Source organism: Sphingobium wenxiniae (genome assembly GCF_007830065.1).
GTDB lineage: Bacteria > Pseudomonadota > Alphaproteobacteria > Sphingomonadales > Sphingomonadaceae > Sphingobium > Sphingobium wenxiniae.
On the sequence record NZ_VLKK01000006.1, the window covers coordinates 1 to 55,851 of the forward strand.

The following is a 55,851-nucleotide window of genomic DNA, read 5'->3' on the forward strand; positions in this document are numbered from 1 at the left end:
TACAAGCCGCCAGGCGCTGGCAAATCCCCATCGCGCGCTCGGCCTGTGCAAGCAGTAGAACACCGCCATCCGAGGTAAGCCGGCCACCGTCGAACGCAGCTGTGATTTTCTTGCGGCCGACTGCTGGGAATCCAAATGAGCTTGCGATATCATCGTTCATGGCGGGTGTGGCCCGTGGCATTTTCTGCCCTGCGGCAGGTTCGGCTTAGACACCCAGTTCCTAATTCAGATCAGAGGCTTACGCCACTCCCGCCAACCCTTCAGGACACTTTTGGTGAATAAGGCGGGCTAAAGATTTCCGTCAGAATTACGTAACCGCGATCCAGGAGTTGGCGAAGCAGACGGGTGGGGACGTTGATCGCGTTGGCTCAGCAAGCGGGCGCTCGGCGGATGCTGTCGGCCGCATTCTGACCGAGTTGCCGCCGGATGCCAGTCTTATCGATATTCATATAGCGGGACTACGCTTCATGCGCGAAGCCGCGGAAGCCGAAGGAGCCGGCTGGCCGGAAGTCAGCGACGAGCAAGCGGCCGGTCTTGGCGTGGATTGGAACATCTTTCCCAATATGGTGCTCGTCTTCTCACTCGATTCCACGCTCGTCTTTCGGTCCCGTCCGGATGGGAAGCGCAACGATCGCTGCATTTTCGACATGTGGGGCTTGATCCGTTGCAATCCGGAAAATCCGCCTGCACCGACCAGCGAATTCTTCGAAGATTGGCGCGAAAATATCGATAAAATTCCGTCTCTGTTGGTTCAGGATTTGCGCAACATCGAGAAAGTGCAGGCGGGAATGGCGTCCAGGTCATTTGCGGGATCGCGGATAAGTCCCGTGCAGGAAAGGCAGATATTCAATCTTCACAAAAATCTGAGAGAATATATCGGAAAATAATTCCATAATTTTATTATAGGTTTGCGATTTAAATATAAAAGTAAACCAGAATAAAATTTAATATAGGAGGGGATATTATGAAATCTATTAATAATTGTGGGAATCGCGTAAAGCATATCCGCGAGAGTGCATTGTTTTTGCTTTATGGCGCGGCATTAGGGCCTATTGCCGCCTATGCACAGGATACGTCGGCGATCGCCACCGCGCCCGAGCAACGGCCGTCTGAAAGCAATGGCGAGATCATTGTGACAGCGCAGCGGCAAAGCCAGATCGCGCGCGATGTTCCGCTCTCGATCAGCGCGCAGACCGGCGAACAGCTCCAGAAAGCGGGCGCGACGGACACGCGCGATCTGACTGCTCTGACTCCTGGTCTCAAGATGGACCGGGTCGGCGCTTTCTCCATTCCCGCCATTCGCGGCGTAACGACGCAACTTACCACAGCCGGTGTCGACGTGAACGTTGCTACCTATCTGGACGACGTCTACCAGCCCAGCCAACTCACCGGAACGCTCGACCTGCCCGATGTCGAGCGGATCGAGGTTCTCAAGGGGCCGCAAGGCACACTTTTTGGTCGCAATGCAACCGGGGGCGCAATCCGGGTCTTTACCCGCAGCCCGAGCTACACCACGACGGGCAAGTTTGTTGCGAGCTATGGCAGCTTCAATGAAGCGATCGCGAAAGGCTTTGTCAGCGCGCCGATCGTCGCGGACAAGCTCGCGGCGAGCGTTGCCGGTTATTACCGGCGGTCAGACGGATATAATCACGATCTTCTCAATGACGGCGCGCGTGTCGGCGGAGACGAATCCTGGCTGGTGCGTGGCAAGCTGCGCTTTGACCCGACCGATCGGATTTCCTTTCTGGCTACCGGCTTTGCGTCCTATCGGAAGGACGGATCGACCAATCGCGGCCTGCCGCTCAACGGCAATACCCAATATGCGCAGGATCCGACCGTTGTCATTCCAACGCGCCCTTACGACACGGCGATGAACCTTGCGAGCAACGTGGTGCGTCAGCATGGTTTCTCGCTGAAGGGAACGGTCGATCTGGATGCGGTGACCCTCACGTCGATTACCGCCTATCAGAAATCGACTTCATTTTCGAGGATCGATGGCGATTATTCCTACACGCCCGACGACACGGGCGCCCAATATCGTTCGCACTCCACTGATCGTTCTTTCTCCCAAGAACTGACCCTGAGCTCAATGCATGGTCATTTGATCGACTATAGCGTGGGCATCTTTTACTATAATGCTTATGGTCAGTTCGATCCTTTAGGGATCACGCTTTCGTCGACGACGAGCTTTGCCATTTACGGACGGCAAGATACCAAGGCCTATGCGGCTTTCGGGGAGGTCTACCTCAACCCGACCGACCGCCTTCAGTTGATCGGTGGCCTTCGCTACAGCGATGAAAAACGCACCTATACAAGTGCGCTCGGCGCCTTGGGAGGGGCAGCTCCCTCCTTGGTTCCTACTGGAGAGAAGAGCTTTAGCAACGTCACGCCACGTGTGGCGGTAAAATACAAGGTAGCAGATAAAACTAACGTTTATTTTACCTATAGCCAAGGGTTCAAGAGCGGATCTTTTAATACGTCTAATCCAGGTGATTCAACGTATGTGGATCCGGAAAAAATATATGCTTATGAGGTCGGAATTAAATCTAAGCCTACATCTTGGCTCGATTTTTCTCTCGCGGCCTTCTACTATGACTATAAGGACATTCAGGTTAATGCCTATGCGTTCGTCAATGGCATTCCGGTCGCCGTCGTTCAAAATGCTGCTGCCGCGCATAACAAAGGCATTGATGCCGAAGCGGTTTTGACGCCCATTTCCGGACTCACCGTGCGGACTGGCCTGTCGATCCTGAGCGCCAAGTTCAGCTCTTTCCCCAACGGGTCAATCACGATTCCGATAACGGATGGCGATGGCGTCGCCACCGGCGGCAACTTCACTACGGTTGCCAATCTTGCCGGCAAGCACGAAGTGCGGGCGCCGAACTGGACGCTCAATATAAGCGCGGATTATGAAACGGAATTTGCCGGGGGCAAGCTGAACCTGAGCGGTCAATTATACCACAGCGACCGTTTCTACTTCGACAATAACAATCGTATCTTACAGCCTGCCTACACCACATTGGGTGCCCGTATCGCGTGGAGTCCCGATGACAGCGGCATGACGCTGGCCGTGTTCGGCAAAAATCTCACCAATAAGGCTACCATCCAAGGTGCGTTTATCACCGCCTTTGCCGATGGCGTGAGCTACGCGCCGCCCCGCACATTCGGCGCGGAATTCAGTTACGCATTCTGATCGGACCGACCTCGCCCTTCGGGGCGAGGTCTTCAGAACACAGGAAGAACAGGGTGGCGACTGAACAATTTGACTTCATAGTGATCGGAAGCGGTGCCGGTTCCGTCCCGGCCGCGCTTGCGGCGAAAGCGGCAGGAAAATCCGCGGTCATTCTCGAGAAGCAGGATGCGTTCGGCGGTTCCACGTCCTATTCGGGCGGGGTGGCTTGGTTGCCGCTCAACCCGTATCTGGGCGACCGGGATACGTCCGAAAAGGCAATGACCTATTTCGACGCCATAGTCGGCGAAGTCGGGCCGGCATCCTCGATCGAGCGCCGCAAAGCGTTCATCGGCAATGCACCGATCATGGTTCACTTTCTTGAAGAGCGTGGAATGCGCTTCAAGCACGCTCACTGGCCTGACTATTATAGCGACGAACCTGGCGGACTCGCCGAAGGGCGTTCGCTTGTCGTGCCGACCGTTGACATCAAGAAACTGGGCGATCTTGCTGATCGGCTCGCTCGTTTCCCGCTGTGGCCGCCGCTGCCGATCGGCGTGGAGGAATTCAGTTCGCTCAGCGTCGCCAAGACGACCTGGAGAGGCCGCTGGACAGCGTTGAAGGTGGCCGCGCGGATACTCTGGCAAACCATATCGGGGAAAAAGCTTCGGAAATCGGGCAACGCGCTTCAGGCCCGGTTATTCGAAATTTTGTTGCGGGAGAAGATTCCCCTCCGCTTGTCGACCGGCGTCGTTGCGCTCGTAACCGATGACGGCCGTGTGACCGGCGTAGAGGTGATAGAGGACGGGATGCGCAAGACCATTCTCGCCCGACACGGCGTTCTTATCAATGCGGGCGGCTTTTCGCATAATCAGGCCATGCGCGAGCAGTATCAGCCCAAACCGCTTGAGCCTGGCTGGTCTACCTCGAACCCCGGCGATACGGGTGAAATGATCGGTATGGCGACCGCGCTTGGCGCTGAAACCGATTTGATGAACGAAGCCTGGTGGGTGCCAGGCTCCGCCGATATGCAGGGCAATTTTCGCGCTTTCCACGTTCCAGGAGATACCGGAAAGCCACATTGCATTGTTGTGGATCCCCTGGGAAATCGGTTTGGGAATGAAGCTGGCGCTTATATGGAATTTGGCCAGCGCATGTTCGCCGCAAAAGCCGTTCCGGCATGGGCGGTCTTCGACAGTCGCCACCGCCAGCGATATCCTTGGGGTGGCGTTCCACCCGGTCGCACGCCAGCGGACTGGCTCGAAAGCGGGTATATGATTAAGGCCGATACGATCGATGAGATCGCCAGGGCGTGTGGAATCGATCGGGTGGGCCTTGCTGCCACCATTCAGCGATTCAACGGATTTGCTGCCAAGGGTGTCGATGAGGACTTCCGGCGCGGCTACAGCGCGCATAACCGTCATAATGGAGATCCCGCCCATCATCCCAATCCTTGTCTTGGCACGATCGAGAAGGGACCCTTTTTCGCGGTGCGTATCGTGCCCGTGGATGTGGGCACCGCCGGGGGCCTCATGACAGACACTTTTGCGCGCGTGCTGCGCCATGATGGCACCACCATCGAATGCCTATATGCAACAGGCAATTCGACCGCGTCCGTGATGGGGCGCCATTATCTCGGCGCGGGTGCAAGCATCGGTGCATCGATGGTTTTCGCGTTTATCGGCGCGAGACATGCGTGCGGAAGCAACATGCCGCCTGCGGATTAAAACCGCCTATTATCAATACAGGGAACGCGACGAATGAACGATAATTACGCCGTGGACGGCGAAACCCGTGTCGAGATTTACCGGCGTATGGCGTTGCTGAAGGCGAATGACGAGCGTAGCCGCAAGGTCATCAAGACTGGCCGCCTGATGATGCCCTATTATAGCTATCGTGGGCAGGAGTGCATCCCAGCTGCCCTGGCGGTCAATCTGACCGATCGGGATTATCTATGCACGATTTATCGCGGCATTCACGACATGCTGGCCAAAGGCTTGCCGCTCAAGGAACTCTGGGCCGAGATCGCAGGCAGGATCGATGGCTCCTGCAAGGGCAAGGGCGGTCCGATGCACCTGACGTCCCCTGACAAGGGTATCATGGTGACAACCGGTATCGTGGGATCCTCCATGCCAATCGCGAACGGTCTTGCTTTGGCTGCACAGCTCTCGGGTGACGGACGGGTTGCTGTGGCGACCTTCGGTGATGGCGCATCCAATATCGGGGCCTTTCACGAAGCGCTGAACATGGCGTCGGTCTGGAAGTTGCCGGCGATCTTCCTCTGCCAAAACAATCAATATGGAGAGCACACGACCTATGAAAAAGCGACCTCGGCATTACGGATCGCCGACCGCGCAATTGCCTACAATATGCCCGGCGTCCGGGTTGATGGTAATGACCCTCTGGCTGTCCATGCTGTAACGCTCGAAGCGATAGAACGGGCGCGGAATGGCGGCGGGCCGACACTGATCGAAGCCATGACCTTTCGTTTCCATGGACATATCTATGGCGACGACGACGCCTATATGGACCCCGCTCGCAAGAAGGCGGCGATGGAGGCGGATCCTGTGCCAATCTACCGCGCTTCCCTTATTGCCGGTGGCTTTGCGACCGAAGAAAGCCTGTCGCGCATCGAAACCGAAATCGAAGCCGCACTCGACGAGGCTGTCGAATATGCCCTCGCTTCGCCGATGCCAGGCGAGGAAGAACTCACCACCGATGTCTATGCGGAAGGAGCTGCGGCATGAACGACGCTATTGTGGACACCGCGATCAATACGCATAGGATCACGATACTCCAGGCGATCAATGCGGCGCTTGCCGATGCTCTGGCAGATGATGAACGTGTATTCGTGCTCGGCGAGGATGTAGGCGATGCCGAAGGCGGGGGCATCGTGGGCGTCACCGCCGGCCTGTCGAAACGTTTCGGGGACGATCGCGTGCGATCCACGCCAATCTCCGAGCAAGCGATCATCGGTGCCAGCATTGGCGCGGCAATCGCCGGTTGGAAGCCGGTAGCCGAAATCATGTTGATGAACTTTGTGACCGTTGCGATGGACATGATCGTCAATCATGCCGCCAAGCTACGCTACATGTCCGGCGGGAAGACAAGCGTGCCCATGGTGATCAGAACGATGACCGGAGCAGGCGCTTCGACTGGCGGCCAGCATGCCGATTATCTGGAAGGCTGGTTCGCCCACACCGCAGGGCTGAAGGTTGTCGCGCCCTCGACACCCGAGGATGCTTACGGGCTGTTGCGATCGGCCATCGACGATCCTGACCCGGTGATTTTCATTGAGAACCTCATCAGCTACGGCAACAAAGGACCGGCGCCAGTGTCCGGTCACCGTGTCCCGCTCGGCAAGGCGCGCGTTGCGGTCGAAGGTAAGGACATCACGATTATCGCTTATTCTGCGATGGCCGATCGCGCGTTGCAGGCCGCCAAGATATTGTCGCAAGCGGGCATTTCGGCGGAGATCATTGACTTGCGGACGATATCGCCCTGGGATCAGGAAACCGTGTTCGCATCTGTCGCCAAGACTGGCCGGGCTCTTGTAGTCCATGAGGCGGTCAAGCCTTTTGGACCGGGCGCCGAAGTCGCAGCCACGCTGAGCAGCGAGTTCTTTGGTCGACTCAAAGCGCCGGTGGAGCGGATCGGTGCACCTTTCACCCCTGTGCCGTTCGCAAAGTCGCTGGAAGACGCCTTCATTCCAAGCCCGGCGCGGATTGCTAACGCAGCGCAAAAACTCGTTGAGCAAGGCAAGCTTTGATGGCGATAGACATCCAGCTTTCCAAGATCGGGATTTCGATGACGGAAGGTTCGCTTGCTGAATGGCTCATCGCCGACGGTGGCCACGCCACGGAGGGGGAACCACTCTTTGCTCTGGAAAACGGCAAGTCGACCAATGAAATCGACAGCACCGCGACAGGGGGACTGCGTATCCCGATGCCAGGTGGCGAGAACTATGAAATCAGAACCCTGTTGGGAGTCCACCAATGACAAAGCCTGCCATAGCCGTGACCGGCGCATCCGGCCAACTCGGGCAAAAGGTGCTCGAGCATCTTCTTTCGGCCGGGGCCTCCCATGTGATCGCTGTTACTCGGAACCCGGACGCACTGGCCGCTTGGCAGGCGCGCGGCATCCACGTTCGCCATGGCGACTTTAATGACCCGGCATCGCTGGATGTGGCTTTTTCTGGCGTCGAGCGTATGGTCATGATTGCAACCGACGAGATGGCCACGCCCGGTTTGCGCATCGCGCAGCATGGAAACGCTGTAGCCGCGGCGCAAAGGGTCGGTGTAGGCTTTGTCGCTTATACATCCATGATCAATCCTGGCCCCGACAGCCCCGTTTCCTTCCTGCCCGACCATTATGCGACCGAGACGCTGATTGGGGATAGCGGGATTGCCCACGGCATTTTGCGGCATGGTTGGTATCTCGATAATCTGCTGGCGACGCTTCCTGCTGTGCTCGCCTCAGGCACTTGGCTTACGTCGGCGGGTGACGGACGCGCCTCCTATATAGCGCGCGATGATGCGGCGCGGGCTGCAGCGGCTTTGCTCCTTGCAGACAGGCCGGCGGAGGGGATGCTTGAGATTGTGGGCAGCCCGATGGCCGTAACGGAGATGGTGGAGATTGTTTCGCGTGTCTTCGACCAGTCGATCCAATTGCTTCCGCTCTCGGAGAAGGCTTTTGTCGAGGCTTTAAGCGCCGCTGGCGTCCCGGCCCCCTTTGCTGCGCTCGCGGCTTCCGTGGATTCCAATACGCGGCTCGGTCGGGCAGATGTCCAGAGCGATGCCTTCGAGCACCTGACCGGGCAATTGCCCCAGACACTGGAGCAATTCCTCACCGCACATCGCGACGTCATCAAAGATCGGGTGAACGCACTGGCGCAATAGCAGTTGGAAGGAGAGGCAATTGGATATTTCAGGAACGCTTGCATTGGCGCAGGACGAGGCCGCCATTCGCGCTGCGCTCGCCCGCTATTGCCGGGGCATAGATCGGGGCGATCCGGTGTTGATCGCCAGCGCATACTGGCCCGAGGCGGAGGACCATCATGGAGTATTCGACGGTAACGCCCATGAATTTGCGCGTTGGATCGTGCCGCATCTTGCCAAGGAGTATACACTCACCCAGCATCTGCTCGGGCAGTCGTTGATTCAAATGTCCGGGCCAGACGCTGCGGCCGTAGAAACCTATTTTTCATCGCGTCACGGCCATGCGCGAAACGGCGTCCGTATGGTGGAAATGGTAAGCGGCCGCTACATTGATCGCTTCGCTAGGCGTGCAGGCGAATGGCGGATTGCGGACCGCCTCCTCATTGTCGATTTCGTGTTCGACGTGCCGCATCCCAAAAGCATCGTAGAGGACATCCCTGGTTCCATTTTCGGTTGTCGCGGACAGGAAGATGCGTCCTACGGTCTTTTTACGGCCCAGCAGGGATAAACCCAGAGGCTGGAATACCTGTCGTCATGCGCCCAGGCATCCAAGAGTGCAGACCTGGCGGTCGGCACTGCCTCAGTCCTTCCACCCTTTGCCGGCTTCGGCCCGATCCTTGAGCAGGTTTGCGGGCTTCCAGCGCTGGGGATATTGGACTTCATATTCCTTGATCTTGGCATAGACCTTGTCGAGGCCCTGCTGCTCGGCCCAGAACATGGGGCCGCCGCGATATTTGGGAAAGCCGTAGCCGAAGGCATAGGTGACATCGATGTCGGACGCGCGCTGGGCATAGCCTTCTTCCACGATCTTCGCGCCTTCATTCACCATCGCGGCGAGGACGCGCCAGACAATTTCCTCATCACTGATTGCGCGGCGCGTAATACCCTTTTCTGCGGAAATTTGTATGAGCATCGCCTCCACTTCGGCATCGGGAGCAGCGTTGCGGCCGTCATATTTGTAAAGGCCCGCACCTGTCTTCTGGCCGTATCGCCCCTTCTCGCACAAGCGGTCCATCAGCGGGTTATAGTCCGCTGCATTGGGATCGATCGTTCCATCCTTCATCCGGTTTTTGCGGACCAGCCAACCCACGTCCAGACCCGCCATGTCGCGCATCAGATAGATGCCCATGGGAAAGCCGAAGTCCTTGAGCGCGTTGTCGATCTGCCATGGCGTCGCCCCTTCGAGCTGCATCAGATCACCTTCCGCGCCATAGCGATGCAGGATGCGGTTGCCGATGAAGCCCACGCAGCTTCCGGCCAGCACCGGCACCTTGCCGATGGTCTTGGCGAAGTTCATCGCCGTGACGATGGTTTCCTTGGAAGCCAGGTCGCCGCGCACCACTTCGATCAGCTTCATGACGTTGGCGGGCGAGAAGAAGTGCAGGCCGATGACGTCGCCCGGACGCGATACGGCCTCTGCGATGCGATCGATGTTGAGCGCCGATGTGTTGGAGGCGAGGATCGCGCCGGGCTTGCACACCTTGTCGAGCTTGCGGAAGACCTGATGCTTGACCTCCAGATTCTCGAACACCGCCTCGATCACCATATCGACGTCCGAGAAGGCCGAATAATCGAGCACGGTTTCGATCCGCGCGAGCGCCGCGTCGACCTTTTCCTGCGTGGTCGACCCGCGCGAAACGGACGTCTGATAATTCTTGGTCACGCGCGCCATGCCCGCGTCGAGCGCTTCCTGCGTGGTGTCGAGAAGCTTCACGGAGAGGCCGGCATTGACGATGCTCATCGCGATGCCGCCGCCCATCGTTCCGGCGCCGATGATGCCCACGCTCCTGATCGCCTTGGGCTTGATGCCTTCGGTGCCGTCGACCTTGGCGGCCTGACGCTCCGCGAAGAAGAGGTGGATCTGCGCGGGGCGGCTGGGCGCATCGTTGCAGATCTTGAAGGCTTCGCGCTCGAAGGCCAGCCCCTCACGCGGCGCCAGTTTCGTCGCCGCCTCGACGCAGTTGACGATCTGGAACGGCGCGACCGTGCCCTTCCACTTGCCCGCATTCTTGGTGCGGATATCCTCGAAGATCTTGGGATCGACATTCTGCACCTTGTCGGTGCGTTCGATCGCCACCGGCCACGGCCCGCCTTCCTTCGCCTTCTGCCTGGCGAAGGCGATCGCCGCCTCGGTCACGTCGCCGTCCGTCACGGCATCGACAATGCCCAGTTCCTTCGCCTTGGGCGCGGGCACATGCCTGGCGTTGAGGATCATGTCGAGCGCCACTTCCGGTCCGACAAGGCGCGTGAGGCGCTGCGTGCCGCCGCCGCCCGGCAGCAGGCCCAGATTGACTTCCACGAGACCGACCTTGGCCCGGCTCGCGGCCACGCGGAACGGGGCCGCGAGCGCGAATTCCAGGCCGCCGCCCAGCGCATGGCCGTCAATCGCCGCGACGATGGGCTTTGGGGACTGCTCCATCTTTTCCTGAATGGTGAATAGTTCAGGGCCGACCTTGGGCTTGCCGAATTCGCGGATATCCGCGCCCGCGATGAACTTGTCGTTCGCACCCACCACGACGATGGCTTCGGCAGTCGGATCGGCCAGCGCCTGATCCAGACGCGCCATCATGCCCTCCCGCATCGGCGCGCCCAGCGCGTTCACCGGCGGAAAGTCGATGGTGAGAACCGCGACACCGTCGCGCACTTCATAACGGACCGCATCCTCCGGCTTGATCGTCACGTCTGGTCTCCAAATCTTGTAGGGCGTTGATCGCACCCGCGTGTCGAAAAGACCTGCACCTTCTCCGCCCTAAAGCGAAGGGAGCGGGCGAGAAAATCATAATACTGATATGTAGGGCCTATGCGGCCGAGCGCCGCCGACAGCGGCGAAGAATGGCTTAAGCTGTCGACGAGAAGGGAGGGAGGCCGCAATTTTTTGAGGAACCTCCCAAGCCTGCGAACGGTTCTCACCAGACTCAAAAGGTGAGGATATTCCAGGTGGAAGACAATAGAAATAGCGAACTGGCGGAGATGACCGCCAGGATAAAGCGTTGGATCGACGATCCGGCCATGCTTGATGGCGCCAGCGTGAACGCGCTCTGGGAGGCGGTTCAACAGCTTGTCGAAAAAGGCCGCATAGATGAGCTGCTGGAGAATCCCGATGCCGATGACGACTTCATTGTCGAGGAGGCGACGCCGCATCGATCGGGCTGACGATCCGCAAGGCGAGGGGTCCGGCTGTCGGAGCGATCTTGCGGACCGCGCCGGACGGCGGCTTCGCGCCGCAGTCCCCCCAACCTTATGCGATTTCGCGCCCAGCCGGGCAGGGCCGCTCGATCCTATGCAACCGGATCGGAGCGGCGCACCATCTCAGCCCAGAAATTGTCGGCGCCCGCAGCGGCGATGCGCGTGCCGAGCAGCATCGTCCAGTGATGCTCGCCGCCGAATTCCGACCGCCACGACCAGAGGCGCCGGGTCAGCGGATGGAGGCCATATTCATGGGTGAAGCCAATGGCGCCATGCGCCTGATGTCCGATGGAAGTCCCCAGCCCCGCCGCCATGTTGGCACGCGCCTTGGCTGCGGCAACCTCGAAGCTCGCATCCCCCCGGTCGAGCGCCTGCGCCACCCCCACCGCCGCGCTGTTTGCCGCGGCCGCCTCGCACGCGAAGACCGCCAGCGCCTGCTGCACCGCCTGCAGCTTGCCGAGCGGCTTGCCGAACTGCTTGCGGTCGTTGACGTAGCCGACCGCCAGTTCCAGCGCCGCGTCGAGCGCGCCCGCCATCTGCATGGACCGCGCCGCGGCGCCGAGCGCGAAAATGTCCGCATCGACGGGCACGACCGGCGCGCCGGAGAAGCGAAGGATATCACGCGGTTCATCGGCAGCATTCTGCCGCTTCTCGATCACTGCATCCCGGGGGGACAGGATCATCGCGCCGCCCGACGGCGAGGGCGCGACTACATAGCCCGCCTCCCGGCCCCAGGCCACGCCCTTCAGGAAACCGGTGAAGCCGCCGTCGTCGATACCGCCTTCGGTCTTCTCCGCAAGAGTGCCGAACCCGTCCCCCGCGAAGCCCGCATCGGCCGCCAGCCGCGCCGCGACCACCGCCTCGACCAGGGGCAGCGCCAGCGCATGATAGCCCGCGAGCCGGAAGACGATGCCCGCATCGGCCCAGCCGCCGCCAAAACCGCCCTCCTCCTCGCCCAGCAGCAGGCCGGCAAAACCCATTTCCTCGATCCGCCCCCAATCGGCTGCGACAGTCGCGCCGTGGGAAAGCGCGCTGAAAAGCGATCCGGCCATGTCGGCCAGCATGGTCTGTTGTTCGTTCATCGCAGGCCGAGCCCCCTTGCCACAATGCCCCGCAGGATTTCGCGCGTGCCGCCGCGCAGAGAGAAGCTGGGGGAAACCTGAAGAAGCTGCGCGGTCAGCAGCGCCAGCGCGTCGCCGGACGACAGGTCGAGTTCCACCACCGCCTGGATGAGCGAGGGGATCGCCTGCTCCAGGCTGTTGCCCAGATCCTTGACGATCGTCGCCTCCAGCGCGGGGTCCTCGCCAGCCGCCATCCGGCCCGCCACGGCCAGCGACATCTGGCGCAGGGTCCACACCTCGCTCGCCAGCTTTCCGATGAGGGCGAGGACCGCGGCATCCTGGCTCCCGCCGGCGTGGCGGATCAGTTCCGTCACCAGCACATGGCTGGACAGATAGCGCTCCGGCCCCGAACGTTCGAGCGAGAGTTCCGCCGTCGCCTGGCTCCACCCCTGCCCCTCGGTCCCGACCAGTCCGTCGGCAGGCAGGCGGACATCATCGAAGAAAACCTCGTTGAAGTCATGCTCCCCGGTGAGATTGATGATCGGCCGGATAGTGATTCCCGGCGTATCCAGCGGGATCAGGAACTGGCTCAGCCCCGCATTCCGTTCCGACCCTTCCTCACTGCGGAACAGGCCGATCATGATGTGGGCGATATGGGCGTTGGTGGTCCAGATCTTCTGGCCATTGAGCACCCAATCATCGCCGTCGCGCCGGGCGCTCGACCGCACGGAGGCGAGGTCGGACCCCGCATTCGGCTCGCTAAGGCCGATGCAGCCATAGATTTCGCCCGCCGCGATGCCCGGGACCCAGCGCTGCCGCTGCGCCTCCGTGCCGTAGCGCAGCAGCAACGGCGCCGTCTGGCGGTCGGCGATCCAGTGCGCGCCGACGGGAGCGCCCGCCGACAGCAGTTCCTCCAGCACGATATAGCGTTCCAGGGCGCTGCGCTCATGCCCGCCATATTGCTTGGGCCAGGTCATGCCGATGAGGCCGGCCTTGCCCAGCACGCGGCTGAACTCCGGATCGTTGACCTGCCAGCAGTTGGCGCGGCGCACGATATCCCCGTCCGTCACATGCTCCCTGATGACGGCGCGCACCTGCTCGCGAAGCGCGGCCGCCCCGGCCGGCATGTCGAACGGTTTGATGGTGAATGTCTGCACGATCAGATTCCCTGCGGATACCTCTGGCGAACGGCCTTTGGACAAGCGAAGCGCCAATGGCCCAACTTTGCGGGCCATGCCATAGAAAAGGGGCCGGGACCGGAAAAAATCATGCGGATCGCACCTATATGATCTTCCATGGACTTCAGCCCGCCATCTTCGGCATCAGGGTCCATTTGTCCCCGTCATCGCGACTCCAGCCGCTGGATGCATAGGTGCCGCCGTCCAGGTTCAGCACGTTGCCGGTGATGTACCGCGCCATGTCGGAGCACAGGAAAACCGCCGCGCCCGCGCAATCCTCCGGCGTGCCCTCGCGGCCAAGCGGGATATAGCGGCGTGCCTGCTCCTCGGTCGGCCGATGCGCCTCCACCCCCTTGGTCCGGATGATGTCCGGGGCGATCGTATTGATGCGTATGCCATGCTCCCCCAGTTCGAGCGCGAGGCTGCGGGAGAAGTTTATCATGCCCGCCTTGGCCGCCGAATAGACCGCATAATGGGGCGCCGCGCGCAAACCTTCGATGCTGGAAATGTTGACGATCGACCCCGGCTTGCCCGCCGCGACAAGCCGGCCGGCCACCGCCTGGGTCGCTGCGAACATCGTGTTGAGGTTGAGGTCGATATGGCGCGCCCGGCTCACGGGCTTGTGTTCGAGGAAGCGCTTTGGGCGGGTGCCGCCGATATTGTTGATGAGGATATCGATGACGCCCAGCGCTTCGGACGCCCGCGCGACGCAATTCTCGATCGCGTCGATTTCCAGCAGGTTCTGTTCGATGAACAGCGCCCTGCGTCCGTGCGCCTCGATACGGGCGACGGTGTCGCGGGCCCCGTCGCGGTCGATATCGATGATCGCCACATCGGCGCCAAAGGCGGCGAGCGCGAGGGCGATGCCCTGGCCGATGCCTCCCGCGCCGCCCGTCACCAGCGCGATGCGGCCGTCCAGACGGATCGAATCGGGATTCATCATGCGCCTGCCCCCCGACCTGAGCGCTGCTTATGCCGCGTGTCCGAATATGTGCCAGCGTTCATTGCATCCTCCTGTCGGGTCCTGTCGCGCGAACCGGCAGGAAAATTGAAGCATCTTCATGCCGCCCGTCGATCCGTTTCCGCATCCCGTATCGACATATCGGGAATGCGATTGGTAACAACCTGCTTGCCCTGCATAAAGCACCGGATCATGTGGAACCTGGCCGCGACGCGGTAATAGTAGAAGAGGAAGACATTGAAATGGCCGACGACACGATTCCTGAAGGCTATATCTACAAACCCTCGCCCAGCGCATTCATCAACCATATGGGCAAGGTCTATTCCCGCCGCTCGCAGAATGCGGACGGCGAGGAGGTCGTCTCCGCGGCCATTCGCATCGAGGAGCATCATGTCAATAGCTGGGGCCTGGCGCATGGCTCGCTGATCGCCGGCATGGCGGAGATCGGCTGCGCTGGAACGGCTTATGTCGAGGGCGGGCCGCCCGTGGTCGCGGTCGAAATTTCGACGCAGTTCATCGCCGCCCCCAAGCTGGGCGAGCTGATGGAGGTCCATGGCTGGACGAGCAAGCGCACACGCTCGCTTGTCTTCACCCAGTGCCGAGGCGAATCGAACGGCAAGCTGGTCTTTACGGCGACTTCGATTCAGAAGGTGGTCGGGGCCTGAACCTGCGGAACGTGCGGACCCGGGACGATCCGCCCGGCCGACCCGATTAGGAGATATATGATGAGCTATATAATGTATGAAGTGCGCGACCGCGTCGCGATCGTGACGATCAACCGGCCCGAGGCGGGCAATGCGCAGAATGCGGCGCTGCTGAAGGAACTGGACGAAACCTATGCCAAGGCGGTGGAGGACGAGGGCGTTCGCGTCATCGTCCTGCGCACGGAGGGCAAGCATTTCTCTACCGGCCACGACATCGCCCCGGCCGTGCTGGAGGAAGAACCGTGGAAGAGCATGTTCGACGATGTGAGCCAGACCGGCCTGCTGCGCATGTATGACTGGGAATCCGCCCATTATTTCGGCTATTCGCGTCGGTGGCGCGATATTCCCAAGCCCACCATCGCGTCTGTCCAGGGCGCCTGCGTCGCGGCCGGCCTTATGCTGTGCTGGCCGATGGACATCATCATCGCCGCCGACGACGCGCGCTTTTCCGACCCCGTCGCCCGCATGGGCATCGGCGGCGTGGAATATCAGGGCCATGCCTGGGAATGGGGCGCGCGCAAAGCCAAGGAAATGCTGTTCACGGCTGGCTGGATGGGCGCCGAGGAGGCGCAGCGCCTGGGCATGATCAACCGCATCGTGCCGCGCGCCGAACTGGACGATGCGACCTTCGCGCTGGCCAGCCAGATCGCGCAGATGCCGCCCCACGCCATGCGCATGGCGAAGCGCGCGGTGAATGCCGTGCTCGATGCGCAGGGCCAGCATCAGGCGCTGGATTTCGGTTTCCAGACTCATTCGCTGGGCCATGCCAACGCCTGGGCCACGCATGGGCAGGTGACGACGGCCGGCCTCGCCGAAATGACCAAGGGCAACAAGGCGGCCGAAGGGGCGTAATCGCCTCTTCCATACCCATGCGGCGCTGGGGCGTGATCCGATTGGATCGGATCGGATCGCGCTCCAAGGCCATGGGAGGGAGCCTTGTCGAGCGCTCAAGCCTGCGCCGCCGCCTCCCGCTCCGGCACGTTCAGCGTGTGGGAGATTTCCTCGCGCCGGTTGGTGATGCGCCAGCCCGCGGGCGTCCGCGCCAATTCATCGACATACCAAAGCGCGTAGACCATATGCCGGATGCCGCCATCGGCTTCCCGCACACCGACGGGATTGGTGCAGATGGTGCGCCCGGCCGCCCGGTCGCCGTTCAGCGTGATCCGGCTGGTCGCTATATTATGCTGCGCATAGGCGAAGGATGGAAGCGCCTCCGCCAGGAACTGCTTGATCTGGGGATAATGGCCCTTCGGCCCGCCGAAAACGGTATAGTCGATGAAGGCGTCGGGCGTGAACACGTCGTCAAGCTCGTCCCAGCGGTGGCTGTCGATGGCGTGGCAATAGGCGATCAGCACATCGTCGATCTCGCGGCGGTCGGACAGTTGCTGCAATGTCATCATGGCTCTCTCCCTCTTTCCATTTTTCCATCGGCGCCGGTCGCGAATACACTCGAACGCCAGCCATTCTTCACGGATAGCTGACGGTCTTGGGGCGGCCCTGCGGGATGGGGATGAATTCCTGATCGTCGCCGGGGATCAGGGGAAAGCGCATGGCTTCCCAATCCTCGCGGGCCTGCATCAGGCGCTCGGTCGTGGAGGAAACGAAGTTCCACCAGACATGGCGGGGCGAAGTGAAAGCCTCGCCCCCGCACAGCACGACGCGGCCGCCGTCGGCGCTCATCAGCGTGGCGCTGACACCGGGACGCAGCACATAGAGGGTCTGCGGCTGGAGCAACAGGCCGTCGAGCGCCGCGCCGCCGCCCGAGACATAGATCGCCCGTTCGTCCGCCGACGGATCGATGGGCACGCTGCCGCCCGGCGACAATTGAATGTCGGCATAGATGGTGCCGGCATAGGTCGTGACCGGCGCGCTCCGACCCCAGAGCGTGCCCATGATGACGCGGGCGCGGGCCTGGCCGCAGTCGACGATGGGCAGGCGGTCTTCCCCCACATGCTCGAAGGCGGGGTCCATTTCCTCGTCGCGGTCGGGAAGGGCGAGCCAGGTCTGGATCGCGGAGAGCCTGGAGGCGCGGGCGCGCTCGGCATCGGGAGAGCGTTCCGAATGGACGATCCCCTTGCCCGCCGTCATCAGGTTGACCGCGCCCGGCTCGATAAGCTGTTCCGTGCCCAGGGAGTCGCGATGCACGAACGCGCCTTCATACATATAGGTGACGGTGGCGAGATTGATGTGGGGATGAGGCCGCACGTCCACGCCCTGTCCGGGGCCGATCAGGGCAGGCCCGGCCTGATCGAAGAAGATGAACGGGCCGACCATGGTCCGCTCCCTGGCGGGAAGCGCGCGGTGGACGCGGAAATCGCCGAGATTGTGGCTGGTCGGCGTGATCGTTTGAATGATGAAGTCTTCCGGCATGATCCATCCTTCCCTTCGGAATTATTCGCCCGGCGCTTTCGTCCGAATGGCGAGGGCGTGCACCTTGTCCCGCAGCAGGTCGGCCAGCGCGGCATTGACGAGCCGTTGCCGCGCCACCCGGTTCTGGCCGGTGAAGCGGGCGGACACTACCTCCACCGTGAAATGGCTTTCGCCCGATCCGTCATGCCCGGCATGGCCCCGGTGCGTCTCGCTATCGTCGATGACGGCGAGATGTTCGGGCGAGAGGGCCGCGCGCAGGCGGGATTCGATTTCCGTGGCCACGGGGCCTTTTGCTGGGTCGGTCATCTTTCCTATATAGAGGCTTTGCCGCAACTTGCATCAGGACAGTCTTGGCCAGCGACCCCTTCTCGACCCGTCGTTTCAACCGCTTCCATGGCCGCGTGGAAAGCGACCGTCCCTGCTCGGCCGATGGCTGCGCGGAGCCGGGGGAGTTCCGCGCGCCGCCGCTGGAAGGAAGCGCGTCCAGCCATGAAGGGCCGCGCTGGCGCTGGCTGTGCCTGGAACATGTGCGGCAGTTCAATCAGGGCTATAATTTCTTCAGCGGCATGAGCGCGGACGAGATCGCCGCCGCCCAGCGCCCCTATGCGGGGTGGGAGCGGGAGACGCGGGCCTTTTCGACAAACGCGGCCAGCCCGCCGCCGCGCTGGGCGGACTTCGCCGATCCGCTGGACGCCATCGGGGCCAAGTTCCGCGAACGCAAGGCGCAGGCGGAACGGGACAATGCCGCGCGGGCCGACGGCAGGTTCCTGTCGAAGGAGGACCGGCGGGCACTGGGCGTGATGGGATTGCCCGTCGATGCGGACCGCAAGGCGCTGCGGGCGCGCTATACCGAATTGGTGCGGCGTTATCATCCCGATCATAATGGCGGCGACCGGAGCCATGAGAGCGCCCTGCAATCGGTGATAGAAGCTTATGGATTGCTGCGGAAAGCGCCTGCCTTTGCCTAGATGCCGGCATCCGAACGGAAACCGATCGGGCAAAGCCAATTGCGCCGGTCCGGCCCTGTTCCACCACAAGCGCCCGCCTGTAGGACAGCTTATTCCCCTGCCTTCCCTCGACATGCCCTTGGCCTATGGTCTAGGGCTTGGCGGACTCGTTTGACCGAAGAGACATGATGATGACCGACATTCCCAACGTCCAGCCCGACACCCGCGACGAGACGCTGATGGAAGCGCCCGACCGGGAAGTCGATGCGCGCGATGTCTTCGGCATCGACGTCGACATGAAGATCCCGGCCTTTTCGGAAGCCGACGAGCGCGTGCCGGACCTAGACCCCGCTTATGTATTCGATCCGGACACGACGCTGGCGATCCTGGCGGGCTTCGCGTTCAACCGCCGCGTGATGGTGCAGGGCTATCACGGCACCGGCAAGTCGAGCCATATCGAGCAGGTCGCCGCGCGACTCAACTGGCCGTGCATCCGCATCAACCTGGACGCGCATATCAGCCGCATCGACCTGGTGGGCCGCGACGCCATTGTCCTGAAGGACGGGCAGCAGGTGACGGAGTTCCGCGAAGGGCTGCTGCCATGGGCATTGCAACGCCCTGTCGCGCTGGTGTTCGACGAATATGACGCGGGCCGCCCGGACGTGATGTTCGTGATCCAGCGCGTGCTGGAAACCGACGGCAAGATGACGCTGCTGGACCAGAACCGGGTCATCCGCCCGAACCCCTGGTTCCGCCTGTTCGCGACCGCCAACACCGTGGGCCTGGGCGACACGACCGGCCTCTATCACGGCACGCAGCAGATCAACCAGGGACAGATGGACCGCTGGAATCTGGTGGTGGCGCTCAATTACCTGCCCGCCGCGACCGAGGCGCAGGTGGTGCTCGCCAAGTCGGGCGAGTATGACCATGAAGGCGGCCGCAAGGAAGTGGAGAGCATGATCAAGGTGGCGGAACTCACCCGTCAGGGCTTCGTCAACGGCGATATCTCGACCGTCATGTCGCCGCGCACCGTGATAAGCTGGGCGCAGAATGCGCTGATCTTCAAGGATGTGGGCTTCGCCTTCCGGTTGAGCTTCCTCAACAAATGCGATGAGGCGGAACGGCCGCTGGTGGCGGAATATTATCAGCGCGTGTTCGGCAAGGATCTGCCCGAAAGCGTGGCGCACCGGGCCACCTGAACGGCCCGCCGGCAGGAGCATAGGCCATGATCGTCGTCGAACGGATCGCGCCCGATGGCACCGCGCACCGGATATCCATCCGGGGGCATGAACTGATCGCGGACATGAGCGCGCCGGACGGGCATGATACCGGGCCGGACCCGCATGACCTCTATGACTCGGCACTGGGCGCGTGCAAGGGGATGACGATGCTCTGGTATGCCCAGCGCAACGGCATCCCGCTCGAAGGCATCCATGTCGGTGTCGAGCGCGACAACAGCCGGGAACGGCAGGGCGTCTATCGCCTGACCACCCGCATCGCGCTGAGCGGGCCGATGACCGACGAGCAATATGGCAAGCTGATCGCGGTGGCGGCGAAATGCCCGGTCCACAAGCTGATGAGCGAAGTGCGGACGGAAATCGATACCATCGCCGTGCCGCGCGTGGGCGACCCGGAAGGCCGATGAGCGAACGCTCCGCCCTCGATGCTTTCAAGGACGTGCTGTCCGGCGCGGCGCGCTCCATCGCGCGCGACGCGGAGGTGGAGGTGGGCTTCACCGCCGATGCGCCGCACATGGCGGGCAAGGCGATCAAGGTGCCGACGCCCGGACGCACCCTGCCCGCCGATCAGGTGGCGCTGGCGCGCGGCTTCGCCGACGCCAATGCGCTGAGGCTGCGGCATCATAATGCGCGGCTGCACAATGCGTCGGCTCCGGCGGATGTGGTGGCGCGGGCGGTCTATGACGCGGTCGAGCAGGCGCGGGTCGAAGCCATCGGCGCGCGGGCGATGGCGGGGGTGCGCGACAATCTGAACCACGCGCTCGACATGCGGTTGAAGTCCGATCCGATCCGGCGGGCGCGCTCCGCCGACGAGGTGCCTTTGTCGACGGCGGTGGCGCTCAAGGTGCGCGAGCGGCTGACGGGGCAGGCCGTGCCGAAGGAGGTCGCCGACGGCCTCGCCATGGTGGACCGGTGGATCGAGGACAAGGCGGGCACGGATCTGGATGCGCTGTCGCTCGCCATCGACGACCAGCGTGCTTTCCAGCAGTTGACCGCCGCGATGCTGGAGCATCTGCAACTGGTCGATGCGGAGGCGCCCCAAAGCGAGGAGCAGGAGCCGGAGCAGGAAGGCGAAGAGGAAGAGCAACAACAGGAAGAAGGGGATTCCGGCGAGGACCAGCCCGGCGACAGCGACATGGATGCGCAGGCGCGGGCCGAGGATCAGGGCGGCGAGAGCGAGGACGGCGACACCGACTATAGCGACGAGTTCGACGCCGACAGCGAGGAAGGCGGCGGCGAGATGGGCGATGAGGGCATGATGCCCGTGCGCCCGAACCGGCCGATGGGCGACCTGCCGCCGGGGTTCGACTACAAGGCTTATACCCTGCTGCATGACGAGGTGGTGACGGCCGAAGACCTGTGCGACGAGGACGAGTTGCTGCGGCTGCGCGGCTTCCTCGATCAGCAGTTGGTGAGCTTGCAGGGGGCGGTGACGAAGCTCGCCAATCGCCTCCAACGACGGCTGATGGCGCAGCAGTCGCGAAGCTGGGACTTCGATCAGGAGGAAGGGCTGCTGGATGCGGCGCGGCTGGCGCGGATCGTGATCGACCCGACGCGCTCGCTTTCCTACAAGATCGAGCGGGACACCGAGTTCCGCGATACGGTGGTGACGCTGCTGATCGACAATTCAGGCTCCATGCGCGGGCGGCCGATCAGCATCGCGGCGATCAGCGCCGACATCATGGCGCGCACGCTGGAACGCTGCGGCGTCAAGACGGAGATATTGGGCTTCACCACGCGGGCGTGGAAGGGCGGGCAGAGCCGCGAGGACTGGCTGACGGCGGGGCGTCCGCCGATGCCGGGGCGGCTCAACGACCTGCGCCACATCGTCTACAAGAAGGCCGATGAGCCGTGGCGGCGGGCGCGCAAGAATCTGGGCCTGATGATGCGCGAGGGGCTGCTTAAGGAAAATATCGACGGGGAGGCGCTGCTCTGGGCGCATAACCGGCTGATCGCGCGGAACGAGGAACGCCGCATCCTGATGGTGATCTCCGACGGCGCGCCGGTCGATGACAGCACCCTGTCGGTCAATAGCGGCACCTATCTGGAGCGGCATTTGCGCCAGGTGATCGAATGGATCGAGAACCGTTCGCCGGTGCAGTTGGTCGCCATCGGCATCGGGCATGACGTGACGCGCTATTATCGCCGCGCCGTCACCATCATGGACGCCGAGCAGCTTGGCGGGACGATGGTGGAGCAGCTCGCAGGCCTGTTCGACGAAGACTGACCGGCCGTTGGAGCCGGGCGGGGTCCGGCTCGTTCTCACAGAATGGCCCGGACCGGATTTTCCGGCGCCCATGGCCTTGAGAAGGAGAATGTCATGAGCGTCGCCTTTCGTCGTGAAAGCGATGAGGAGCATCTGGAGCCGAGTTTCGAGATTCCCATTCCGCCCGGTCCCAATCTGGTGACGGCGCGCGGCCTGCGCCTGACGCGGGAGAAGGTGGAGGCGCTGGAGGCGATCCCCACCGGGGACATGGGTGAGGAAGAGGCGAAGAAGCTGAAGCGCGAACTGCGTTACTGGCGCGCGCGGCTGGCGACGGCGCAGGTGCAGCCGGCGGCGCAGGGCGATGCGGTCGCCTTCGGCACGCGCGTCGCCTATCGGCTGGGCAGGCAGGACAAGACCGTCGCCATCGTCGGCGATGACGAAGCCGACCCGGCGGAAGGACGCATCGCCTTCTCCGCACCGCTCGCCCGCGCGATGATGGAGGCGGAAAAAGGCGAGAGCGTCGATTTCGGAGGCAAGGCGGGCGCGATCAAGGTGCTGAAGATCGAGGTGGTCCGGGAGGAATGACGGATGGCGGGGTTGGGCCTTTGCGGTCATCCAACCTCCGTGGCGGGAATCCGCCCATAACCGCCATTCCGTATCGGATCAGCAAGCGCCATCATCGCCTAAGGAAAAACGCCCTCCGGCGGGGCCGGAAGGCGCTGTCATTTCAATACCGTCCACGATCAGGCGTTGCGGCTGGCCTCGAACAGGAACCAGGCGCGTTCCTCTGCCTGGTCGGTCCAGTCGTCGATAATGCCCTCGGTCGCGTTGTCGCCCGCCTCCGTGGCGGCTTCCTTGGCGGCGCGGAGCGCTTCGACCAGCTTCAGATTGTCCTCGCGCAGCTCCTTGAGCATGTCGGCGGGCGCGACGAAATCGGCGTCGTTGTCCTTGAGCGACTGATGGCGCGAAATATCGCCGATGGAACGCAGCGTGGTGTTGCCCGTCTTGCGCACGCGCTCGGCTATCGCGTCGGTGGTGGTGAGGATCTGGGCCGCCTGCTCGTCGAACATCAGGTGATAATCGCGGAAATGCGGGCCGGATACGTGCCAGTGGAAGTTCTTGGTCTTGAAATAGAGCGCATAGCTGTCCGCGAGCACGCCGTTCAGCGCCTCCGCCACCGACTTGGTCGCGTTGCTCTTGAGATCGGACGGGGTCTTGAGATCGGCAGCAGTCATGCTTGTTTCTCCTGTTGCGAATGGTTCCGCCTATATAATGATCAAGCGCTGCCAAGGTGCCATAAAAGCGACCGGAACGGATGGGAAATTATCGTTCACCCTGATGGAAAAGCTCGATCAGAGCAGCGCCAGCGCGGACAGGGCGATGATCGCGCCCGCCAGCAGCAGCACGCCGCCGCCGCACAGGCGGATGGCGCGGATGGGCAAGGCGGTGAGCAACCGGTCGCGCAGCAGCACGACCGGGACGGAGGCGGCGATGATACCGATGGCGCCCCCGATGGCGGCGAGCGCCGGATCGGCGGTGCGGGTGGCAAGGCCCAGGATCAGGAATTGCGGCCCGTCGCCAAAGCCCAGGATGAAGAGGCCGAGCGCGGCGGTCAGGAACGCACCGATCTTCCACCCGCCCAGCGGATCGGGGGCTTTCACCGGCCAGAGCAGCCCCGCGCCCAGGAACAGCAGCGACAACGCAAGGAACAGCAGACGGGCATCCGAACCCAGCATCGGACCGATATAGGCGCCGGCGGCCGCGGAGATCGCGGCATTGGCGGCGGCCGCGACGACGATGCCGGCGATCACCGCGCCGTTGCGGTCGAAGCGGGCGGCGAGCGCCAGGACGAGAAGCTGGCTCTTGCCGCCGATCTCGCCGAGCAGGCAGCCGAGCAGCGCGATCAGCAGGGCGTCCATCGGCGGCGCGGATTCCAGCCGTTCAGGCGCGCAGCGGCGTCGCGGGCGCGGCCGCCGCGGGCGACAGGATCGCGGCGGTCGGCATTTCAGCCGCGATGGCGTCGCGCAGGAAATCGAGATAGGACAGCACCACCGGACCCAGCCCATGCAGCGACAACGCCGATTCCAGCGTCCCGGCCAATCCTTCCACCGTGTCGATATGAAAAGCGCGGGCGATATGCCGGATATGATCGACCTCGTCCTGGAAGCGCGGCACGGAAAGATGGCCGCGCTGTCCGGCCAGACCGTCCACCCGGCCCAGCAGGTCGGAAAGAATGCTTTGCATCGGATCATGTCGCATGGAGAAGACTCCCCTGTCCTGTCGCTCCGAAGGACATTCTGCGCCCGTGATGATTAACGCCACGTAAAGCAGGGTGCGCTCCGCGAACCGGCATTTCAGGGAGATGGGGAGCGGAGACGGGATTTTCGAGCGGCGCGGGACGGAAAAACCCGGCGCGCCGCCCGGTTTTGCGCGCACGGCCATCGGTCTTTCCCTTGACAGGGAAGCGAATCTGCCGCAAGGGCCGCTGCTGAAACGGGGCGGTCCCACGGGGCCGCTTTTCTTTTTCACGAGATTCACAGGACTTTAGGGCCATGGCCAAGCCAGCAACTGTCAAGATCCGCCTCGTCAGCTCGGCTGACACCGGCTTCTTCTACGTCACCAAGAAGAATCCGCGCACCAAGACCGAGAAGCTGAGCTTCCGCAAATACGACCCGGTCGTGCGCAAGCATGTCGAGTTCAAGGAAGCCAAGATCAAGTGATCCGGCGGGCGGCTTGATGCCGCCTTGGCCATAAGATCGGATTCGTGGCTGACGCCCGAACGAAGAAGGCCCGTCCCATCAGGGAACGGGCCTTTCCTTGTTGGCTTGTCGCCTGTGGAAGGAGGAGGGCGCGCGCCGGCTTACAGCAGCGCGTTCACCTGCTCGACGAAGCGCAGCACGGAGATCGGCTTGGACACATAGGCTTGCGCCCCGGCGGCGCGGATGCGCTCCTCGTCGCCTTTCCCGGCATAGGCGGTGACGGCCATGATCGGCACCGGAGACAATTCCCTGTCCGCCTTCAGCGAGATGATGAGGTCCACGCCGCTCACATGGGGCAGGTGGATGTCCATGATGAAGAGGTCGGGGCGGAAATCCCGCGCCTGTCGCAGCACGTCCCGCCCGTCGCGCAAGGGCAGCACTTCGTGCCCGTGCGCGCGCAGCAGGTCGCAAAAAAGTTTGAGGTTGAGTTCGTTGTCCTCGACAACGAGCACACGCTTTGCCACCAGTCACCCGCGTTTTCGAAAAAAGTCTTATGGAAAGCGTCATAACCCTGAACGCCGCGCAGAGAAACCGTCATGCGACCCGATATCCGTAATGGCAAGGAAGATGGCTCCGATGCGCTCACGCTGGCGCTGATGGCGCTTGGCTGGACGGTCGGGGACGATCGGCGGGCGGAACGCCTACTGGCGCTGACCGGGCTGGACGCCGACGCCCTGCGCGCCGGGGTGGGCGATCCGGGCATGCTGGGCGCGGTGCTGGGCTTTCTGGCCGATCATGAGCCGGACCTGATCGCCTGCGCGCAGGCCATCGAAACCACGCCGGAGGCGCTGATCGCCGCGAAGGAGGAATTGAGCCGATGACCCGTCCCCTCATCATCACCGATTGCGATGAGGTGCTTTTGCACATGCTCGTCCCGTTCCGGGCGTGGGCGGACGAGGCGCACGACCTGCATTTCGATTTCGACCGGCTGAAATTCGCCGATGCGCTGCGCCACAAGGACAGCGACGAGCCGGTGACGCAGGACATCGTCTGGACGCTGCTGACCGCCTTTTTCGACAGCGAGATGCACCGGCAGAAGCCGATCAGCGGATCGATGGAGGCGCTGGCCCGGCTGTCCGCCATCGCCGATATCGTCGTCCTCACCAATATCGACGCGCGGCATCGCCAGGGACGGGTGGAGCAGCTTGCGGGCCATGGCCTCGACGCGCCGGTCCATTGCAACCGCGGCGGCAAGGGGCGGCCGCTGGCGCAGATCGTGGCGGACCGCCAACCCAGCGTGGCGCTGTTCATCGACGACATCGCCGAACATCATGCATCGGCCGCCAGGCATGCGCCGGGGGTGTGGCGGCTGCACATGGTGGGCGAGCCGGAACTGTCCGGCCGTATACCGCCCGCCGGCATGGCCCATGCCCGGATCGACAACTGGGCGCAGGCCGAGGCGTGGATCGCCGCGCGGCTTGCGGAAGGACCGGCCCCGCGCGATATTCCCCTTCCCGATGGAGCCAAGTGATGAGCATTGAAGCCCGCCTTACCGAACTGGGCATTGCCCTGCCCCCCGCCGCCGCGCCCGTCGCCGCCTATGTGCCTGCCGTCGAGGCCCATGGCCTGCTGCATATTTCCGGGCAGATCGCGCTCGCCGACGGGCAACTCATGACCGGGCGGCTGGGCGACACCGTCAACCTCGACTATGGCGTCCGCGCCGCGCGGGCCTGCGGCCTCAATCTGCTGGCGCAGATGAAGGCGGCGCTAGGCAGCCTGGACCGCGTGGAGCGGATCGTGAAGCTGGGCGTCTTCATCAGCAGCGCGCCCGACTTCAGCGACCAGCCGAAAGTCGCCAATGGCGCGTCGGAACTGATGGTCGATGTCTTTGGCGATGCGGGCCGCCATGCGCGCAGCGCGGTGGGCGTGCCGGTGCTGCCGCTCAATTCCGCCGTCGAGATCGATGCGATCGTCCTTGTCCGGCCGCACGCCTGAGCGGTTGGCTTTCCTGACCGAACGCCCCTTTGCCCATCGCGGGCTGCATGGGGCGAGGGTCAGCGAGAACGGCATGGCGGCTTTCGACGCGGCCATCGCCGGCGGATTCGGCATCGAATGCGACGTGCGGCTGAGCCGGGACGGGGTGCCGGTCGTCTTCCATGATGCGGTGCTGGATCGAATGACGGCGGCGGCGGGGCCGATTGCCGAGCGAAGCGCGGCGGAGCTGGAAGGCGTCACGCTCCCCGACGGAGGCGGCGTGCCGCGCCTCTCCACGCTGCTGGAACGATGCGCGGGCGGCACGCCGCTGCTCATCGAGATCAAGATCGACCGATGGCGGGAGGCCGCGCCGCTCTGCGCGGGGGTGGCGCAGGCGCTTGCCCGCCATGTCGGCGGCGCGGCGGCGGTCATGTCCTTCGATCCCGTGGCGATGCGCTGGTTCGCCCGGCACGCGCCCGATGTCGTGCGGGGCATGGTGGTGACGCAGCAGGGGAAGCGGAAATTGCGCGGCCGGATCGAGCGCGCCCTTGCGCTGGCGCTCGCCCGTCCCGATTTTATCGCCTGTGATATTCGTGACCTGCCATCGCCCTTTGCCGCCCGCTGCCGGGGCAAGGGGCTGCCCGTGCTGACATGGACCGTCCGCGATGCGGCGGATCGCGCCCGCGCCGCCGCTCATGCCGACCAGATCATCTTCGAGCGCGCCGATGACTGATATGATCGCGCGCGTGGTAGAAGGCGTGGCGGCGCTGCGCCGTGAGGAATGGGACGCCTGCGCGGGGACGGCCAATCCCTTCGTGAGCTGGGATTTCCTGGCGGCGCTGGAGGAATCGGGCAGCGTCGGGCCGGGCACCGGCTGGCAATCGCTGCCGCTGCTGATCGACGGGGCGGACGGGCGGATCGCCGCCGCCGCGCCTGTCTATGCCAAGGCGCACAGCCAGGGCGAATATGTATTCGATCATGGCTGGGCCGACGCCTGGCAGCGGGCGGGCGGCGACTATTATCCCAAGCTCCAGATCGCATCGCCCTTTTCTCCCGTGCCGGGACCGCGCCTGCTGCTGCGCGACGAGGCGCTGGCGCCCGCGCTGATCGCGGGGATCGAAACGCTGGTGGAGCGCAACGGGCTGTCGTCGGCCCATGCGACCTTCATCGAGCCGGAGCAGGTGCCCCTGTTCGAGGCCGCGGGGTGGCTGATCCGGGAAGACAGCCAGTTCCACTGGACCAACCGGGACTATCGCGATTTCGCCGATTTCCTGGGCACCCTGTCCAGCGCCAGGCGGAAGAACATCCGCAAGGAACGCGAACGCGCCGTGCAGGGGCTGGAGATCGTCCACCTGACCGGCGACCGGGTCCGCGAGGCGCATTGGGACATATTCTGGGACTTCTATCAGGATACCGGCGCGCGCAAATGGGGACGGCCTTACCTCACCCGCGCCTTCTTCTCCCTGCTTGGGGAGCGGATGGCGGATCGCGTGCTGCTGGTGCTCGCCCTGCGGGACGGCGCGCCGATCGCGGGGGCGCTGAACCTGATCGGCGCGGATACCCTCTATGGCCGCTATTGGGGCTGCACGCAGGACGTGCCGCACCTGCATTTCGAACTATGCTATTATCAGGCCATAGACGCCGCCATCGCGCGGGGCCTCCGGCGCGTGGAGGCCGGGGCACAGGGCGGGCACAAGCTGGCGCGCGGCTATGCGCCCACGCCAACCTTCTCCGCGCATTTCATCCCGAATGCGAGCTTCCGCCGGGCCGTGGCGGACTTCCTCGCCGCCGAACGCCGCGACGTGCAGCGCGACCGGGAATGGCTCAGCGAACGGACGCCGTTCAGGAAAGCGGATGGCTAGGGCGGATCGACATGCGGCGGAGGTGGAACCGAGAAGCCGCTTGATCTGGTCGGCGGAGTAAAAGCATAACGGTGGAGCGGGTACGAAGCCGGCGCGCGGAGAGGTAAGACAGCGATGGAAAAGAGAAAACTCGGAAGCACCGGACTGGCGATCCTGCCTTTTGCGTTAGGCGGCAACGTCTTCGGCTGGACCTCGCGCGAGCCTGACGCATACCGAATTCTTGACAGCTTCATCGATGCGGGCGGCGAGCTGATCGACACTGCGGACGCCTATTCGGCCTGGCTTCCGGGCCATGAAGGCGGCGAATCCGAGCGCCTGCTCGGCAACTGGCTGGAACGCCGGGGCAAGCGCGATGACATCATCATCGCGACAAAGGTGGGTTTGTTGCCCGGCGCTGGCGGCAAGGGTCTGCAACCTTCCCGGATCAAGGCTGCGGTCGAGGAATCGCTGCGGCGCCTGAAGACCGATTATATCGACATATATTTCGCCCATGCGGACGATCCCGAAACGCCCCTGGAGCATTCGCTCGAAGCGTTCGATCTGCTGGTGAAGGAAGGCAAGGTGCGCTCGCTGGGCGCCTCGCAATATAGCGCGGCGCGTATTCAGGAATCGCTCGATGTCGCCCGCGATGGCGGTCTGGAGCCGTTTCGCGTCGTCCAGCCCGAGCTGAGCCTTGTCAAGCGCGATGCCTATGAGGGCGATCTCCAGACGCTGTGCCTGAAAAAGGATCTTGGCGTCATCACCTATTTTTCGCTCGCGGCGGGCTTCCTGTCCGGAAAATATCGGAGTCTCGACGATCTGGGCAATCGGGATCGCGCGCCGCGCGTGAAACAGTATCTGAACGAACATGGGCTGCGCGTTCTTGGCGAGATGGATGCCATCGTTGCGGAAACGGGCGCTTCCCATGCACAGATCGCTCTGGCCTGGATCATGACCCGGCCGGGTGTCACGGCTCCGCTGGCCAGCGCCACGTCCGTCGGTCAGCTTCAGGATCTGATGGGTGCGTTGCAGCTTTCATTGGCGCCCGAGCATCTGGCCCGCCTCGACAGCGCCAGCCGGACGAGCATTGCCGACCCAGACTAGCCCATGAACGCAACGGGAATGCCGGCATGGCGGCGGCGATCACCGCCCGCCTAAAACGCCGGATATCAATTCATCATGGCGCTCATCATAGGCATGGCCTGCGCCCGTATCACGCATCAGCGTGATGACTGAGCGCGCCCGGCTTGCCATCTTCCGGCGAGCAGTCGACAGTTCACTCGATGTACGATGAGACCAGAAGAGGAGAGGCGGTTTGAGCAGCGCGAATTCGGGCGCCCTGCGCGGGACCGCATGGATGCTCGCCAGCATCGTGGCGAACACGATCGAGCTGGTGCTGGTCCATTGGCTCGGCCCGGACTGGCCTGCCCCGCTGCAACTCTTCTGGCGGCAGGGCGCCGCGCTCATCATCCTTTCTCCGCTCATCATACGGGCGGGCAAGGGAGCATTCATGACAAGCAGCCCGGGGATCATCCTGTTCCGGTCGATCGCAGCGATGCTCGGCCTGACCCTGTGGATTTATGCAACGTCCCACCTGCCGCTGGCGACCGCAACGACCCTGTCCTTCACCCGCCCGCTCTGGATCGTGCTGCTTGCCTGGCTGATGCTGGGCGAGAAGGTGGGCGGCCTGAAGGCCGGCGCGGTCTGCTTGGGCTTTGTCGGCGTTCTCGTGATGGTGCAGCCGGGCGCCAGTACAGAAGCGCCGCTTGCGCAAGGGGCCGCCATCCTTTCCTCGCTGCTTTTCGCCTTCAGTTTCGTCAGCATCAAGGCGATGACCAATAATAACGACCCGCTCGTCATCATGGTCTATAGCTGCCTGCTCGGCGTCCTGTTCACCGCCGCCCCGGCGGCCTGGATGTGGCGTACGCCGTCCTTGTCGCAGGGCCTGCTGCTCTTCGGCCTCGGCGTTGCGAGCCTGTCGGCGTTCGGATGCATGTTGAGGGCGCTCAGCCTGCAGGGCGCGGCCTCGCTCATGCCCCTCGACTATCTGCGCCTGCCGCTGGTGACGGTGGTGGGCCTGCTGCTGTTCGGCGAGCGGCCGGGCCTCGCCGCGCTCGCCGGCGGTTCGCTCATCCTGCTGTCCGCGCTGACGACCGCGTTCGGCGATCGCATCAGCCGGAGGCGGGCGGCGGCCTAAAACGCTCTGGGCGTTCCCGGCGTGACGGCCGCTCACCGCTTCAGGGAACGCTATGTCAGAAATTCCTCTATGGCATTACGCATTATCTCAACAAGTTCCGCTTCCCTCGACCGAATCCGTCGTTCCACTCCCGAAACGCCCAGAACGAGCGACGTCTCATTCTGCGCCTTGGGCAACGCCATGGTGATGGACCAGGCGGAACTCCCCGCGCCTAGTCCGCCGCTGGCATATCGCCTCTTGCGCACATCTTCGATCCATGCGCTGGTTTCCGCCATATGGAGCGCGGCATGGCCTTGCTCCGCCTCCAGGCGGGCGAGCAGGTGGCGAAGATCGGGGCGGCTGAGCGATGCCAGATAGGTGATCCCGAGCGCCGAGCGCAGCATCGCGACCTTGAGGCCTTTCTGCACCGTGTCCGGTCCCTCCGGCCTGTCGACAAAATCCACGATCTGCATCACGTCGCCCTGCGGCGCGGCCAGCGTCACCAATTCGCCCGAACGCAGGCTGAGCGCCGAAAGCAGGCGTACGAGATTGTCCGAACCATAATAATATTCGCTCAGCCACATGCTGAACCGGATCAGTCGGGGCGAGGGAAGATAGTGTTTATAGTCCCGCTCGAACAGCAGATACCCGGAGTCCACCAATGTCTTCAGCAATTGGTCGGCGCTGGACGGCTGAAGGTGCAGCGCGTTGGCCACCTCGACCGCGCGGACGGGCCGCTGGCACTGGGCCACGAATTCGAGGACATCGAGCGCACGGGTGCCTGATTTGGCGAGATTCTTCCTGTTGCCGGGCAGCTCGACCAATCGGGGGCGGCGTTGCACTGTCTCCATGTCGGCGCGTCTCTCCCGCTGCTCGCCTTCGCCGGATGGGCGCCCGCTTCGGTGGGTTCGGCTGTTGCGCGTTATGCCCCATCGGCGAAGAAACGAACAGCCTGAACCACCCCGAAATCACGACCGCCCGCCAGATCGGACCGATCGATGCAGCGGGGGAAGGACGTGCCACGGCCCGACACCGGAACGCCGCCGGATCATGGTTCGTCCATTGATCAGTTGGCGGTCAGGTCCTTTTCAGCCCGCCGAACGGATTGGGCCAGTCCGCCGGCCATTCGGGTGGCGCCGCGCTTCGCCAGCTCGGGGATCACATGGCGGCCGAGCAGTTCGATGCAGTTGAGGACCGCCTCCTGCGGCAAATAGCCGAAATTTATGTAGCAAAGCACCTGATCGACGCCCATCGCCTCATATTTCAGGAACTTTTCAAGGCATTCGTCGGGCGTCCCGACAATCACCATGTCTTCCTTGTCGAATTCGGTCAGGTCGAACTCGCCCTTGGCGCGCTTTTCCAGCAACGGGAAAGTGGCCTTCTTCATCTCTTCGGAAAAGTGCGCGAACTCCCATTTCAGGGTGAACTCGGCCAACCCCTTGTACCACCACCACATCGAATCCCACAGGCGGTTCTGTTCGAACTTGTCGCGGGATTCGGTGCAATGGACGAGCGTGTAGACCCCGACCTTGTTGGTGCGCACGCTGGTCAGATCCTCGGTCGCCGCCGCCTGCGCCGCGCGATAGGCGTCGATCACGGGCTTGAGCTTGCCGAGCGGCGTCAGCGTGCTGAAACACAGCAGCCCCAGGCCGTCGCGCCCCGCCGCTTCGGCGCTGCCTTCCGAAACTGCGGCCATCCATACCGGCGGGTGCGGATACTGATAGGGTTTGGGCGTGACCATGCGTGCGGGGAAGTCGAGATACTCGCTATGCTCCTCATAATATTGCTGTTCCCACATGCCCACGACGGTGCGCGCGGCCGCGCGCATCTTGTCCTTCGATTTTTCCTGATCGACGCCGAACGCGATCTGCTCCATCGGCGTGGACCGCCCGATGCCCCACTGGACCCGGCCGCCCGACAGCAGGTCCACCGTCGCCACCTTTTCCGCAAGGCGGGCCGGATGGATGAATTCGTGCGGCGCGAGCGTCACGCCGAAGCCCAGCTGGATATTCTTCGTGACTTGCGACAACGCGCCCAGGACGACTTCATTGGCGGGCATGTGCGACCGGTTTTCACGGAAGTGATGTTCGACGCACCACACGGTCTTGAAGCCTACCTTGTCCGCCGCGACGATCTGTTCGATACATTCGCGATAGACCTGCCGTTCCGCGGTACGTTGGCCCCACGGATGCTCGCCTGCCCAAGGTTGCGCGACGTTGAACTCGTACAGCAATCCCAATTCCATGTGACTTCCTTCGATCAGAGCGTTGAATGGGGCGATCGGATGTCGGTCACGGCATCACCGATCCGCCGTTGGGACGAAGCACCTGGCCGGTAACGAACGCGCTGGCATCGCTGGCGAGGTAGAGGATCGTCAGGGCGATATCGCGCGGCTCGCCGATCCGGCGCAGCGCGGCGGTTTCGGCGCGGCTTGCAAACAGCGCGGCACGCGCGTCGGTATCGATCGATCCATCGGGCCGGCGAAAGCGATATGTCACCATCGGCGTATCGATGAAGCCGGGCGCGACGCTGTTCACGCGCACCCCGCTCGGGCCGACTTCGGTCGCCAGCGTCCTGGTGATCATGTTGACCGCCGCCTTGGTCAGCGCATAGACCGAGATGCCTTCCGCGGGGACGTCCGCACCCGCCGATGAGGCGTTGATGATGGAGCCGGACCCCTGCCGCTCCATGATCCGGGCGGCGGCCGCGCAGCCCCAAAAAACGCCTTTGAGGTTGATCGCGATCAGGCGGTCCAGCACGTCCTCCGTCACCTGCGTGATCGGCGCGGGCGCCGCGACCACTCCGGCCAGGTTGACCCATATGTCGACCGGTCCCAGACTGCCCGCCTGGATTCCGAGCGCCTCCACGGAGGAGCGGCTTGCGACGTCGATCACGGCCGTCGCCATGTCCCCCCCCAGCTCCGCCGCCAGGCCGGCCAGGGCGTCGCCGTTGATGTCGGCGAGCAGCAGCGTTGCGCCCGCCTCCGCGAACAGATGGGCGGTCGCGCGACCGATGCCGGATGCGGCGCCGACGATCACGGCGCGCTTCCCGGCCAGCGAAAATTCGCCGATCATCCTTCCGCGCTCCCGCCGAGAATATGTTCCGGTTTTGCCATCGCGTGTTCCTTCCAGCGGTTTTCAGGGGTCCAGCGGTTCGCGCGTCGGGCCGGCGATATGGCCGCCGTCGACGACGAGCGAAGCGCCCGTGCAATAGGACGCTTCGTCGCTCGCAAAAAACAGGACCGCGGCGGCGACCTCGTCGGGCCGGCCCAGCCTGGGAATGGGCTGACCCTTCATTGCCTTGTCCAGCCGGGCGCGCACGGCATCGCCGCTTCCCAGCACCAGCGGCGTACCGATGAAGCCGGGATGGACCGAATTGACGCGGATGCCCATCGCGCCCGCTTCCAGCGCAAAGGAGCGGGTCAGCCCCGTCACGCCGAACTTGGCCGCCGAATAGCTCGCCATGCCGGCAATGCCCACCAGCCCGTCCATCGAGGAGATGTTGACGATGGCGCCGCCGCCGCGCCGCGCCATCACCGGCGCGACGTGGCGGATGCCGAGCCAGGCGCTCGTCAGGTTCAGCTCGACGACATGCCTGTGCCTGTCCTCGCTCTCGTCGATGAGCTGCCCGACACCGGCGCCGGCACCGGCATTGTTGACCAATATGTCGATGCCGCCGAATTGCTCTCCGGCCAGGCCGACGAGCCTTTCCCAGTCTGCGCCCGAGGTCGCATCGGCTTTGACGAAGAAGGCGGCGCTGCCGAGCGACGCCGCAAGGTCCGCGCCGCTGTCGCTGATATCGGCCATCACGACCCTGGCGCCTTCCGCCACGAAGCGGCGCGCGACCGCCTCGCCGATCCCGCGCGCCGCGCCGGTGACGATGGCTATCTTTCCCGCCAGGCGGTCATGGCCCCGGGCGGGCGCCTGCGCTTCCTCAATGGCCATTGGAACCTGTCTCCTCTTGCGGATCGCGGCATCGAAACCCGTGTCGAGGACGGGCGCTGGCGCGCAGCCATGGAAAGTGCCGATCGAAGGAATACCGGAACGGCAGTCTGCCGGGTTTTGACGCGCACGATCGGCGGCCCGTTGCGATCCTTCTCCTGATCCTGTGCTATGCTATCTGGGCGAAGCGGTCCTCGCATGTCGAAAAAGCAGTGTAGTCCTGCCACGGCCCCATGGCGAGCGGGAGGACGCCGCGAGCGGCATTATATCCGCCTGCTGATTGCCCTTCAGAAACACGGAAAATGAAGCTGCGGCAATCGGGCGCCCGCTCGTCCGGCCGGATGCAAGTTCACACTCTTGATGGTGGGCAGCCATGGCTGGACTGACGGTCCGCAGCGGATAAAGCCTCACCATCGTTGCGGCGCGCGGATGGCGACCGTGATCCTACCCATCGACGGCGGCTTATCCGGCACTCCGGTCCGTCAGGCATTTGAGAGGAAGGACGACTAATGCGCGCAGCGGTATTTCACCTGGACAGTCGCAAGCTGGCGCTGGAAACCGTGCCCGATCCGACGCCGGAGGCGGGGCAGGTCGTCATCAAGGTGCATCGGTGCGGCATTTGCGGCAGCGACCTGCATCTGGCGGAAGGGCATAGTATCTCCTTTCAGGATGGCGCGATCCCCGGGCATGAAGTGTCGGGAGAGGTCGTCGCCGTCGGGCCGGGCGTCACCCGCGTCGCGATCGGCGATCGGGTGGCGGTGCTGCCCTATCTGAGCTGCGGGACGTGCCTGGCCTGCCGGGATGGCGACCCCGCCGGATGCCGGAATGCGCGCATGTTCGGCTCCCGCTCACTGGGCGGAGGCTATGCCGAATATCTGCTGACCAACGCCATCTGGTGCGTCAAGCTTCCCAAGTCGCTGAGCTTCGAGGATGGCGCCCTGGTCGAGCCGCTGGCCGTGTCTCTGCGCGCGGCGCGGGCATCCGGCATCAAGGCCGGCGACAAGGTGCTGGTGATGGGGGCGGGTGCGATCGGTCTGGCCGCAGCCTATTGGGCGCGCAAATGCGGGGCGGGCAAGGTCGCCATCTCCGCCACATCCACCCGGCGCGAGAATATGGCGCGGGCCATGGGGGCCGATGCCTTCATCACGCCCGAGGAAGACCGCACGCTGGCGGAACAGGCGGACGATGCGCTGGGCGGCGCGGCGGACATCGTGTTCGAATGCGCGGGCGTGCCGGGGTCGCTGGACGAGGCGGTGTCGGCGGTGAAGCGCCGGGGCATGGTGGCCGCGCCCGGCTTTTGCTGGACGCCCGATACCTTCACGCCGATGCGGGCGATGTTGAAGGACGTGACGATCCGCTTCACCAACATCTACGACACCCGCGAGTTCGAGATCGCGGTGGAAGCGCTCGACAACGGCCATGTCGAACCGCGCGCGATGATCACCAATGTCGTGGATCTGGACGCAACCCCCGAAGCGTTCGAGGAACTGCGCGGCCGCAACACCCAGTGCAAGGTGATGATCCGGCCCTGGTGAAGTTTCGCGGCATCGCCCGGCCGCGGTCCGCCGGCGCATAACGGCTCCGCCGGGCCGCTGCCCGATCGCGCCGTTATGCGGCTGCGCCGGCGGCGGCGGCTTCAGGAAAGGACGAGGTCGCCGCCGAAATAGGGTTTCAGACCGGCATCGGTCGTCCCGGGCGGCGGACCGGCGGGATCGCGCAGCCAGTGCCACATGCGCCTGTAGTCGATCGGTCCGTTCACGCAGGACCGCCCGTGCTCGCTCTTGTAATAGTTGAACACGCGCGGATCCATGTAGATCATCTGGCTCTCCTCGCGGTCGAGTTCGTCGTTGAATCGCCAATAGGCGTCGGTCGTGACGTCCACCGTGCGCTTCTCTCCCTCGATAAGGCCGGCGATGCATTGCAGGGCGAAGCGTATCTCGATTTCCAGAAGGTCGATGATCTGCAATCCGCCGAAATTGTTGGTGTTCGGACCATAGGCCATGAAGAAATTCGGAAATCCCGGCAGCATCGATCCGATATAGGCACGGGGACCGTCCTTGGCCCACAAATCCTCGATCCGCGCGCCGTCGCGGCCCCGTATTTCCATCGGCCACAGGAAGTCGTTCGCCCTGAAGCCGGTCGCATAGGCGATGATGTCGAGCGGATATTCGATCCCTCCCGCCTCGATGCCCGCCGGGGTGATCCGGGCAATCGGATCGGTGACGAGGGACACATTGTCGCGCTTGAGCGCAGCGTAGATGTTGTCGTCCGGATCGATCCTGATCGGGCGGGACGACATGGGCGGCGCCACAGGGGTCATCTTCTCGATGAGATCGGGCCGTCCCGCGAGTTGCTGGCGAAGAAAGGCAAGGCAATCTTCGCGCATCGCCTTGTTCACGGCGCTTCGTGCGTGAGGGTCCTCGAAGGCCGGATCGATGCGCTGCGTCGATCCGGAGTTGTCCGGTCCATAGGTAAGCGCGAGGCGAAAGCGCGCGAAATTGACATAATAGGGAAAGTTCCGGTCGAGCCAGAGCATCTGGTCCGGCAAGGGGCTGACATAGGAGGGCGTGGCGTAGCACCAGCTCGGGGTGCGCTGAAACAGATAGGTATGCGCCGCCGTCTTGGCGATGACGGGCGTCGTCTGATAGCCCGAAGCCCCCGATCCGATGACGGCCACCCTCTTTCCGGCCACGTCCAGGCCGTCGGGCCAGCGGGCGGTGTGGCAGGCAGTGCCCTGGAACGTCTCCATGCCGGGAATGTCGGGCATGGTCGGGCGCGAGAGGAAGCCCACGCAACTGATGACCGCGTTCACTTTCCAGGATTGCGGACCCGAAGGCCCGTCCGCCTTGATCTCCCACATCTGGGTGCCTTCGTCCCAGATCAGGGATTTCACTTCCGTGTTGAAGACGATGTCGTCACGGACCGCGAAACGTTCCGACACCCACTGCATGTAGCGAAGGTTTTCGTCCCGCGGGCAGAAGGCATAGGGATAGGGAAATTCGAGACCGAACAGGTGCAGATAGCCGCGGCTGGGGGAATCGACGCGCGCGCCGGGATACTGGTTTTCATACCAGGTGCCCCCGACCTCAGGGTTCTTTTCGATCACCACATAGGGAATGCCGGCTTTCTTCAGATGAACAGCGGCGTTCAATCCCGACAGCCCGCTTCCGATCACGCCGACCTTGAAGGAGGCAAGCTGTTCCGGCGTGGGATTGCCCTTGAACTTGAGGCCGCGCGCCATGGGATCGATACCGGTTTCCTCCGTCCACATCTCGCGTTCGGATTCCGGGATTTCGGCCCCGGCGATCAGGGCGAGGCTGCGCGGCAGCCGCTCGGCCGGTCCCGGGCCTACTTCGACACGCCCCTGGTCGCGATAGCTCTTGAGCAAGGCCACGGCCTTCCGCTGCACCAGCGCGACATCGGACGGGTCCGCTATGCGATCGACATGCGAATAGCCAAACGACTCGCGGATCAGCTTCATCGCGGACAATTCCTCGTCCCCGGTGAGCTGGTAGAGCAAGCCCAGAAGGATCAGCGGATCGGCGCAGCCCACACAATCTTCGATGACGGCGTCGGTCGCACTGGCCAACTCACTGCTTATCAACATAAATCATCGTCCTTTTGTAGCACGCATGCTCGTAAAATGGCGGGACTTCTCCACGGCCATGGCATCCGATCAGGCAGGTTCAGTATGGATGGAACTAACGGCGCCGTCCGGTCACGACTGGTTCGTGGAGCAGCGCGCCCTCATAGGATTGACGGGCGGCGGCAGCGCTGCATCGGGACGCTTCACCGAACCATTCGCAGACGTCCGATGGAGCATCGATAATCCGACTTGCCTATCCGCACCTGTCCCCGTCCTATTCCCGAGCGTCGGCGGCCTGATCGTCTCAAGCCCCGCACTGAACTCGCTTGAACATGCACAAGGATTTCAAGCAGCTGCGTGACCAAGTCAACAGCACGGGCCGAGTCGAGCCGCAAATACAAGACGGCAGATTTTTTTCTGTATTGACGGAAATTTACCCGGATCAGCGCATCATTATTCGATCTGCGGGCCAGCCCCGGCGCAATATCGGCTGTCATGGCCGGATTCGATCTGGACCGCGCCGATTCACCGCGGTCAAACGGCCGCGCGCCGGTTTCCGGCGAGGGGTCGGTCGGGTCAGTCTTCGTCGCTATCGATATCCGCGCGCAGCAGGAATGCGGAGACGCGGTTGCACGCGTCGACCAGCGACCGCGCCGTCTGCTTGATCTGCGCGCCGGTGACGTCATGCCGGAGCGCGGACAGCGTGATGACGAAGGCCACGCCCTTCTTGTCCATCACCGGCGCCATCATGAAGGACAGGGTATAGCTCCGGTCGTCATCCAGATCGCGGACGAACAGATTGGTGTGCTCGCGCCGCTCCTCGAGCGGCGCATGGGCCAGCTCGTTCGACCAGCTGTCCTGCCGGACGGCGAAGAAATAGCCGCGTTCGCGCGCCGCCCGCATCGCGTCGAGCGCGCGCGCCCGCTCTTCCGAAGCCGGATCGATTTCGACCCGGTTGATCCAGTCCAGGATCGTCGCGTCGCTTTCCCATGCCAGCGACAGCCCGCCCCATAACGTCATCATGTTGATCCGCTGGCCGATCGGCGGGAGCCAGCCAAGATGGGACATGCCGCCCGCCCGGTCGCGCAGCACGATTTCCTCCTTCTCCCGGAACAGCGCCGTGCAGATGGCGTCATATTCGTCCGCGAGGCTCCGCATTTCCTCGCGCGCGATTTCGAGAGGAGAATAATATGCCCGCGCGGTCCGGCCTGCCGCGACCAGCGCCGGGCCGATGACATAGCTCTTGTCGGGCTTGCGGTAGAGATAGCCGGTGTCGACCAGCGTCGCCAGCAGGGCATGGCAGGTCGCGCGGCTCAGGCGCAGCGACCTGACCAGATCGGTCAGGGTAAAGGCCTGTGTCGGATGCTCCACGAAGAAATTGAGCACCGCGATCGTGCGGGCAGCGGCGGGGGACGGTCTGGACATGATCGCTTTTCGCTATTTCGAACCGTCTTCCTTAACCGCCCGGCCGAACACGACAAGCTGAATCCTTTGCCTGCGGCGCGCTCATGCCGTGAATATGCGAATTTCGCTGCCGATCAGATTGGCCGATGCCGAGGCGTCCATTGCGGGGGTCAGCGGACCCAGCGCTCCCTGCAACGCGCCCAGAGCGCCGGGCAGATCGTCCGTCTCGATCTCGTAGAGTGACATGTTCGACCAACCGCCGCCGCCCTGCACATTGGTGTTGACGATGCGAAAGCGGCGGGCGGAGACGAAGCCCGGAACGGACAGGATTTCCGGGATGTGCACCTCGTCATACCAGCGCTCGAACTCGGCTTCCTCGCCGGGTTTCGCGCCATTCAGCGCCATTAATATGTGCTTCGCCATCTTTTCCTCCCGAACTTCATTATCCTGGTGCAGCGTCAGACGCCCAGGCGCCCGAAGCTGTCATGATCGGCGACCGCCGTGCCCAGCCGCCGGTTGAATTCCATGATGACCGGCGGATCGACCCGGATCGTGATCGCCCACAAGAACATGCCGTAGGCAAGCGACTCGCGATACCGGTCCCAGGCCTCGTCCCAGGCCGGCGGAGTGACGCCATGCGCGGCGAGCCGGTCCAGATAGAGGCGCAGCAAATCCTGCTCATGGGTGCGGCGATCCTCGACGGTCAGCGCCGCCGCGACATGATAGGCGACGTCGAGCGACCAGTGGCCCCGCTGGAGCAGTTGCCAGTCGACGATGCCGCAGCCATCCGCATTCTCGAACATATTGCCGGCATGTGCATCGCCATGGATCAGGCAATGCGGCAGGGCGGTGTCGCGATCGGCGATCCTGCCGAGCGCCGCATAGATGCGCGCGCCGTCCCGGATCGCATCGGGCAGCGGCGCGCCCCGTTCGCCCCGCATCAGTTCGGTGACGCGCGCGGCGGGCACGACCTGATATCGGGTGAGTTCCCTCGCTTTGGACCGCACCCACGGCCATTTCGCCAGCACGGCGTCACCCCAGCTTGCGGCATGCAGCCGGGCGAGCTGGTCGAGGCTGCTCTCCGCCTGCCGCGCCGAATAGGGTTCCAGCGCGGTCAGGAAGCGCGCGCCGGCGGTGATGAGATCCTTCATGAGCAGCACCCCCGCGCCCCTCGCTTCGTCGCTGCCGGCATGAACGCATTCGGCCAGGCGCATCGAGAGCGTTGGCGCGCAATCGCGGTAGAAGGCGGATTCCGTGAGCTGCACGCCGGACTTGAGATAGCCGATGCCCGGATCGCCGAAGAAGCCCTTCAGGCAATAGGCGCTGTGAAGGCCCGGCGGCGCCGAAGGGCCGAATTCCAGTTCCATGCGCACCTTGGTGCAGGACGGGCCGAACTGATCGACGATATGCACGGCGCGCACATCCATGGGATCGCCGGCGCCGCCCAGCGCCCGCCCCAGCCATGCCGCACTGAGAACGGTATCCAGCAGCAGCGGCGCCGGATTGAACGTCTCGGCCCTATCAGCCATTCCGCCTCCTTCATTCGGGCGCCCGTGATCGGCAGCCTCACTTCCCGATCGCGACGGCCGGCGCATTTTCCCGGAGTCCGGCACCGGTCCGATTTATTCGATAATTCGAATTGCAATTCGCCACAAGGCACATATCCTGTCCGAATTGATCTAGTCGGCTATCTTTGCATCTGTCCGGGCCACCCATCTCCTATCTGATAAGATCAGATCAGGCATGGCGTGTTGGGTCCCCCTACAAGAGACGGCAGGCAAAGCTGCAAAAAAACGGAGTGGAACGGGGATGACATCGGCTAATCCGGCGACAGGCGGCACATTGTCTCCCGCGCGGCAGAAATATGCCATCGGCGTGCTGCTGCTGATGTACGTCTTCGCCTATATGGACCGGAACGTGCTGGCGCTGATGGTCGATCCCATCAAGGAATCGCTCCAGATCTCCGACGTCCAGTTCAGCCTGGTGCACGGGGTCGCCTTCGGGGCTTTCTATGCGGTGTTCGGCCTTCCCATGGGCTATATCGTCGACCGCTTTTCGAAGCGCTGGGTTCTCTTCTGGGGCATCAGCATCTGGTCGGCCGCGACCCTGGCCTGCGGTCTCGCGCGGTCCTTCCCGACCCTCGCCTTCTTTCGCTTCGGCGTCGGCGCGGGGGAAGCGACCCTGGTTCCGGCGGCCTATTCGACGATTTCGCGCATCCTGCCCAAGGACCGCACGGCGATGGGCATCGCGGTTTTTTCGATGGGTTCGGGCATCGGCAGCGCCGTCGCCATCGGCATTGGCGGCTATCTGATCGCCAAGCTGACCAAATTGGGCGGAATCGCGCTCCCCTTCATCGGCCATCTGGAGCCGTGGCAGGCGGTATTCGTGATCATCGGCGCGCCCGGCCTGTTCGTCGCGCTGCTTGCCTTCACCTTGCCCGAAACGGGCAAGTCGGCCGCCGCCGAAGCCGAAACGCTGGCTCCGTCCGAACCCGTGCCGCTCATGCCCTTCCTCGCCGAAAACAGGGCCTATCTCTTCTTCACGATCGGCGGTCTCGCCCTCATCACCATCCTGGCCTATGCCTTCGCGGCCTGGATGCCCGCACTGCTGCTGCGCCAATATGGCAAGGACGTGGCGTGGGTCGGTTATGTCATGTCGGCCGTCACGCTGAGCGGCCTGATCGGTTTCGGGCTGAGCGGCTATTTCGCCGACCGCCTGTTCCGCGCCGGATATAAGGACGGGCATGTGATTCCCATCCTCTACTGCGTTCCAGTAATCATCGTCCTGACGATCGTCGGCTTTCACCTGACCGGCGACATATGGGTTGCGGTCGGCTGCTATGCGATCATCCATATCCTGGCCACGATCGGCAATTCCGTCGGCGCGCATGTCCAGTTGGCGACGCCGCCTTCGCTGCGCGGGCGCCTGGCCGCCATCACGGTGGCCGCGCAGCATCTGTGCGGCCTTGCCCTGGGACCACTGCTCGTTGCGCTCGTCACCGACCACTGGTTCCACGATCCGGCACGGGTCGGCGATTCCATGGCCATCGTCGGCACGATCATCGGACTGCTCGCCATCCTGTTCTATATCCTCGCCCGCGCGCATGCCCGCGCGGCGATCACGCGGATGGAGGAAGGCTATTACCACACACCGCCGATTGAGGCGGTTGCCTGACGGGCAAGGGCGGAAGCGCTTCTCGCGCTCTGGCATTATTGTAGAAATAAGATATAGTTTATTCACAATTGATATCTACGGGTGAAATGATAGCGCCCGGTCGAGGAGATGGAAGTAGGCCATGTATGCCCGTTTTCCCAAGTTCGATTTCACCCGGGTCCGGGCACACTGGGCGCGCGATCCCGAATTTGCGCAGAAGTGCAACGCGGCATCGCTGATCCCGGCCTATGTGGAGCCGTACCTGCTCAAGGTCATGAAGATCGCGCAGTCGAAGATCGATCCCGGCAAGACGCAGCTGCTCGAGGATCTGGATGTCTTCTGCAAGCAGGAGATGCAGCATTGCAAGCATCACCTCGCCTTCAACAAGGTGCTGCGCGATCAGGGCTATCCCGGCCTCAAGGCATTCGAGGACAAGCTCCGCACCGATTATGAGCATTTCCTCAAGACCAGGTCGCTGCGCTTCAATCTCGCCTATTGCGAAGGGTTCGAGTCGATGAGCGCCAGCGGCTGCGAGGCATGGTTCGAGGATTATAACGATCTGCTGGACGGGGCGGACCCCGTCGTGGCCGACCTGTGGCGCTGGCACCTGGCCGAGGAGTTCGAGCATCGCAGCGTCTGCTCGGACGTCTATCACGAGCTGAGCGGCCTTCATCCGGTATCGCGCTATTTCTACCGCATCTACGGCTATTTCTATGCTCTCGTGCACCTCGGCAAGTTCATCGGCGCGGTCAGCGCCTATCTTCACGAACGCGACCGCGAAGGCATGACGCCCGAGGAATTGCAGGCATCGATCGACCGGCAGAAAGCGATCAAGAAGATCACGACGCGCCGTATCCTGCCGATGATGCTGAAGATTCTGTCCCCCTTCTACGACCCCGCCAAACGCCGCGAGCCGCTCGGCCATCGCGAATATCTCGCGGAGTTCGAGGAGCGGCGGCAGGCGCTGACCGCCTGATTTTTGCATGAGCGGGGAAGATGTTGATCCTCTCCGCACTTTATACACAAAGTCCGTATAACGACGTAATATTCCATATATGGAATTCCCGGGAGATGCGATGATGACTGAATATCAGGTGATCTGCGCCGACAGCCATGTGAATCCGCCGCCGGATTTCTGGCAGGACTATCTGCCCCCCGCGCTGCGCGAGATGGCGCCGAAGATCGAGCATGGCGACGATGCCGACTATGTGGTGTTCGAGGGACGCCGCAAGAAGCTGAACCTCATCGGCGCGCAGGCGGGCCGCGACGGCAAGGACTTCAAGATGGAAGGCCGCCTGTCCGATATGCGCGGCGGCGGCTGGCTGCCCGACGAGCGGCTGAAGGACATGGACACGGACGGGCTGGACGCCGCGGTGATGTTCGGCGGGGGTCCGCTGGCGACCTCCAATGACGATCTTTATATCGAAAGCTTCGACGCCTATAATCGGTGGCTCGCGGATTTCTGCGACTATGACACGAAGCGGCTGGCGGGCGTCGCCTATCTGCCGATGCGCGATGTCGACGAATCGATCGCGATGCTCAAGCGCATGGCGGCGCGCGGCTTCAGGGCCGTGAACATACCGGCCTTCCCCCAATCGAAATCGCTGAAATCGATGGAAACCGCGGGCGGCGCGCAAGTCGTCGCACTGACCGGCAATCCCCATGGCGAATTGCAATATGACGATTCGTCGTTCGACAGGTTCTGGGCCGCCGTCGTCGATCTCGACATCACCATCACCATCCACCTGGGCGCCCGCATGGCGCGGTGGAACGAGCCGCGCTTCTTTCTGTCCGACCTGCTGATGACCAAATTCTCGATGGCCGAACCCATTGCCATCCTGATCTTCGGCGGCGTGTTCCAGCGCTTCCCCAAGCTGCGCTTCGCCAGCATCGAAAGCGGTGTCGGCTGGTTTGCCTTTGCCGCGCATTATATGGACATGACCTGGAAGAAGCAGCGCTTCTGGACCAAGAACGGCCTGACCGAACCGCCCAGCTTCTACATGGACCAGAATGTCTACGGCTCGTTCATCCACGACAAGCCGGGCATCTTCACGCGCCACCTGCCCGGCGCGAAGAACATCATGTGGTCGTCGGACTATCCGCATTCGGAAACCACCTTCCCGCATAGCCGCGAAAGTATCGCGGACCTGTTCGAGGGCATTCCGGAGGATGAAAAATACGAAATCGTCTGCGGCCGCGCCAAACGCCTGTTCGGTATCGGCTGACGATACCTGCCCAATCGGGGCGGCGCCCCATCGACTTGCGCCGGCACGCCCCGCCCTTCCCCCAAGGCCGCCTCAGCGCGCGCCATCGGAGAGTCTGATGCTGCTGGATCACGCACCCGGAACCGACACACGCCAGGCGTGGCCCGGTCTTTACGATGGAGAATACAGGCAGGGCACAGGCGCTTCGTTCGAGGTCGAGAACCCCTCGACCGGCAAGTGCTTCGCCACTGTCGACGGCGCATCGGCAGAACAGATTTCCACGGTGATCGGCAAGGCGCGGACGGCCTTCGACGGCGGCGGCTGGTCGAGCCTGCCGGTTCAGCAGCGCGCCGAAAAGCTGCGCGCCATGCTGGGTTGGATACAGGCCAACGCCGACCGTTTCACCGATCTCGTGGTGGCGGAGGCCGGTCTGGTCCGCGCCTCCATGGTCAAGTTCGCGCAGATCGATCTCGCGATCAAACATGGGCTCGACATCATCGATATGGCATTGACCCTGCCGTCGGTCACCGACAACCCGCTGCCGCTGTCGGAGCGGTTCACGCCCCACTATTCGCTACAGAGTTTTCAGGTCTACGAGCCTGTCGGCGTAGTCAGTGCGATCTCCGCCTATAATTTCCCGCTATGGATCGCGGCATGGAAGATTTTCCCGGCGCTCATCACCGGCAACACCGTGATCCTCAGGCCCAGCCCGCTGACGCCCTTGTCCGCGCTGCTGCTGGGCGAGGCCGCGCAGGTGGCGGGGCTGCCCGACGGCGTGTTCAGCATCGTCGCCGAGGGCGGCAATGAAGGGGGCGTGATCCTGAGCACCGATCCGCGCGTGGATATGGTGACGTTCACCGGCTCTTCCAACGTGGGCCGCATGGTGATGAAGCAGGCGGCCGACACGATGAAGCGCCTGCAACTGGAACTGGGCGGCAAGTCGGCGCAGATCTACCTGCCCGACGCGCTCGACATGGCGCCGGGCGCGGCCGATCGCGTCTGCCTTGCGCATTCGGGCCAAGGCTGCGTGCTCGGTACGCGCATCTTCGTGCCGGAAAGCGAGAAGGCCAGGATCCTCGCCAACATGGCCAAGTCGCTCTCCAGGGCCGTGATCGGCCCCGCCGATGCACCCGCCACGACGATGGGACCGGTCATCAGCAGGGCGCAGGTCGAGCGCTGCGAAAGCTTCGTGTCCGCGGCCGTCGCGGCCGGCGGGCGCATCGTCCATGGCGGCAAGCGGCCCGTCCATCTGCCCGACGGCCATTATTTCGAGCCGACCATCCTCGACTTGCCGGACAACGGCAACCCCGCCGCGCAGGAGGAAATCTTCGGTCCGGTGGTCTGTGTCATCGGCTATCGCGACATCGACCATGCCATAGAGATGGCCAATGAGTCCCCCTATGGCCTGTCAGGCCATGTCTTCGGCAAGGACATGACGCAGGCCATGGCCGTCGCCGCGCGGCTGCGGACCGGCACCGTCAACGTCAATGGCGGGATGTTCAGCGCCTATGCCTCGAGCGGCGGGCGCGGCCTTAGCGGCGTCGGCCGCGAGCGCGGGGTCGAAGGGCTTCGCATCTATCAGGAAATCAAGTGCATGAGCGTCACCACATGAGCGGGGCTGGCAGGATGATCGAGGGATTGCTGGCCGGGAAGTCCGTGGTCATCGCTGGCTCCGGCTCGGGCGTCGGCCGTTCCGCCGCGCTGCTGTTCGCGCGGCATGGGGCGAGGCTGGTCTGCGCCGACATCATGAGCGACTGGGTGGCGGACACCGTCCGCCTCGTCGCGCAGGAGGGAGGCGAGGCGATCGCCGTCACCTGCGACGTGGCGAAGGAAGCCGATGTGCAGGCCGCCATCGACACGGCCGCGAAGGCCTATGGCCGGCTCGACATCATCTACAACAATGTCGGCATCACCGGCGGGCCGGCCCCGCTCAAGGACGCGACGCAGGACCAGTTCGACAAGCTCGTCGCGGTGAATCTGGGCGGCGTGGTCAACGGCTGCAAGCTGGCGATCCGCCAGTTCGAGGCGCAGGGCGGCGGCGGCACCATCGTCAACACCGCGTCGGTGGCGGGACTGATCGGCTGGGGCGGCGTCATCTATGGCAGCACCAAGGGCGCGATCGTCGCGCTGACCCGCACGCTCGCCATGGAAGTCGCCAAATCCGGCATCCGCGTGAATTCGGTGTGCCCCGCGGGCATGATCACCAATTTCATAACGCAGGAAGCCTTTGCGGAGCCCAGCGACACGCAGCTTGCCGCCTATGGCCAGATGCATCCGCTCGGCAGGCCCATCGACCCGATGGACTGCGCCAAGGCGGCGCTGTTCCTGGCATCCGACCTCGCGTCCAATATCACGGGCGTCAACCTGCCCGTCGATGGCGGACTCAGTGCAGGCTAAGGCAGGCTGATTGCCGAAAAATGCCTATGCCGGACGGCACCCCGTCATGGCAGTTTCAGGATCAGCTTCCCCTGGGCCGAGCCGGTCAGCATGTCGGCGAAGGCCTGAGGCGCGGCGGCCAGCCCGTCCACCACCGTTTCGGGTATGTGGATCGCGCCGTCCTTAAGCCAGCGCGACAGGTCCGGCAGTGCCTCCGGCAGGCAGATCTGGACGGTGCCATAGGCTTGTATCCTTAGCCCACGCGACATGATGAGGCGCATGAAGCGGCCAAGATCGCCTGCCTCCCCGCCCTCGCCCTGATAGAGCGACAGGAGGCCGCACAGGGCCACCCGTCCGCCTCGACCCAGTGCGGCATAGGCGGCCATCGCCACCTGGCCGCCGACATTGTCGAAATAGACCTGGGCGCCGCCGGGGCAGGCGTCGACCAGCGCCTGCTCAAAGCCGGGTGCCTTATAGTCGACGCAGGCGTCGAAACCATGGTCGAGAACCATGGCGCATTTTTCGGGTCCGCCTGCTATGCCGACCGCGCGCGCGCCCCGAATCTTCGCGATCTGCCCGGCGGTCAGGCCGACAGCGCCCGCCGCCGAGGAAATGATCGCCGTCTCGCCCGCCTGGATGCCCGCGACGGTGATCATGCCGGTATAGGCGGTGGTGCCCGGCAATCCCAATATGCCCAGCGCCGCCCGAGGCGAACCCAGCGCGGGATCGAGCCGGCGCACGCCGTCCGTGCCGGTCACGATCGCCTCGCGCCAGCCGAAGCGGCCTTCGACCATATCCCCGGGCGAAAAACCGTCGGCACGGGATTCGACGACCTCGCCCACGGCCGCGCCGGGCAAGACGCTGCCTAGCGGCAGGCCCTGCATGGCGCCGCCGAGCGCCTGCTCGTCGAGGAATATGCGCGTGAACGGATCGATCGAGAGATAGCGGATCGCCAGCCGGATCTCACCCTCCCCGCACGCCGGCAGGGACTGCGCCTGGAGCCGCAGGTCGGAAGCCTGAAGCGCCCCCTGGGGCCGCCGGGCCAGAACCACTTCGCAGGTCATCGGAAAAGCCGCTCCGCAATGCTGCCGGCGTCGCCAACCATTGGCCTTCCTTCTCCATATCAAAATCAATATCAGTTTCCCCGATCATTTAAGAACAAGATATGTACAAGGGTCAATAGCCGCGGCACCCAAAGGCCAGGATGAAGCCTTGCCGTCCCGCTGCCCGCCCAATAAGCAGCAGCAATGGATTTTCGGCAGCTCAGACATTTCATGGTCGTAGCGGAGGAACTGCATTTCGGGCGGGCCGCACAGAGGCTGGGCATCGCACAACCGCCGCTCAGCCAGTCGATCAAGCGGCTGGAAGCGGATCTCGGCGTCGAGCTGTTCGACCGGTCGAGCCGCCGCGTCGAACTGAGCGCCGCGGGGCGGGTTTTCCTGCCCGAGGTGAAGAGCGCCCTCGTGCAGCTTGAGGCCGGCGCTCAACAGGCGCAGCGGGTGGCGCGCGGCGATATCGCGGAACTGGATGTGGGCTTCATCAGCACGGCGCTGTTCAAGGCGCTGCCGACCCTGATGCGCAGGGCCCGCGAAGCCATGCCCTCGGTCCATATCAAGCTGATCGAACAATCCTCCGCGCAGCAGATCGAGAGCCTGCGCGCCGGCAAGATCGACCTGGCGCTGGTGCATCCCGCGCCGCGCATGCTGGACGGTCTTGAATCGCTGGTGATCGAGCGGGTGCGCAATATCGCCGCCATACCGGAAGCCTGGCCGCTGGCGCGAAAGGCGGAAATCCGCCTTGCCGAACTGGCCGACCTACCCTTCGTGATGCCGCCCTTCCGGCACGGGACCCACAGTCTCGCGCCGCTGCTCGCTGCCTGCGAAGCGGCGGGCTTCACGCCCCAGGTGCGGCAGGAAGCATCCCAGACTTTCACGATGCTGAGCCTGACTGCGGCAGGCTTCGGCGCGAGCATCGTCCCGGCATCGGCCGCGGAGACGGGGATGAAGGGGGTTCGGTTCCTGCCGATCATCGATCTGCCGTCGAACCAGTGGATGGAGCTGGTCGCCGCCTGGATGCCGGGCAGCGATTCGCCGGCGCTCAATGCCGTGGTGGAAGCCCTGCGGCACGCGCTGCCAACGGCGCCGGAGTCATGAGCGATCAGGCGGGCACGATCTCCCCGCGTCCGTTCGACAGGACGATGACGTCGCGTTCCAGCGCCCGCGTGCGGTAGCTGACGACATCGCCGTCCAGCCAGATCTCCGTGCGGAAAGTGTCGCCCGGATAGGCGGGCGCGACAAAGCGGCACGACAGCGCGCGCAACCGCGCGGGATCGTAATCGCATAGCGTCCGCAGCACCGCATGTCCCGCAAAGCCGTAAGTGGCGAGGCCGTGGAGAACCGGACCCGGAAAGCCCGCGGCGGCCGCGTAATCGGGATCGCAGTGCAACGGGTTGTAATCGCCGTTCAAACGATAGAGCAAGGCCGTCTGCGGTAGCGATGGAAGGTCGCAGACATGATCGGGGGCGCGCTCCGGCAAGCGGTGGGGCGGCGGCAGCGGCGGGCGCGGCGGGCCGCCGAAACCGCCATCCGCGCGGCACATGACCACTTCCGTGACCGTCGCCAAGGTTTCGCCGCTATGCTTGTCCGATATATCGGTTTCGGTGAGGACGAGGGCGCCCCGCCCTTCCCCCTTGTCCACGATGTCCGCAACGCGCCATCGGGCGATGACGGTCGCCTCCACCGGCAGCGGACGGTGCAAGGTCAGGGCATGCCCGCCGTGGAGAACATGGGATGCGTCGATGCCCGCATCGGGATGATGCGTCCAAAGGCCGACATGGCTGAGCACCGACGCAAAGGTCGGCAGGACGCGCAGGTCCTTCTCGGTAACGAAGGCAAGCTGTTCCCGGCTCAGGGGATCGGCGCCCAGGCCGACGCTGAGCGCATAGAACATCACGTCGCGCGGAGTGTAGCTGTGCGCGGCCTCGGGAATGCGCAAGCCCATTAACCTGTCGTAATCGATCGCCATGGCCATTCTCCCCAAGGTCGGAAAGTGTCGCGCCTCATCCGCCTCCGTCCGTCGATATCACAGCGGGAAACCGGGTTCAAACGGGCTTCAGGCCTGAAGGAACGGGACAGCCGATGGAGCGTCAGCGCGTCTGCGATGCGTGGCCGCCGGATCGCCTGCGCCGAAGATCGGCAAGACGCTGTTCGCGGCGCAGTTGTTGGGGCGTGCGGCCGATGGTGCGCAGGAAGGCGCGGCGCATCCGGTCGGGGCTGCCGAAGCCGAAGCGGTCGGCGACCTCGTCGAAGGCACGCGCGCCGCCTTCTATCGCGGCGCGGGCGCGCTCGACCCGCAGATGCTCTATGGCCTTTGCGGGCGACATGCCGGTCGAGCGCTGGAAGGCCCGGCCGAACTGGCGGATGCTGAGTGCCGCGCGGTCCGCCAGCCGTTCGACGCCGAGCGGCTCGTGAAGCCGCTCCTGCGCCCAGGCGAGCACTTCGGTGACGCGGCCGTCCGCCGTGGCGGCCTCCGTCAGCGCCGGCCGCTGCGATTGGGTGGCCAGGCGGCGGAAGGGCATGAGCAGACCGGCGGCCGTGCGCTGCGCCGCGGCCGCGCCATAATCTTCCGCGATCACCGCCAGCGCCACGTCGATGGCCGCGTTGATGCCCGCGCACGTCCAGATATGGCCGTCGCGCAGGAACAGGTTGGCAACGTCGAGCGCGACGTCCGGAAAACGCTCCATGAACTCCGCCGCGAGACCCCAATGCGTCACCACGCGCCGCCCCTCCAGCACGCCCGCGTCGGCCAGCACATAGGTGCCCGAGGAGAGCGCGATGATCCGGCGGCGCAACCGGCCGGATTCGCGGATGAAGGGCAATATGTCGCGATAGGCGGCGGGATCGCGCGGGCTGATGCCGCCGGGCAGCAGCACGATGTCGCATCCCTCCAGATCGCGATAATCGGCGGCGTTGATGGTGATGCCGGCGCTGCTGCGCACCGCGCGGGCAGAAGAGGCCACCGCTTCGATGCGGTAACCGCCTGTCGCCACCACGCCCGCAAATTCGAACGCGCTGATCGGCCCCGCCACGTCGGGCAGCAGAAAGCCATCATAAAGGACACAGGCGATGCGCAGGGCCATGGCTGAAAATGACGGAACTATGACCTTTCAGTCAAGGGCCGTGCGGCGTTATTCTTCCGGCCGATCATAGATAAAATCAGGAGAGACAGTATGTCGGATACGCCCTTTCTGAAGAATGTCTGGTACGTCGCCGGCTTCGGGTCGGAGCTGGACGGCGATTTCGTCAGCCGGACCATCTGCAACCAGCGCATCGTCATGTTCCGCGCCAGCGACGGGACGGTGGCAGCGCTCGACGACCGCTGCCCACACCGTTTCGTGCCGCTGTCGATGGGCAAGCGCGTCGGCGACATGCTGCAATGCGGCTATCATGGCCTGGGTTTCGGCGTGGACGGGACATGCGTCGACAATCCGAACCAGCCTGGCCATGACGGCCGCAAGGATATTTGCGTGCGCGCCTATCCGGCGGTCGAGCGCCATGCCGCGATCTGGATCTGGATGGGCGATCCCGCGCTGGCCGATCCCGGCACCATTCCCGATTTCAGCTTCATGGCGGAGGACGACCGCTTCGCCGCGCCGACCGGCTACAGCCATATGAAGGCCAATGCAGAGATCGTTGCCGACAATCTGCTCGATCTCAGCCATGTCCATTATCTCCATCCCGGCGTTCATGACGGCTCGGACTTCGCCAGCTTCCGCAACGAGGTGAAGCAGGAGGGCGATACGCTGTGGTCGATGCTGTGGCGGCCCCGCTATTATCTGAGTCCCGAACGACGTGCTTTGTGGGGGCTGGATGCCGAATGGGTCGAAGGACAGGGGCATACGCGCTGGGACGCGCCGGGCGTGCTGGCCGTTTATACCGCCTTCTGGAAACAGGGAGGGAGCATCGAGCAGGGCGTGCAGATCCCTTCGGCGCACCTGCTGACGCCCGAGACGGAATATACCACCCATTATTTCTGGGCGACCGCGCGCAACTTCCAGATCGACAATGCGGAATTGAGCGCCCGGCAGGTCGTAGCCGTCAAGGAGATATTCGAAACGCAGGACGGGCCGATGCTGGAAGCGCAGCAGGCGTTCATGGGCAGCGAAACGGACCTCATCAAGCTGCGCCCCGTGGTGCTCAAGCCCGATACCGCAGGGCTGATGAGCCGCCGCATGATGAAGCAGCGGCGACGGGCGGAAGCCGGTATGGACATGGGCGAAGTGATGGCCGCCGAATAAACGCCGAACATCCGCTTCCCCGATGGGACGCGGGCGCGCTTACGCTTGCACTGGTTCGTATTTTAGACATATTAGTCGATATAGCGAATAAAACGACAGAACGGGCACCAAGCGGAGAGGAAAATCATGGACCTACGATTGTCGGGGAAGCGCGCCCTTGTAACCGGCTCAACCTCCGGTATCGGCGTTGGTATCGCGCAGGCGCTGGCGGCGGAAGGCGTAGCGGTCGTCGTGCATGGGCGTGACGCGGCGCGGGCCGGTAAAGTGGCCGCGGACCTTCGCGGCAGCGGTGTGCGCGTCGGGGTGGCGCTGGGCGATCTTGCCAGCGACGAAGGGGCGGCGGCGGTGGCGAAGGCCGCGACCGAGGCGCTGGGCGGCATCGACATCCTCGTCAATAATGCCGGCGGGCAGGCGCAGCAGAGCGCGGCCGGGTTCGACAATAAGACGCCCGACGACTGGCTTGCCACCTATAACAACAACGCCGTCGCCGCCTTGCGGCTGATCCACCTGCTGAGTCCGGCGATGAAGGAGCGGGGCTGGGGCCGCATCATCCAGATCGCCAGCGCCGCCGCGTCCGCGCCAAGCGAGACCGTGCCCCAATATTCCGCGAGCAAGGCGGCGATCGTCAACCTGACCGTGAGCCTGTCCAAGGCGCTCACGCTGACCGGCGTGACGGCCAATACCGTAAGTCCCGGCATGATCGCCACGCCTGCCCTGGACGGCTGGCTGGATGGCATCGCGCAGGCGCAGGGATTCGGCGCCGACCGCGCGCGCACCGAAGCCTATGTGGCCGAGAATCTGGTGCAGCAGACGGTCGGACGGATCGGCCAGCCGCATGACATAGGCGCGATGGTGGCGTTCCTGGCGAGTCCGCTCGCCGATTTCATCAACGGCGCGAATTTCCGCGTCGACGGCGGCTGCTCGCCGTCGGTCAACTGATGCCGCGGGGCACGGGCATATTTGGAGATATGCATTGACGGGCAGGATATTCGAAGGAGTTCGTATCATCGAATTGGCCCAATATGTGTTCGTGCCGGGCGCGGCGGCGCTCCTCGTCGATCAAGGCGCGGAGGTCATCAAGATCGAGACGACGGACGGCGGCGATCCCTATCGCTCGCTGAAAGTCCATGACGGCCGGGAACTGGGCGACATCAACCTCGCCATGGAACTGAACAACCATGGCAAGAAGAGCGTCGCCATCGACCTCAAGTCCGAGGAAGGGCGCGAGGTCCTGCTGAGGCTGGTCGAGGCGGCGGACGTGTTCCTGACCAGCCTGCGCCCGCAGGCGCTCACGAAATTGCGGCTGGACGTGGACGACCTGCGCGCGCGCAATCCCAGGATCATCTATGCGCGCGGCAACGGCCTGGGATTCAAGGGCGAGGAAGCAGGCAAGGCGGGTTTTGACGCCTCCGCCTTCTGGGCGCGCGGCGGTTTCGCCCATGTGCTGACCCGCCCGGACGCCGCAAGCCCCGTCCGCTCGCGGCCGGCGCTGGGCGACCATGCCGGATCGGTGTCGATGGCGATGGGCATCGCCGGCGCGCTGTTCCGGCGCGAGCGGACGGGCGAGGCGACCGTGGTCGAAACCTCGCTGCTGGCCAACGCCATGTGGATATTGTCGGGCGACATCACCTATTCGCAGGCGCCCGCCTTCGACGAGCACAGCTATATCCGGCAGGAAGATCGGTTCCCGCTGATGAGCGCCTACAAGACGCGCGACAATCGCTGGATTCAGCTCATGCTGCTGGCGCCCGACGCCTTCTGGCCAGGGCTGTGCGAGATGCTGGAGATCATGGCGTGCGTCGATGATCCCCGCTTCGCCACCGGGCAGGCGCGCATGGAGAATGGGCCGGCATTATGCGCCATCATCCGCCAGCGGATCGGCACGCGGGACTGGGCGTACTGGCAACCTTTGTTCGAAGCGTGGAATGCGCCGTGGGAGTTGATCCGGTCCGTCCGCGAGGTCGCCGCCGATCCCCAGGCGGCCGCCAACGGCATGGTCTACGACCTGGCCGTGGAGGACGGGAGCAGGGTGCAGCTGGTGTCCGGCCCCGTCGCCTATGACGGTCAGGCGGCACCCATCAATCCGCGCCGCGCGCCCGGCTATGGCGAGCATACCGACGGCGTGCTGACCGCCGCCGGCTTCGATGCGGCGGCCATCGCCGACATGAAGGCGCGCAAAGTGCTGCAATGAGGGGCCGCTTCGCCATCGCCGCGCTCGGCCTGACCGAGCAGGGGATCAGGCTGGGCCGCAGCGACCGCGACCTGCGCGGCGATGCGGTCGAGCGGGCGTTGCGCGAGGCAGGACTCGAGCGCGACGCCATCGACGGCTATATTCACTGCTGGGGCGAGCGCGAAGATCTGCGCTATCTGGGGCTGTCGCCCAATTTCAGCTGGGCTCTCTCCTGCGGCGGCGCGACGCCCACGGCGGGCATATTGGCGGCGATCGGCATGATCGAGGCGGGACAGGCGGAGATGGTCGCTTGCGTCTACGGCATCGCGCCCACATCCGGCTATATACCCGGCGTGCCCGACCTCAAGTCGATCGGCGCGCACAGCTACGGCTATCCCTCGCTCTACGGCATGATGGGCGCGGCGAGCGCGCACGCCCTGCACGCGCGCCGGCACATGCACCTGTTCGGCACCACATCCGAACAGCTCGGCGCCGTGGCGGTGACGCAGCGCGCCTATGCCGCCGTGCGGCCGGGGACGACCGGCTATGGCAAGCCGATCACGCTGGCGGATCATCAGGGTTCGCCGATGATCGTCGATCCGTTCCGCCGCCTCGACTGCTGCCGCGACACCGACGGCGGGGTCGCGATACTGGTCTGCAAGGCGGATCGGGCGCGGCAGCTTTCGCCCAACCCCGTCTATATCCTTGGCGCGGGCATGGGGCAGAATATCGCTAACTGGCACAAGGGCATCCCCTACGATCATCACGACAATATCGCCCCGGCCAAGGCGCGCGCCTTTGCGCAGGCGGGGATAACGCTGGCCGATGTCGACATGGCGCAGCTCTACGATCCCTTCACCATCTCGGTCATCATGCAGCTCGAAGCCTATGGCTTCGCGCCCGAAGGGCACGGAGGCCCCTTCGTGGCGGAGGGGGGCAATGGGCCGGACGGCCCGATTCCGACCAATACGGCGGGCGGGCAATTGTCCGGCTTCTACGCGACCGGATTCACGCCGATCATCGAGGCCATCGTGCAACTGCGCGGGCAGGCGGGGGCGGGACAGCTCAAGAAAG

Annotated in this window: 58 protein-coding genes (1 of these 58 only partly in view); 35 read left to right on the plus strand and 23 right to left on the minus strand. The window is 63.9% G+C overall.

Annotation, left to right across the window (positions count from 1 at the left end; all coding sequences use genetic code 11):
• Positions 1-160: transposase (locus IQ35_RS09255; RefSeq protein WP_242003321.1), on the minus strand; the 160-nt coding region annotated here is incomplete at its 3' end.
• 169 nt (positions 161-329) lie between these two features.
• Between IQ35_RS09255 and IQ35_RS09260 the strand changes: the two genes are divergently transcribed.
• From IQ35_RS09260 to IQ35_RS09295, 8 genes are all read left to right on the plus strand, one after another.
• Positions 330-887, plus strand: coding sequence for an SRPBCC family protein (locus tag IQ35_RS09260; protein ID WP_145072862.1), 558 nt, complete (start codon positions 330-332; stop codon positions 885-887).
• A 77-nt stretch (positions 888-964) separates the two neighbouring features.
• Entirely contained in the window at positions 965-3,193 is a 2,229-nt protein-coding gene (locus IQ35_RS09265) for a TonB-dependent receptor (protein ID WP_145072865.1), read from the plus strand.
• 53 nt (positions 3,194-3,246) lie between these two features.
• The gene (locus IQ35_RS09270; RefSeq protein WP_145072869.1) at positions 3,247-4,896 is read left to right on the plus strand and encodes an FAD-binding protein; all 1,650 of its coding nucleotides are present in this window, start codon (positions 3,247-3,249) and stop codon (positions 4,894-4,896) included.
• A gap of 33 nt (positions 4,897-4,929) precedes the next feature.
• Positions 4,930-5,916, plus strand: a complete 987-nt coding sequence (locus tag IQ35_RS09275) for a thiamine pyrophosphate-dependent dehydrogenase E1 component subunit alpha (RefSeq protein ID WP_199739931.1) — start codon at positions 4,930-4,932, stop codon at positions 5,914-5,916.
• Positions 5,913-6,938 carry an alpha-ketoacid dehydrogenase subunit beta gene (locus IQ35_RS09280; protein ID WP_184205147.1) on the plus strand — a complete coding sequence of 342 codons (1,026 nt, stop codon included), beginning with the start codon at positions 5,913-5,915 and terminating at the stop codon, positions 6,936-6,938. The genes IQ35_RS09275 and IQ35_RS09280 overlap by 4 nt, the downstream gene beginning before the upstream one ends.
• Positions 6,938-7,168 (plus strand): biotin/lipoyl-containing protein, encoded by a 231-nt coding sequence (locus IQ35_RS09285; protein WP_145072872.1) that lies wholly within the window; start codon positions 6,938-6,940, stop codon positions 7,166-7,168. Before IQ35_RS09280 ends, IQ35_RS09285 begins: the two co-directional genes overlap by 1 nt.
• Positions 7,165-8,067, plus strand: a complete 903-nt coding sequence (locus IQ35_RS09290; RefSeq protein ID WP_199739932.1) for an NAD(P)H-binding protein — start codon at positions 7,165-7,167, stop codon at positions 8,065-8,067. Before IQ35_RS09285 ends, IQ35_RS09290 begins: the two co-directional genes overlap by 4 nt.
• Positions 8,068-8,086: 19 nt before the next feature.
• Positions 8,087-8,614, plus strand: a complete 528-nt coding sequence (locus tag IQ35_RS09295; RefSeq protein ID WP_021245921.1) for a nuclear transport factor 2 family protein — start codon at positions 8,087-8,089, stop codon at positions 8,612-8,614.
• Positions 8,615-8,686: 72 nt separating this feature from the next.
• On the opposite strand, the gene IQ35_RS09300 is transcribed toward IQ35_RS09295, so the two are convergent.
• On the minus strand, positions 8,687-10,786 hold the full coding sequence (locus IQ35_RS09300; protein ID WP_242003273.1) for a 3-hydroxyacyl-CoA dehydrogenase NAD-binding domain-containing protein: 2,100 nt from the start codon (positions 10,784-10,786) through the stop codon (positions 8,687-8,689).
• A 257-nt stretch (positions 10,787-11,043) separates the two neighbouring features.
• Here IQ35_RS09300 and IQ35_RS09305 point away from each other — a divergent pair, with 257 nt between their 5' ends.
• The gene (locus tag IQ35_RS09305; RefSeq protein ID WP_021245977.1) at positions 11,044-11,259 is read left to right on the plus strand and encodes a hypothetical protein; all 216 of its coding nucleotides are present in this window, start codon (positions 11,044-11,046) and stop codon (positions 11,257-11,259) included.
• Positions 11,260-11,384: 125 nt separating this feature from the next.
• Here IQ35_RS09305 and IQ35_RS09310 read toward each other — a convergent pair whose 3' ends face one another.
• The 3 genes from IQ35_RS09310 to IQ35_RS09320 form a co-directional block, all read right to left on the minus strand.
• Entirely contained in the window at positions 11,385-12,374 is a 990-nt protein-coding gene (locus tag IQ35_RS09310) for an acyl-CoA dehydrogenase family protein (protein ID WP_145072875.1), read from the minus strand.
• Complete coding sequence (locus IQ35_RS09315) at positions 12,371-13,510, minus strand: acyl-CoA dehydrogenase family protein (protein ID WP_242003313.1); 1,140 nt, start codon at positions 13,508-13,510, stop codon at positions 12,371-12,373. The genes IQ35_RS09310 and IQ35_RS09315 overlap by 4 nt, the downstream gene beginning before the upstream one ends.
• A gap of 145 nt (positions 13,511-13,655) precedes the next feature.
• Positions 13,656-14,474: an SDR family NAD(P)-dependent oxidoreductase gene (locus IQ35_RS09320; RefSeq protein ID WP_242003314.1), complete on the minus strand. Its 819-nt coding sequence runs from the start codon at positions 14,472-14,474 to the stop codon at positions 13,656-13,658.
• A gap of 260 nt (positions 14,475-14,734) precedes the next feature.
• Here IQ35_RS09320 and IQ35_RS21050 point away from each other — a divergent pair, with 260 nt between their 5' ends.
• Together IQ35_RS21050 and IQ35_RS09330 are read left to right on the plus strand one after the other, a co-directional pair.
• On the plus strand, positions 14,735-15,157 hold the full coding sequence (locus IQ35_RS21050; protein ID WP_021245973.1) for a PaaI family thioesterase: 423 nt from the start codon (positions 14,735-14,737) through the stop codon (positions 15,155-15,157).
• A 57-nt stretch (positions 15,158-15,214) separates the two neighbouring features.
• Positions 15,215-16,048: an enoyl-CoA hydratase gene (locus IQ35_RS09330; protein WP_059140340.1), complete on the plus strand. Its 834-nt coding sequence runs from the start codon at positions 15,215-15,217 to the stop codon at positions 16,046-16,048.
• 95 nt (positions 16,049-16,143) lie between these two features.
• Here IQ35_RS09330 and IQ35_RS09335 read toward each other — a convergent pair whose 3' ends face one another.
• The 3 genes from IQ35_RS09335 to IQ35_RS09345 all read right to left on the minus strand — a co-directional run bounded on the left by IQ35_RS09335 (position 16,144) and on the right by IQ35_RS09345 (position 17,872).
• Positions 16,144-16,596, minus strand: coding sequence for a nuclear transport factor 2 family protein (locus IQ35_RS09335; RefSeq protein WP_021245971.1), 453 nt, complete (start codon positions 16,594-16,596; stop codon positions 16,144-16,146).
• 67 nt (positions 16,597-16,663) lie between these two features.
• Entirely contained in the window at positions 16,664-17,566 is a 903-nt protein-coding gene (locus IQ35_RS09340; RefSeq protein WP_021245970.1) for a pirin family protein, read from the minus strand.
• Positions 17,567-17,587: 21 nt separating this feature from the next.
• A complete protein-coding gene (locus tag IQ35_RS09345; protein ID WP_145072881.1) occupies positions 17,588-17,872 on the minus strand; it encodes a BolA family protein in 285 nt (94 codons plus the stop codon).
• Positions 17,873-17,916: 44 nt separating this feature from the next.
• On the opposite strand from IQ35_RS09345, the gene IQ35_RS09350 reads away from it, so the two are divergent.
• The 5 genes from IQ35_RS09350 to IQ35_RS09370 all read left to right on the plus strand — a co-directional run bounded on the left by IQ35_RS09350 (position 17,917) and on the right by IQ35_RS09370 (position 22,542).
• Positions 17,917-18,534 carry a J domain-containing protein gene (locus IQ35_RS09350; protein ID WP_021245968.1) on the plus strand — a complete coding sequence of 206 codons (618 nt, stop codon included), beginning with the start codon at positions 17,917-17,919 and terminating at the stop codon, positions 18,532-18,534.
• Positions 18,535-18,704: 170 nt separating this feature from the next.
• A complete protein-coding gene (gene cobS / locus IQ35_RS09355; protein WP_145073239.1) occupies positions 18,705-19,712 on the plus strand; it encodes a cobaltochelatase subunit CobS in 1,008 nt (335 codons plus the stop codon).
• A gap of 26 nt (positions 19,713-19,738) precedes the next feature.
• Positions 19,739-20,158: an OsmC family protein gene (locus tag IQ35_RS09360; RefSeq protein WP_021245966.1), complete on the plus strand. Its 420-nt coding sequence runs from the start codon at positions 19,739-19,741 to the stop codon at positions 20,156-20,158.
• Entirely contained in the window at positions 20,155-21,978 is a 1,824-nt protein-coding gene (gene cobT, locus IQ35_RS09365) for a cobaltochelatase subunit CobT (RefSeq protein ID WP_021245965.1), read from the plus strand. The genes IQ35_RS09360 and cobT overlap by 4 nt, the downstream gene beginning before the upstream one ends.
• A 93-nt stretch (positions 21,979-22,071) precedes the next feature.
• Positions 22,072-22,542 (plus strand): GreA/GreB family elongation factor, encoded by a 471-nt coding sequence (locus tag IQ35_RS09370; RefSeq protein ID WP_021245964.1) that lies wholly within the window; start codon positions 22,072-22,074, stop codon positions 22,540-22,542.
• A gap of 158 nt (positions 22,543-22,700) precedes the next feature.
• Here the strand turns inward: IQ35_RS09370 and IQ35_RS09375 are convergent, their stop codons facing one another.
• From IQ35_RS09375 to IQ35_RS09385, 3 genes are all read right to left on the minus strand, one after another.
• Positions 22,701-23,192: a Dps family protein gene (locus tag IQ35_RS09375; protein ID WP_021245963.1), complete on the minus strand. Its 492-nt coding sequence runs from the start codon at positions 23,190-23,192 to the stop codon at positions 22,701-22,703.
• 117 nt (positions 23,193-23,309) lie between these two features.
• A complete protein-coding gene (locus IQ35_RS09380; protein ID WP_145072884.1) occupies positions 23,310-23,876 on the minus strand; it encodes a TMEM165/GDT1 family protein in 567 nt (188 codons plus the stop codon).
• Between the two features lie 22 nt (positions 23,877-23,898).
• Positions 23,899-24,216, minus strand: coding sequence for a hypothetical protein (locus IQ35_RS09385; protein WP_145072887.1), 318 nt, complete (start codon positions 24,214-24,216; stop codon positions 23,899-23,901).
• A gap of 293 nt (positions 24,217-24,509) precedes the next feature.
• On the opposite strand from IQ35_RS09385, the gene rpmG reads away from it, so the two are divergent.
• On the plus strand, positions 24,510-24,677 hold the full coding sequence (gene rpmG, locus IQ35_RS09390) for a 50S ribosomal protein L33 (RefSeq protein WP_007687342.1): 168 nt from the start codon (positions 24,510-24,512) through the stop codon (positions 24,675-24,677).
• Positions 24,678-24,817: 140 nt separating this feature from the next.
• On the opposite strand, the gene IQ35_RS09395 is transcribed toward rpmG, so the two are convergent.
• Complete coding sequence (locus tag IQ35_RS09395) at positions 24,818-25,180, minus strand: response regulator (protein ID WP_021245959.1); 363 nt, start codon at positions 25,178-25,180, stop codon at positions 24,818-24,820.
• 72 nt (positions 25,181-25,252) lie between these two features.
• On the opposite strand from IQ35_RS09395, the gene IQ35_RS09400 reads away from it, so the two are divergent.
• The 7 genes from IQ35_RS09400 to IQ35_RS09430 all read left to right on the plus strand — a co-directional run bounded on the left by IQ35_RS09400 (position 25,253) and on the right by IQ35_RS09430 (position 30,668).
• Complete coding sequence (locus tag IQ35_RS09400; RefSeq protein ID WP_145072890.1) at positions 25,253-25,537, plus strand: DUF3572 domain-containing protein; 285 nt, start codon at positions 25,253-25,255, stop codon at positions 25,535-25,537.
• Positions 25,534-26,187 carry a hypothetical protein gene (locus IQ35_RS09405; RefSeq protein WP_021245957.1) on the plus strand — a complete coding sequence of 218 codons (654 nt, stop codon included), beginning with the start codon at positions 25,534-25,536 and terminating at the stop codon, positions 26,185-26,187. Before IQ35_RS09400 ends, IQ35_RS09405 begins: the two co-directional genes overlap by 4 nt.
• Positions 26,187-26,651 carry a RidA family protein gene (locus IQ35_RS09410; protein WP_145072893.1) on the plus strand — a complete coding sequence of 155 codons (465 nt, stop codon included), beginning with the start codon at positions 26,187-26,189 and terminating at the stop codon, positions 26,649-26,651. The genes IQ35_RS09405 and IQ35_RS09410 overlap by 1 nt, the downstream gene beginning before the upstream one ends.
• Entirely contained in the window at positions 26,632-27,363 is a 732-nt protein-coding gene (locus IQ35_RS09415; RefSeq protein ID WP_145072896.1) for a glycerophosphodiester phosphodiesterase family protein, read from the plus strand. The genes IQ35_RS09410 and IQ35_RS09415 overlap by 20 nt, the downstream gene beginning before the upstream one ends.
• Entirely contained in the window at positions 27,356-28,492 is a 1,137-nt protein-coding gene (locus IQ35_RS09420) for a GNAT family N-acetyltransferase (protein WP_145072899.1), read from the plus strand. Before IQ35_RS09415 ends, IQ35_RS09420 begins: the two co-directional genes overlap by 8 nt.
• Before the next feature lie 114 nt (positions 28,493-28,606).
• Complete coding sequence (locus IQ35_RS09425; protein WP_145072902.1) at positions 28,607-29,575, plus strand: aldo/keto reductase; 969 nt, start codon at positions 28,607-28,609, stop codon at positions 29,573-29,575.
• 211 nt (positions 29,576-29,786) lie between these two features.
• Positions 29,787-30,668, plus strand: a complete 882-nt coding sequence (locus IQ35_RS09430) for a DMT family transporter (protein WP_021245952.1) — start codon at positions 29,787-29,789, stop codon at positions 30,666-30,668.
• A gap of 50 nt (positions 30,669-30,718) precedes the next feature.
• Here the strand turns inward: IQ35_RS09430 and IQ35_RS09435 are convergent, their stop codons facing one another.
• The 4 genes from IQ35_RS09435 to IQ35_RS09450 all read right to left on the minus strand — a co-directional run bounded on the left by IQ35_RS09435 (position 30,719) and on the right by IQ35_RS09450 (position 34,591).
• Positions 30,719-31,498: an IclR family transcriptional regulator gene (locus IQ35_RS09435; protein ID WP_021245951.1), complete on the minus strand. Its 780-nt coding sequence runs from the start codon at positions 31,496-31,498 to the stop codon at positions 30,719-30,721.
• A gap of 215 nt (positions 31,499-31,713) precedes the next feature.
• The gene (locus IQ35_RS09440) at positions 31,714-32,892 is read right to left on the minus strand and encodes an LLM class flavin-dependent oxidoreductase (protein WP_145072905.1); all 1,179 of its coding nucleotides are present in this window, start codon (positions 32,890-32,892) and stop codon (positions 31,714-31,716) included.
• 46 nt (positions 32,893-32,938) lie between these two features.
• Positions 32,939-33,721, minus strand: a complete 783-nt coding sequence (locus tag IQ35_RS09445; RefSeq protein WP_145072908.1) for an SDR family NAD(P)-dependent oxidoreductase — start codon at positions 33,719-33,721, stop codon at positions 32,939-32,941.
• Between the two features lie 63 nt (positions 33,722-33,784).
• The gene (locus IQ35_RS09450; protein WP_021245948.1) at positions 33,785-34,591 is read right to left on the minus strand and encodes an SDR family NAD(P)-dependent oxidoreductase; all 807 of its coding nucleotides are present in this window, start codon (positions 34,589-34,591) and stop codon (positions 33,785-33,787) included.
• A 506-nt stretch (positions 34,592-35,097) separates the two neighbouring features.
• Here IQ35_RS09450 and IQ35_RS09455 point away from each other — a divergent pair.
• Entirely contained in the window at positions 35,098-36,123 is a 1,026-nt protein-coding gene (locus tag IQ35_RS09455; protein ID WP_145072911.1) for a zinc-dependent alcohol dehydrogenase, read from the plus strand.
• A 101-nt stretch (positions 36,124-36,224) separates the two neighbouring features.
• Here the strand turns inward: IQ35_RS09455 and IQ35_RS09460 are convergent, their stop codons facing one another.
• From IQ35_RS09460 to IQ35_RS09475, 4 genes are all read right to left on the minus strand, one after another.
• On the minus strand, positions 36,225-38,195 hold the full coding sequence (locus IQ35_RS09460) for a flavin-containing monooxygenase (protein ID WP_145072914.1): 1,971 nt from the start codon (positions 38,193-38,195) through the stop codon (positions 36,225-36,227).
• Between the two features lie 555 nt (positions 38,196-38,750).
• Positions 38,751-39,599, minus strand: a complete 849-nt coding sequence (locus IQ35_RS09465; protein WP_021245945.1) for an IclR family transcriptional regulator — start codon at positions 39,597-39,599, stop codon at positions 38,751-38,753.
• 81 nt (positions 39,600-39,680) lie between these two features.
• Entirely contained in the window at positions 39,681-40,001 is a 321-nt protein-coding gene (locus IQ35_RS09470) for a DUF4286 family protein (RefSeq protein WP_148648566.1), read from the minus strand.
• 35 nt (positions 40,002-40,036) lie between these two features.
• Positions 40,037-41,107: a phosphotransferase family protein gene (locus IQ35_RS09475; protein WP_158636632.1), complete on the minus strand. Its 1,071-nt coding sequence runs from the start codon at positions 41,105-41,107 to the stop codon at positions 40,037-40,039.
• Between the two features lie 280 nt (positions 41,108-41,387).
• Between IQ35_RS09475 and IQ35_RS09480 the strand changes: the two genes are divergently transcribed.
• The 5 genes from IQ35_RS09480 to IQ35_RS09500 all read left to right on the plus strand — a co-directional run bounded on the left by IQ35_RS09480 (position 41,388) and on the right by IQ35_RS09500 (position 47,332).
• The gene (locus IQ35_RS09480) at positions 41,388-42,752 is read left to right on the plus strand and encodes an MFS transporter (protein WP_158636633.1); all 1,365 of its coding nucleotides are present in this window, start codon (positions 41,388-41,390) and stop codon (positions 42,750-42,752) included.
• A gap of 121 nt (positions 42,753-42,873) precedes the next feature.
• A complete protein-coding gene (locus IQ35_RS09485) occupies positions 42,874-43,707 on the plus strand; it encodes a metal-dependent hydrolase (RefSeq protein WP_145072923.1) in 834 nt (277 codons plus the stop codon).
• A gap of 100 nt (positions 43,708-43,807) precedes the next feature.
• On the plus strand, positions 43,808-44,956 hold the full coding sequence (locus IQ35_RS09490; RefSeq protein ID WP_242003315.1) for an amidohydrolase family protein: 1,149 nt from the start codon (positions 43,808-43,810) through the stop codon (positions 44,954-44,956).
• A gap of 97 nt (positions 44,957-45,053) precedes the next feature.
• The gene (locus tag IQ35_RS09495; protein WP_145072929.1) at positions 45,054-46,547 is read left to right on the plus strand and encodes an aldehyde dehydrogenase family protein; all 1,494 of its coding nucleotides are present in this window, start codon (positions 45,054-45,056) and stop codon (positions 46,545-46,547) included.
• Positions 46,544-47,332, plus strand: a complete 789-nt coding sequence (locus tag IQ35_RS09500) for an SDR family NAD(P)-dependent oxidoreductase (protein WP_242003316.1) — start codon at positions 46,544-46,546, stop codon at positions 47,330-47,332. The genes IQ35_RS09495 and IQ35_RS09500 overlap by 4 nt, the downstream gene beginning before the upstream one ends.
• 44 nt (positions 47,333-47,376) lie before the next feature.
• Here the strand turns inward: IQ35_RS09500 and IQ35_RS09505 are convergent, their stop codons facing one another.
• Positions 47,377-48,375 carry an NADP-dependent oxidoreductase gene (locus tag IQ35_RS09505; RefSeq protein WP_145072932.1) on the minus strand — a complete coding sequence of 333 codons (999 nt, stop codon included), beginning with the start codon at positions 48,373-48,375 and terminating at the stop codon, positions 47,377-47,379.
• Between the two features lie 183 nt (positions 48,376-48,558).
• On the opposite strand from IQ35_RS09505, the gene IQ35_RS09510 reads away from it, so the two are divergent.
• The gene (locus tag IQ35_RS09510; RefSeq protein ID WP_021245935.1) at positions 48,559-49,464 is read left to right on the plus strand and encodes a LysR substrate-binding domain-containing protein; all 906 of its coding nucleotides are present in this window, start codon (positions 48,559-48,561) and stop codon (positions 49,462-49,464) included.
• A 4-nt stretch (positions 49,465-49,468) separates the two neighbouring features.
• Here IQ35_RS09510 and IQ35_RS09515 read toward each other — a convergent pair whose 3' ends face one another.
• Complete coding sequence (locus IQ35_RS09515; protein ID WP_145072935.1) at positions 49,469-50,335, minus strand: MaoC/PaaZ C-terminal domain-containing protein; 867 nt, start codon at positions 50,333-50,335, stop codon at positions 49,469-49,471.
• 121 nt (positions 50,336-50,456) lie between these two features.
• Positions 50,457-51,449, minus strand: coding sequence for a GlxA family transcriptional regulator (locus tag IQ35_RS09520; RefSeq protein ID WP_145072938.1), 993 nt, complete (start codon positions 51,447-51,449; stop codon positions 50,457-50,459).
• A gap of 90 nt (positions 51,450-51,539) precedes the next feature.
• Between IQ35_RS09520 and IQ35_RS09525 the strand changes: the two genes are divergently transcribed.
• The 4 genes from IQ35_RS09525 to IQ35_RS09540 all read left to right on the plus strand — a co-directional run.
• Entirely contained in the window at positions 51,540-52,607 is a 1,068-nt protein-coding gene (locus IQ35_RS09525) for a Rieske 2Fe-2S domain-containing protein (protein ID WP_021245932.1), read from the plus strand.
• A 126-nt stretch (positions 52,608-52,733) separates the two neighbouring features.
• Positions 52,734-53,546, plus strand: a complete 813-nt coding sequence (locus IQ35_RS09530) for an SDR family NAD(P)-dependent oxidoreductase (protein ID WP_021245931.1) — start codon at positions 52,734-52,736, stop codon at positions 53,544-53,546.
• A 34-nt stretch (positions 53,547-53,580) separates the two neighbouring features.
• Positions 53,581-54,798, plus strand: a complete 1,218-nt coding sequence (locus IQ35_RS09535; RefSeq protein WP_021245930.1) for a CaiB/BaiF CoA transferase family protein — start codon at positions 53,581-53,583, stop codon at positions 54,796-54,798.
• Positions 54,795-55,851, plus strand: the 5' portion of a protein-coding gene (locus IQ35_RS09540; RefSeq protein WP_021245929.1) for a thiolase family protein. The gene runs 92 nt beyond the window's last position; only the first 1,057 of its 1,149 coding nucleotides appear in the window; it begins with the start codon at positions 54,795-54,797; its stop codon lies off the right edge, out of view. Before IQ35_RS09535 ends, IQ35_RS09540 begins: the two co-directional genes overlap by 4 nt.

Coding starts and splice junctions, on each gene's coding strand:
- IQ35_RS09265 (WP_145072865.1), top strand. CDS start 965: ATGAAATCTATTAATAATTGTGGGAATCGCGTAAAGCATATCCGCGAG.
- IQ35_RS09275 (WP_199739931.1), top strand. CDS start 4,930: ATGAACGATAATTACGCCGTGGACGGCGAAACCCGTGTCGAGATTTAC.
- IQ35_RS09280 (WP_184205147.1), top strand. CDS start 5,913: ATGAACGACGCTATTGTGGACACCGCGATCAATACGCATAGGATCACG.
- IQ35_RS09285 (WP_145072872.1), top strand. CDS start 6,938: ATGGCGATAGACATCCAGCTTTCCAAGATCGGGATTTCGATGACGGAA.
- IQ35_RS09290 (WP_199739932.1), top strand. CDS start 7,165: ATGACAAAGCCTGCCATAGCCGTGACCGGCGCATCCGGCCAACTCGGG.
- IQ35_RS09310 (WP_145072875.1), bottom strand. CDS start 12,374: ATGAACGAACAACAGACCATGCTGGCCGACATGGCCGGATCGCTTTTC.
- IQ35_RS09320 (WP_242003314.1), bottom strand. CDS start 14,474: ATGATGAATCCCGATTCGATCCGTCTGGACGGCCGCATCGCGCTGGTG.
- IQ35_RS21050 (WP_021245973.1), top strand. CDS start 14,735: ATGGCCGACGACACGATTCCTGAAGGCTATATCTACAAACCCTCGCCC.
- IQ35_RS09330 (WP_059140340.1), top strand. CDS start 15,215: ATGATGAGCTATATAATGTATGAAGTGCGCGACCGCGTCGCGATCGTG.
- IQ35_RS09335 (WP_021245971.1), bottom strand. CDS start 16,596: ATGATGACATTGCAGCAACTGTCCGACCGCCGCGAGATCGACGATGTG.
- IQ35_RS09340 (WP_021245970.1), bottom strand. CDS start 17,566: ATGCCGGAAGACTTCATCATTCAAACGATCACGCCGACCAGCCACAAT.
- IQ35_RS09345 (WP_145072881.1), bottom strand. CDS start 17,872: ATGACCGACCCAGCAAAAGGCCCCGTGGCCACGGAAATCGAATCCCGC.
- cobS (WP_145073239.1), top strand. CDS start 18,705: ATGACCGACATTCCCAACGTCCAGCCCGACACCCGCGACGAGACGCTG.
- IQ35_RS09360 (WP_021245966.1), top strand. CDS start 19,739: ATGATCGTCGTCGAACGGATCGCGCCCGATGGCACCGCGCACCGGATA.
- cobT (WP_021245965.1), top strand. CDS start 20,155: ATGAGCGAACGCTCCGCCCTCGATGCTTTCAAGGACGTGCTGTCCGGC.
- IQ35_RS09370 (WP_021245964.1), top strand. CDS start 22,072: ATGAGCGTCGCCTTTCGTCGTGAAAGCGATGAGGAGCATCTGGAGCCG.
- IQ35_RS09375 (WP_021245963.1), bottom strand. CDS start 23,192: ATGACTGCTGCCGATCTCAAGACCCCGTCCGATCTCAAGAGCAACGCG.
- IQ35_RS09380 (WP_145072884.1), bottom strand. CDS start 23,876: ATGGACGCCCTGCTGATCGCGCTGCTCGGCTGCCTGCTCGGCGAGATC.
- IQ35_RS09385 (WP_145072887.1), bottom strand. CDS start 24,216: ATGCGACATGATCCGATGCAAAGCATTCTTTCCGACCTGCTGGGCCGG.
- rpmG (WP_007687342.1), top strand. CDS start 24,510: ATGGCCAAGCCAGCAACTGTCAAGATCCGCCTCGTCAGCTCGGCTGAC.
- IQ35_RS09400 (WP_145072890.1), top strand. CDS start 25,253: ATGCGACCCGATATCCGTAATGGCAAGGAAGATGGCTCCGATGCGCTC.
- IQ35_RS09405 (WP_021245957.1), top strand. CDS start 25,534: ATGACCCGTCCCCTCATCATCACCGATTGCGATGAGGTGCTTTTGCAC.
- IQ35_RS09410 (WP_145072893.1), top strand. CDS start 26,187: ATGAGCATTGAAGCCCGCCTTACCGAACTGGGCATTGCCCTGCCCCCC.
- IQ35_RS09420 (WP_145072899.1), top strand. CDS start 27,356: ATGACTGATATGATCGCGCGCGTGGTAGAAGGCGTGGCGGCGCTGCGC.
- IQ35_RS09425 (WP_145072902.1), top strand. CDS start 28,607: ATGGAAAAGAGAAAACTCGGAAGCACCGGACTGGCGATCCTGCCTTTT.
- IQ35_RS09435 (WP_021245951.1), bottom strand. CDS start 31,498: ATGGAGACAGTGCAACGCCGCCCCCGATTGGTCGAGCTGCCCGGCAAC.
- IQ35_RS09440 (WP_145072905.1), bottom strand. CDS start 32,892: ATGGAATTGGGATTGCTGTACGAGTTCAACGTCGCGCAACCTTGGGCA.
- IQ35_RS09445 (WP_145072908.1), bottom strand. CDS start 33,721: ATGATCGGCGAATTTTCGCTGGCCGGGAAGCGCGCCGTGATCGTCGGC.
- IQ35_RS09450 (WP_021245948.1), bottom strand. CDS start 34,591: ATGGCCATTGAGGAAGCGCAGGCGCCCGCCCGGGGCCATGACCGCCTG.
- IQ35_RS09455 (WP_145072911.1), top strand. CDS start 35,098: ATGCGCGCAGCGGTATTTCACCTGGACAGTCGCAAGCTGGCGCTGGAA.
- IQ35_RS09460 (WP_145072914.1), bottom strand. CDS start 38,195: ATGTTGATAAGCAGTGAGTTGGCCAGTGCGACCGACGCCGTCATCGAA.
- IQ35_RS09465 (WP_021245945.1), bottom strand. CDS start 39,599: ATGTCCAGACCGTCCCCCGCCGCTGCCCGCACGATCGCGGTGCTCAAT.
- IQ35_RS09470 (WP_148648566.1), bottom strand. CDS start 40,001: ATGGCGAAGCACATATTAATGGCGCTGAATGGCGCGAAACCCGGCGAG.
- IQ35_RS09475 (WP_158636632.1), bottom strand. CDS start 41,107: ATGGCTGATAGGGCCGAGACGTTCAATCCGGCGCCGCTGCTGCTGGAT.
- IQ35_RS09480 (WP_158636633.1), top strand. CDS start 41,388: ATGACATCGGCTAATCCGGCGACAGGCGGCACATTGTCTCCCGCGCGG.
- IQ35_RS09485 (WP_145072923.1), top strand. CDS start 42,874: ATGTATGCCCGTTTTCCCAAGTTCGATTTCACCCGGGTCCGGGCACAC.
- IQ35_RS09490 (WP_242003315.1), top strand. CDS start 43,808: ATGATGACTGAATATCAGGTGATCTGCGCCGACAGCCATGTGAATCCG.
- IQ35_RS09495 (WP_145072929.1), top strand. CDS start 45,054: ATGCTGCTGGATCACGCACCCGGAACCGACACACGCCAGGCGTGGCCC.
- IQ35_RS09500 (WP_242003316.1), top strand. CDS start 46,544: ATGAGCGGGGCTGGCAGGATGATCGAGGGATTGCTGGCCGGGAAGTCC.
- IQ35_RS09505 (WP_145072932.1), bottom strand. CDS start 48,375: ATGACCTGCGAAGTGGTTCTGGCCCGGCGGCCCCAGGGGGCGCTTCAG.
- IQ35_RS09510 (WP_021245935.1), top strand. CDS start 48,559: ATGGATTTTCGGCAGCTCAGACATTTCATGGTCGTAGCGGAGGAACTG.
- IQ35_RS09515 (WP_145072935.1), bottom strand. CDS start 50,335: ATGGCGATCGATTACGACAGGTTAATGGGCTTGCGCATTCCCGAGGCC.
- IQ35_RS09520 (WP_145072938.1), bottom strand. CDS start 51,449: ATGGCCCTGCGCATCGCCTGTGTCCTTTATGATGGCTTTCTGCTGCCC.
- IQ35_RS09525 (WP_021245932.1), top strand. CDS start 51,540: ATGTCGGATACGCCCTTTCTGAAGAATGTCTGGTACGTCGCCGGCTTC.
- IQ35_RS09530 (WP_021245931.1), top strand. CDS start 52,734: ATGGACCTACGATTGTCGGGGAAGCGCGCCCTTGTAACCGGCTCAACC.